At 36.8% G+C, this 57,671-nt stretch carries 52 protein-coding genes and 1 pseudogene (1 of these 53 running past the window's edge); 38 read left to right on the top strand and 15 right to left on the bottom strand.

Features of this window, described 5'->3' with window-relative positions; genetic code table 11:
- Positions 1-1,205, bottom strand: partial view of a glycine--tRNA ligase gene (locus AC3WOM_RS10160; RefSeq protein ID WP_492446572.1) — the 5' portion only. Its footprint begins 181 nt before the window's first position; 1,205 of the gene's 1,386 nt are visible here — the first part of the coding sequence; the start codon lies at positions 1,203-1,205; the stop codon falls past the left edge of the window.
- Positions 1,206-1,632: 427 nt separating this feature from the next.
- Between AC3WOM_RS10160 and ccpN the strand changes: the two genes are divergently transcribed.
- From ccpN to AC3WOM_RS10085, 15 genes and pseudogenes are all read left to right on the top strand, one after another.
- Complete coding sequence (gene ccpN, locus AC3WOM_RS10155) at positions 1,633-2,265, top strand: transcriptional regulator CcpN (RefSeq protein ID WP_427543733.1); 633 nt, start codon at positions 1,633-1,635, stop codon at positions 2,263-2,265.
- Between the two features lie 18 nt (positions 2,266-2,283).
- Positions 2,284-3,096 (top strand): pyruvate, water dikinase regulatory protein, encoded by an 813-nt coding sequence (locus tag AC3WOM_RS10150; protein WP_427543736.1) that lies wholly within the window; start codon positions 2,284-2,286, stop codon positions 3,094-3,096.
- Positions 3,097-3,304: 208 nt separating this feature from the next.
- Positions 3,305-5,134, top strand: a complete 1,830-nt coding sequence (gene dnaG, locus AC3WOM_RS10145; RefSeq protein ID WP_492446591.1) for a DNA primase — start codon at positions 3,305-3,307, stop codon at positions 5,132-5,134.
- Between the two features lie 32 nt (positions 5,135-5,166).
- The gene (gene rpoD, locus AC3WOM_RS10140) at positions 5,167-6,294 is read left to right on the top strand and encodes an RNA polymerase sigma factor RpoD (protein ID WP_283868738.1); all 1,128 of its coding nucleotides are present in this window, start codon (positions 5,167-5,169) and stop codon (positions 6,292-6,294) included.
- A gap of 266 nt (positions 6,295-6,560) precedes the next feature.
- Entirely contained in the window at positions 6,561-6,857 is a 297-nt protein-coding gene (locus AC3WOM_RS10135) for a transporter suffix domain-containing protein (RefSeq protein WP_492446569.1), read from the top strand.
- Positions 6,832-7,278 carry a MarR family winged helix-turn-helix transcriptional regulator gene (locus AC3WOM_RS10130; protein ID WP_492446568.1) on the top strand — a complete coding sequence of 149 codons (447 nt, stop codon included), beginning with the start codon at positions 6,832-6,834 and terminating at the stop codon, positions 7,276-7,278. The genes AC3WOM_RS10135 and AC3WOM_RS10130 overlap by 26 nt, the downstream gene beginning before the upstream one ends.
- 418 nt (positions 7,279-7,696) lie before the next feature.
- Positions 7,697-8,260 (top strand): hypothetical protein, encoded by a 564-nt coding sequence (locus AC3WOM_RS10125; RefSeq protein ID WP_492446566.1) that lies wholly within the window; start codon positions 7,697-7,699, stop codon positions 8,258-8,260.
- A 558-nt stretch (positions 8,261-8,818) separates the two neighbouring features.
- A complete protein-coding gene (locus AC3WOM_RS10120) occupies positions 8,819-9,172 on the top strand; it encodes a c-type cytochrome (protein WP_427543748.1) in 354 nt (117 codons plus the stop codon).
- Between the two features lie 164 nt (positions 9,173-9,336).
- Positions 9,337-10,029 (top strand): tRNA (adenine(22)-N(1))-methyltransferase, encoded by a 693-nt coding sequence (locus tag AC3WOM_RS10115; protein WP_492446564.1) that lies wholly within the window; start codon positions 9,337-9,339, stop codon positions 10,027-10,029.
- A 1-nt stretch (position 10,030) separates the two neighbouring features.
- The gene (locus tag AC3WOM_RS10110; RefSeq protein ID WP_427543754.1) at positions 10,031-11,152 is read left to right on the top strand and encodes a Nif3-like dinuclear metal center hexameric protein; all 1,122 of its coding nucleotides are present in this window, start codon (positions 10,031-10,033) and stop codon (positions 11,150-11,152) included.
- Between the two features lie 15 nt (positions 11,153-11,167).
- Positions 11,168-11,392, top strand: a complete 225-nt coding sequence (locus AC3WOM_RS10105; protein WP_427543757.1) for a hypothetical protein — start codon at positions 11,168-11,170, stop codon at positions 11,390-11,392.
- Between the two features lie 163 nt (positions 11,393-11,555).
- Positions 11,556-11,804: a DUF2164 domain-containing protein gene (locus AC3WOM_RS10100; RefSeq protein ID WP_492446563.1), complete on the top strand. Its 249-nt coding sequence runs from the start codon at positions 11,556-11,558 to the stop codon at positions 11,802-11,804.
- 128 nt (positions 11,805-11,932) lie between these two features.
- Entirely contained in the window at positions 11,933-12,487 is a 555-nt protein-coding gene (locus AC3WOM_RS10095) for an NADPH-dependent FMN reductase (RefSeq protein ID WP_492446561.1), read from the top strand.
- A 277-nt stretch (positions 12,488-12,764) separates the two neighbouring features.
- Positions 12,765-13,331: a signal peptidase I gene (gene lepB / locus AC3WOM_RS10090; RefSeq protein WP_492446559.1), complete on the top strand. Its 567-nt coding sequence runs from the start codon at positions 12,765-12,767 to the stop codon at positions 13,329-13,331.
- 17 nt (positions 13,332-13,348) lie between these two features.
- Positions 13,349-13,699: pseudogene (locus tag AC3WOM_RS10085) on the top strand (PhzF family phenazine biosynthesis protein); the annotation flags it as partial.
- 458 nt (positions 13,700-14,157) lie between these two features.
- Here the strand turns inward: AC3WOM_RS10085 and AC3WOM_RS10080 are convergent.
- The 4 genes from AC3WOM_RS10080 to AC3WOM_RS10065 form a co-directional block, all read right to left on the bottom strand.
- Positions 14,158-14,337: a hypothetical protein gene (locus AC3WOM_RS10080; protein WP_283868730.1), complete on the bottom strand. Its 180-nt coding sequence runs from the start codon at positions 14,335-14,337 to the stop codon at positions 14,158-14,160.
- A 182-nt stretch (positions 14,338-14,519) separates the two neighbouring features.
- On the bottom strand, positions 14,520-15,056 hold the full coding sequence (locus AC3WOM_RS10075) for a tubby C-terminal domain-like protein (protein ID WP_427544658.1): 537 nt from the start codon (positions 15,054-15,056) through the stop codon (positions 14,520-14,522).
- Positions 15,057-15,199: 143 nt separating this feature from the next.
- Entirely contained in the window at positions 15,200-16,462 is a 1,263-nt protein-coding gene (locus AC3WOM_RS10070) for a dicarboxylate/amino acid:cation symporter (RefSeq protein WP_492446557.1), read from the bottom strand.
- A 262-nt stretch (positions 16,463-16,724) separates the two neighbouring features.
- Entirely contained in the window at positions 16,725-17,774 is a 1,050-nt protein-coding gene (locus AC3WOM_RS10065; protein ID WP_427544662.1) for a TRAP transporter substrate-binding protein, read from the bottom strand.
- 115 nt (positions 17,775-17,889) lie between these two features.
- On the opposite strand from AC3WOM_RS10065, the gene AC3WOM_RS10060 reads away from it, so the two are divergent.
- Together AC3WOM_RS10060 and AC3WOM_RS10055 are read left to right on the top strand one after the other, a co-directional pair.
- On the top strand, positions 17,890-19,470 hold the full coding sequence (locus AC3WOM_RS10060; RefSeq protein WP_427544761.1) for an ATP-binding protein: 1,581 nt from the start codon (positions 17,890-17,892) through the stop codon (positions 19,468-19,470).
- A 147-nt stretch (positions 19,471-19,617) separates the two neighbouring features.
- Positions 19,618-20,319, top strand: a complete 702-nt coding sequence (locus tag AC3WOM_RS10055; RefSeq protein WP_492446556.1) for a response regulator — start codon at positions 19,618-19,620, stop codon at positions 20,317-20,319.
- A gap of 43 nt (positions 20,320-20,362) precedes the next feature.
- On the opposite strand, the gene AC3WOM_RS10050 is transcribed toward AC3WOM_RS10055, so the two are convergent.
- Positions 20,363-21,331, bottom strand: coding sequence for a 4-hydroxy-3-methylbut-2-enyl diphosphate reductase (locus tag AC3WOM_RS10050; protein ID WP_427544666.1), 969 nt, complete (start codon positions 21,329-21,331; stop codon positions 20,363-20,365).
- Positions 21,332-21,404: 73 nt separating this feature from the next.
- Positions 21,405-21,911: a VrrA/YqfQ family protein gene (gene vrrA, locus AC3WOM_RS10045; protein ID WP_427544668.1), complete on the bottom strand. Its 507-nt coding sequence runs from the start codon at positions 21,909-21,911 to the stop codon at positions 21,405-21,407.
- 331 nt (positions 21,912-22,242) lie between these two features.
- Here vrrA and AC3WOM_RS10040 point away from each other — a divergent pair, with 331 nt between their 5' ends.
- A complete protein-coding gene (locus AC3WOM_RS10040; protein ID WP_492446553.1) occupies positions 22,243-23,931 on the top strand; it encodes a methyl-accepting chemotaxis protein in 1,689 nt (562 codons plus the stop codon).
- A 671-nt stretch (positions 23,932-24,602) separates the two neighbouring features.
- Here AC3WOM_RS10040 and AC3WOM_RS10035 read toward each other — a convergent pair.
- Positions 24,603-25,307, bottom strand: a complete 705-nt coding sequence (locus tag AC3WOM_RS10035; RefSeq protein WP_492446551.1) for a response regulator transcription factor — start codon at positions 25,305-25,307, stop codon at positions 24,603-24,605.
- Positions 25,308-25,316: 9 nt separating this feature from the next.
- Positions 25,317-28,007: an ATP-binding protein gene (locus AC3WOM_RS10030; protein WP_492446550.1), complete on the bottom strand. Its 2,691-nt coding sequence runs from the start codon at positions 28,005-28,007 to the stop codon at positions 25,317-25,319.
- A 369-nt stretch (positions 28,008-28,376) separates the two neighbouring features.
- Between AC3WOM_RS10030 and kdpA the strand changes: the two genes are divergently transcribed.
- From kdpA to kdpC, 3 genes are read left to right on the top strand one after another with little or no spacing between them, the layout of a single operon-like run.
- The gene (gene kdpA / locus AC3WOM_RS10025; protein WP_492446547.1) at positions 28,377-30,071 is read left to right on the top strand and encodes a potassium-transporting ATPase subunit KdpA; all 1,695 of its coding nucleotides are present in this window, start codon (positions 28,377-28,379) and stop codon (positions 30,069-30,071) included.
- Positions 30,072-30,086: 15 nt separating this feature from the next.
- Positions 30,087-32,150 carry a potassium-transporting ATPase subunit KdpB gene (gene kdpB, locus AC3WOM_RS10020; RefSeq protein WP_492446545.1) on the top strand — a complete coding sequence of 688 codons (2,064 nt, stop codon included), beginning with the start codon at positions 30,087-30,089 and terminating at the stop codon, positions 32,148-32,150.
- Positions 32,151-32,161: 11 nt separating this feature from the next.
- Complete coding sequence (gene kdpC, locus AC3WOM_RS10015; RefSeq protein ID WP_427544680.1) at positions 32,162-32,806, top strand: potassium-transporting ATPase subunit KdpC; 645 nt, start codon at positions 32,162-32,164, stop codon at positions 32,804-32,806.
- 52 nt (positions 32,807-32,858) lie between these two features.
- On the opposite strand, the gene AC3WOM_RS10010 is transcribed toward kdpC, so the two are convergent.
- Positions 32,859-33,914 (bottom strand): 2,3-butanediol dehydrogenase, encoded by a 1,056-nt coding sequence (locus AC3WOM_RS10010; RefSeq protein ID WP_427544682.1) that lies wholly within the window; start codon positions 33,912-33,914, stop codon positions 32,859-32,861.
- 294 nt (positions 33,915-34,208) lie between these two features.
- Between AC3WOM_RS10010 and AC3WOM_RS10005 the strand changes: the two genes are divergently transcribed.
- A complete protein-coding gene (locus AC3WOM_RS10005) occupies positions 34,209-35,510 on the top strand; it encodes a DEAD/DEAH box helicase (RefSeq protein ID WP_427544684.1) in 1,302 nt (433 codons plus the stop codon).
- Between the two features lie 12 nt (positions 35,511-35,522).
- The gene (locus AC3WOM_RS10000; protein ID WP_427544686.1) at positions 35,523-36,419 is read left to right on the top strand and encodes a deoxyribonuclease IV; all 897 of its coding nucleotides are present in this window, start codon (positions 35,523-35,525) and stop codon (positions 36,417-36,419) included.
- Between the two features lie 56 nt (positions 36,420-36,475).
- On the opposite strand, the gene AC3WOM_RS09995 is transcribed toward AC3WOM_RS10000, so the two are convergent.
- Positions 36,476-36,712, bottom strand: a complete 237-nt coding sequence (locus tag AC3WOM_RS09995) for a Nif11 family protein (protein WP_283868716.1) — start codon at positions 36,710-36,712, stop codon at positions 36,476-36,478.
- Positions 36,713-36,938: 226 nt separating this feature from the next.
- Here AC3WOM_RS09995 and AC3WOM_RS09990 point away from each other — a divergent pair, with 226 nt between their 5' ends.
- The 3 genes from AC3WOM_RS09990 to AC3WOM_RS09980 are packed head-to-tail and all read left to right on the top strand — an operon-like array spanning position 36,939 to position 38,986.
- Positions 36,939-37,685, top strand: a complete 747-nt coding sequence (locus tag AC3WOM_RS09990) for a metal ABC transporter ATP-binding protein (protein WP_492446543.1) — start codon at positions 36,939-36,941, stop codon at positions 37,683-37,685.
- 15 nt (positions 37,686-37,700) lie between these two features.
- Positions 37,701-38,564 (top strand): metal ABC transporter permease, encoded by an 864-nt coding sequence (locus tag AC3WOM_RS09985; RefSeq protein WP_427544691.1) that lies wholly within the window; start codon positions 37,701-37,703, stop codon positions 38,562-38,564.
- Positions 38,561-38,986, top strand: coding sequence for a Fur family transcriptional regulator (locus AC3WOM_RS09980; protein WP_427544693.1), 426 nt, complete (start codon positions 38,561-38,563; stop codon positions 38,984-38,986). The genes AC3WOM_RS09985 and AC3WOM_RS09980 overlap by 4 nt, the downstream gene beginning before the upstream one ends.
- Positions 38,987-39,342: 356 nt before the next feature.
- Here the strand turns inward: AC3WOM_RS09980 and serC are convergent, their stop codons facing one another.
- Positions 39,343-40,431: a 3-phosphoserine/phosphohydroxythreonine transaminase gene (gene serC / locus AC3WOM_RS09975; RefSeq protein ID WP_492446541.1), complete on the bottom strand. Its 1,089-nt coding sequence runs from the start codon at positions 40,429-40,431 to the stop codon at positions 39,343-39,345.
- A 690-nt stretch (positions 40,432-41,121) separates the two neighbouring features.
- Here serC and AC3WOM_RS09970 point away from each other — a divergent pair.
- From AC3WOM_RS09970 to AC3WOM_RS09955, 4 genes are all read left to right on the top strand, one after another.
- A complete protein-coding gene (locus AC3WOM_RS09970) occupies positions 41,122-41,772 on the top strand; it encodes a DUF2306 domain-containing protein (protein WP_492446539.1) in 651 nt (216 codons plus the stop codon).
- 130 nt (positions 41,773-41,902) lie between these two features.
- Complete coding sequence (locus AC3WOM_RS09965) at positions 41,903-42,439, top strand: hydrolase (protein WP_492446537.1); 537 nt, start codon at positions 41,903-41,905, stop codon at positions 42,437-42,439.
- A 324-nt stretch (positions 42,440-42,763) separates the two neighbouring features.
- On the top strand, positions 42,764-43,264 hold the full coding sequence (locus tag AC3WOM_RS09960; RefSeq protein WP_492446536.1) for a sigma-70 family RNA polymerase sigma factor: 501 nt from the start codon (positions 42,764-42,766) through the stop codon (positions 43,262-43,264).
- Complete coding sequence (locus AC3WOM_RS09955; protein ID WP_492446535.1) at positions 43,261-44,520, top strand: DUF4179 domain-containing protein; 1,260 nt, start codon at positions 43,261-43,263, stop codon at positions 44,518-44,520. Before AC3WOM_RS09960 ends, AC3WOM_RS09955 begins: the two co-directional genes overlap by 4 nt.
- A 341-nt stretch (positions 44,521-44,861) precedes the next feature.
- Here AC3WOM_RS09955 and AC3WOM_RS09950 read toward each other — a convergent pair whose 3' ends face one another.
- Positions 44,862-45,386, bottom strand: a complete 525-nt coding sequence (locus AC3WOM_RS09950; RefSeq protein WP_427544705.1) for a PCYCGC motif-containing (lipo)protein — start codon at positions 45,384-45,386, stop codon at positions 44,862-44,864.
- Between the two features lie 76 nt (positions 45,387-45,462).
- Positions 45,463-47,769: a YhgE/Pip family protein gene (locus AC3WOM_RS09945; RefSeq protein WP_492446534.1), complete on the bottom strand. Its 2,307-nt coding sequence runs from the start codon at positions 47,767-47,769 to the stop codon at positions 45,463-45,465.
- 184 nt (positions 47,770-47,953) lie between these two features.
- Between AC3WOM_RS09945 and AC3WOM_RS09940 the strand changes: the two genes are divergently transcribed.
- From AC3WOM_RS09940 to AC3WOM_RS09910, 7 genes are all read left to right on the top strand, one after another.
- A complete protein-coding gene (locus AC3WOM_RS09940; protein WP_427544709.1) occupies positions 47,954-48,433 on the top strand; it encodes a thioredoxin family protein in 480 nt (159 codons plus the stop codon).
- A gap of 105 nt (positions 48,434-48,538) precedes the next feature.
- Positions 48,539-49,240, top strand: a complete 702-nt coding sequence (locus AC3WOM_RS09935; RefSeq protein WP_492446532.1) for an O-linked GlcNAc transferase — start codon at positions 48,539-48,541, stop codon at positions 49,238-49,240.
- Between the two features lie 223 nt (positions 49,241-49,463).
- The gene (locus AC3WOM_RS09930) at positions 49,464-51,641 is read left to right on the top strand and encodes a bifunctional diguanylate cyclase/phosphodiesterase (protein ID WP_492446530.1); all 2,178 of its coding nucleotides are present in this window, start codon (positions 49,464-49,466) and stop codon (positions 51,639-51,641) included.
- 371 nt (positions 51,642-52,012) lie between these two features.
- Positions 52,013-53,212 (top strand): NAD(P)-dependent malic enzyme, encoded by a 1,200-nt coding sequence (locus AC3WOM_RS09925; RefSeq protein ID WP_492446529.1) that lies wholly within the window; start codon positions 52,013-52,015, stop codon positions 53,210-53,212.
- 84 nt (positions 53,213-53,296) lie between these two features.
- Positions 53,297-53,854, top strand: a complete 558-nt coding sequence (locus AC3WOM_RS09920; protein WP_492446527.1) for a hypothetical protein — start codon at positions 53,297-53,299, stop codon at positions 53,852-53,854.
- Between the two features lie 444 nt (positions 53,855-54,298).
- Positions 54,299-54,730, top strand: coding sequence for a hypothetical protein (locus AC3WOM_RS09915; protein ID WP_492446526.1), 432 nt, complete (start codon positions 54,299-54,301; stop codon positions 54,728-54,730).
- A gap of 59 nt (positions 54,731-54,789) precedes the next feature.
- Positions 54,790-55,443: an alpha/beta hydrolase gene (locus AC3WOM_RS09910; RefSeq protein WP_492446525.1), complete on the top strand. Its 654-nt coding sequence runs from the start codon at positions 54,790-54,792 to the stop codon at positions 55,441-55,443.
- A 49-nt stretch (positions 55,444-55,492) separates the two neighbouring features.
- Here the strand turns inward: AC3WOM_RS09910 and proC are convergent, their stop codons facing one another.
- Complete coding sequence (proC, locus tag AC3WOM_RS09905; protein WP_492446524.1) at positions 55,493-56,293, bottom strand: pyrroline-5-carboxylate reductase; 801 nt, start codon at positions 56,291-56,293, stop codon at positions 55,493-55,495.
- Positions 56,294-56,622: 329 nt separating this feature from the next.
- Between proC and cyoE the strand changes: the two genes are divergently transcribed.
- Positions 56,623-57,546 carry a heme o synthase gene (gene cyoE / locus AC3WOM_RS09900; RefSeq protein WP_492446523.1) on the top strand — a complete coding sequence of 308 codons (924 nt, stop codon included), beginning with the start codon at positions 56,623-56,625 and terminating at the stop codon, positions 57,544-57,546.
- The last annotated feature ends 125 nt before the right edge of the window (positions 57,547-57,671 follow it).

Below are 57,671 nucleotides of genomic sequence, written 5' to 3'. Positions count from 1 at the left end.
GATTCATCAAAGTCAACCGGGAATGCCTTACGAAGTTCGGCCCAAACATTTGTAGCCTCATCAGATAACTTTTTAGAAAGTGGAAGGACAGCTGCTTTAAATGGTGCAAGAGCAGGGTGGAAGCGTAAAACGGTACGCTTATCGTCACCTTCGAGCTCCTCCTCGTCATATGCATCACAGAGGAATGCTAATGTTACACGGTCAGCACCTAAAGAAGGTTCAATACAGTATGGTACATAGCGTTCGTTTGTAGCTGGGTCAATGTAAGTGAAGTCCTCACCAGAGTGCTCCATATGCTGTTTTAAATCGTAATCTGTACGATCAGCTACACCCCAAAGCTCGCCCCAACCAAATGGGAATTTAAATTCGATATCCGTAGTAGCATTCGAGTAGTGAGATAATTCATCTTCCTCATGATCACGAAGGCGCATAGACTCTTCTTTCATTCCTAAATTTAATAACCAGTTTTTACAAAATTCCTTCCAGTATGCATGCCATTCAAGGTCTTCGCCAGGCTTACAGAAAAACTCAAGCTCCATTTGCTCAAATTCGCGAGTACGGAAAGTAAAGTTACCTGGAGTAATTTCGTTACGGAATGATTTACCGATTTGTGCAATACCAAACGGAGTACGTTTACGCATAGAGCGTTGAACGTTTTTAAAGTTCACGAAAATACCTTGTGCAGTTTCAGGACGTAAATAAATTTCATTTGTAGAAGATTCTGTTACGCCTTGGAATGTTTTAAACATTAAATTGAATTGGCGAATATCTGTGAAATCAGCCTTGCCACAATCAGGACATACCACATCATACTTAATCATTGTTTCTTTCATTTGATCGAATGTCATACCATCGACAATGATTTCATCGCCTTTCGCTAACGCAGCGTCTTCGATGATTTTATCCGCTCTATGACGTGCTTTACACGCTTTACAATCAACCATTGGATCATTAAAGTTACCAACGTGACCAGAAGCCACCCATGCTTTAGGATTCATTAAGATGGCAGCGTCTAGTCCGACATTATGCTCGGATTCTTGGACAAACTTTTGCCACCATGCTTTTTTAATATTATTTTTTAATTCTACACCTAATGGACCGTAATCCCATGTGTTTGCTAAACCTCCGTAGATTTCTGAGCCTGGGAAGACAAAACCGCGGTGCTTCGCTAATGATACGATTGTTTCCATTGATTTGTTAGCCATAATATAGCCTCCTTCAAAATTTTTCACTTTGTCTTTTTGCGGTAAAACGCCAAAGTCTTTCACTTAGTCTAGCCTAAATGAAAATAGCACCCGTCTCCGGGCACAATAAATGCCCAGGGACGAGTGCTAATACCCGCGGTTCCACCCTGATTGTTTTAAACAAACTGTTTAAAACCTCTTTTTGAAAAGTTAGCTCAGGGAGTGCCTTTTCTCTGTTACTGTGTAGACTTTCACCATCTTCTACTCGCTTTAGAATAGAACAGATACTTTTTTCCCATCATCGCCTGTATAACGCAATATTGCTCGAAAATGCATATAGAGCAAGCGTATGTGTCAATATTGTAGCATGTAGTTCTTTAATTCGCAATAATTATTAAAATAGTATATAATAATTGAGCATAAGTATAACACTATTAGATTTGAGGCGGTGAGTCCAATCGAACTCAATAAACGTCAGGAAGACATTTTACAAATTGTGAAAGAAAATGGGCCAATTACAGGCGAACATATTGCAGAACGTCTCAATCTGACAAGAGCGACTTTAAGACCAGATTTGGCTATTCTCACGATGGCAGGCTTTTTAGATGCACGACCAAGAGTTGGTTATTTCTATTCAGGAAAAAAAGCATCCGTTACATTAACGGATAGTATTAACAATTTAAAAGTAAAAGATTTTCATTCAGGACCTGTAGTTGTCCCGGAAACAATGACTGTTTATGATGCGATTTGCTTTATGTTTTCGGAGGATGTTGGTACACTCTTTGTCGTGGATAAGAATGAGTTTCTGACAGGTGTACTATCTCGTAAGGATTTACTACGTACAAGTATTGGCACACAGGATTTAAACAAAATTCCTGTACATATTATTATGACGCGAATGCCCAATATTTCGTACTGTGAGCGATCAGATTCTTTAGTTGTCGCAGCGAATAAATTAATTGACCGAGAAGTTGATTCGCTACCAGTAGTAGAACCTCAGGAGGGTGGCTTGACAATTGTAGGTCGTCTTACAAAAACGACGATTACACGTGCTTTCTTATCACTCGCGCAGAATGTCTAAATTTTGAAGGAGTGCAGCATGAAAAGACTACGCGTTTTTGTTGTATCTGATTCAGTCGGTGAAACTGGTGATCAAGTAGCGAAAGCAGTTATTAGCCAGTTTCGACCTGGTTTGGAGAACACGGTCATTAGACGTTTTCCATATATTCAATCAGAGGAGCTTATTCAAAAAATAGTTTGTCTTGCGGCCAAGCAACAGGCATTTATTGTATACACGCTAGTTCGACAGGAAATGCGTTCATTGATGCAGAAATTGTGTGAGCTAGAAAAAATTCATGCTGTTGATATATTAGGGCCAGCATTAAAAACAATGGCAACCTTTATGGAAGAATTCCCATTAGAGGCACCAGGTATTGTTCACCAGTTGGATGATGATTATTTTAAAAAAATTGAGGCTATTGAATTTGCAGTAAAATATGATGATGGCAGAGATCCGCGTGGGTTATTACAGGCTGATATTGTACTTGTTGGTGTTTCACGTACCTCCAAAACACCTTTATCACAATATTTAGCACATAAACGCTTTAAGGTGGCGAATGTACCGTTAGTACCAGAAGTGGAGCCACCTGAAGAACTATTCCAGATTGATCCAAAAAGATGTTTCGGTTTAATTATTTCTCCTGATAAATTAAACTCGATTAGAAAAGAAAGATTAATGACTCTGGGATTGAATGATGATGCTATCTATGCACAGCATAATCGTATATTAGAAGAAATCCAGCATTTTGAAAAAATTGTCGGGAGAATTGATTGTAAGGTTATTGATGTGACAAACAAGGCTGTAGAAGAAACAGCGAATGTCATTATTGAACATATCTCGACTTGTAAATAAGCATGGAATTTTGATAAACCACCTCGGTAATATGGGGCGGTTTTTTTGAGTAGTTTTAAGAAAATAGTATAGATAAAAACTAATTTTTGTTTTATAATAATAAAATTGTGGTAAAAATATTTAAAAAGAGAAAAATCCTATTTTTTTGTCGAGAATTAAAGGATTTTTAAAACGAATAGCGAATTGTGTTTTAGAACGTAAATTAAAGATGGTGATGAAATTGGCAGGGAAGATTCCAGAAGAAGTGATTGAACAGATTCGTACACAATCGGATATTGTTGATGTTATAAGCGAATACATGCAGCTTACAAAACGTGGGCGTAATTGGTTTGGTCTCTGTCCTTTTCATGGAGAACAAACACCATCTTTTTCTGTGTCATCAGACAAACAAATTTTTCATTGCTTTGGTTGTGGTGCAGGCGGTAATGCTATTACTTTTATCATGGATATTGAAGGGATTTCGTTCCCTGACGCAGTCGTGAAACTTGGTGAACGTGCTGGCATACATTTAGATGTTGGACCAACTTTACCTGATGTAACGAAAAAGATATCTAAAGCGGAAGAAAGGATGAAAGAAGCACACGCTTTTGCAGCGGATTTTTTCCACCATTTACTATTGAACACAGAAGATGGTGAAGAACCTTTAAATTATTTGCTAGAAAGAGGATTTACAAGGGAACTTATCGAATCTAATAGCATTGGATGGTCTCTCCCAAGCTTTGATGCATTAACGATATTGCTTGAAAGGAAAGGTTATAACTTACAAGAAATCGCAGAAAGTGGTTTAGTCATCAAGCGAGAAGGGGAGGAACGCTATTTTGATCGATTTAGAGGGCGTATTATGTTCCCCATTCGAGATGAGAACGGTAAAATTATTGCCTTCTCAGGACGAATACTTTCATCGACTGGTGAGGAGGCAAAATATTTAAATAGTCCAGAATCACCGATTTTTCAAAAGAGCGAGGTGCTATATAACCTAGATAAAGCACGAACCTCAATTAGAAAAAATCGTCAAGTAGTATTGATGGAAGGATTTATGGATGTTTTAGCAGCAACTTCTGTTGGTGTAGCGAATACCGTAGCTACAATGGGTACCTCGCTAACGAATCAGCATATCACAAAGCTAAAGCGCTTAGTAGAGCAGATTACGATTTGCTATGACGGTGATAATGCTGGTTTTGACGCGGCAAAAAGAGCGGCACAGCTACTGCAAACAGAACGAATGAAAGTGAATATTGCGGTGTTACCAGATAAGCTAGATCCTGATGAGTACATCCGTGGTTTAGGCGGACAAGCTTTTAAGGAACAAATTTTGGAAAACCCACATGCGTATATTGCTTTTATGATGATGCATGCTAGACGAAATAAGAACTTTCAATTTGAAAATGATACGCTTCAATATATCCAAGAAGTCCTTGAACAACTGATTGGCAGATCCTCTCCAGTTGAACGAGATTTGTATATACGGCAGCTATCCACTGAAACAAATATCTCGGAAGAAGCTATATATGCACAATTCCGAAAGTTAGAGGCTAATCAGGTACGTTCTACAAAAGTAGAAATGCCCGTTCCGCCTTCAATGCCAGTCACGCAGCAGCAAAAGCCTATGGACGCAGCCGAACGTGCAGAACGTTTATTACTCGCTCATATGCTTCATAATATAGATGTAGTGGACAGGGTATTACGCAGTGAGCAAAAAGAGCCATTTGTCCGAGATGCCTATCTGGCAGTTTTTGTTCGCTTAGTAGGTTTTTATGAGGAATATGGTCATCCTGATTATCAGCGGTTTGTTGAGATATTGGATGACGCTGAATTACGCAAAATTGTCATGGAAGCAGCTTTAGTAGAGAGAGATCCAGACCAAGCTGAAGCAGAGGTTTCAGACTCAATACGTCAGTTGCAAAAATATAGAATTGAGCAGGAAATTCAACAAAAGATGCATGAGTCAAAGGAAGCGGAGAAGATGCATGAGTATGCGCGTGCACTTGAAATCGCCCAACAGATTATTCATTTAAGAAAATCGTTATCGGCGATTTAACCCGATTCGGTTGTTTAGAAGGAGGAAGGTTTATGGCGGACAAGTCAGAACGTTCAAAAGAGATAGAAGTAGAAATTACATTAGATGAAGCCAAAAAGTTACTGCAGGAAAAAGCGAAAACAGACGGTGAAATTTCTATGAAAGAGATTTCAGAGAAGTTAGCGCAGTATGAACTAGAAAATGAAGAGGTTTTCCACTTTGCTGAGGATCTTGAAAAGCATAAAGACATTCAAATTATTGGAAAAGAAGAATTTGAAGAAGAAAGCTTGATGAAAGAAGAAGCAAATGAAGAAACTTTTGACTTAAATGATTTGAGCGTACCACCAGGCGTAAAAATAAATGACCCTGTTCGTATGTATTTAAAAGAAATTGGTCGAGTTGATTTACTGTCTGCAGAGCAAGAAATTGCCTTAGCGGAGCGTATTGAGCAAGGCGACGAGGAAGCACGCAAACGACTAGCGGAAGCAAACCTACGACTTGTTGTTTCGATTGCGAAGCGTTACGTAGGAAGAGGTATGCTATTCCTTGACTTAATTCAAGAGGGAAATATGGGTCTTATTAAGGCGGTTGAGAAATTTGACTACCGCAAAGGCTTTAAATTCTCCACGTATGCTACATGGTGGATTCGCCAAGCAATCACACGCGCAATTGCTGACCAAGCACGTACGATTCGTATACCAGTGCATATGGTAGAAACAATTAATAAATTAATTCGTGTACAGCGCCAATTATTACAGGACTTAGGTCGCGAACCATCTCCAGAAGAAATTGGGGAAGAAATGGATTTAACACCTGAAAAGGTACGTGAAATTTTAAAAATAGCTCAAGAACCAGTATCTCTTGAAACACCAATTGGAGAAGAAGATGATTCACATTTAGGTGACTTTATTGAGGATTCTGAAGCTCAATCTCCATCTGACCATGCAGCATATGAATTATTAAAAGAGCAATTAGAGGATGTGTTAGATACATTAACTGACCGTGAAGAAAATGTTCTTCGTTTACGCTTTGGTTTAGATGATGGTCGCACACGTACATTAGAAGAAGTAGGGAAAGTATTTGGTGTAACTCGTGAACGTATTCGCCAAATAGAAGCAAAGGCGCTTAGAAAATTACGCCACCCTTCTCGCAGTAAACGTTTAAAAGATTTCTTAGAATAAACATGAAAAATGGAGCTGACTGATTGGTGATAACTAATTGGTTGGCTCTTTTTTCTCTTGATTCAGCAATTTTTTACTGTGCGAAAGTGAAGCAACAGCAACAAATCTTTACTGTGCGAAAGCGAAGCGACACGACAGGTACAGAATACTTTTTATATAATAACTTAATTTTTTAACAATACATTTTCAAAGTCTTGTAATCAAACAGCCTTCCGTATATAATTTAGTTAACTTAACTAAATTATATTAGATGCGGAGGCTTGACATTGGAAAAAGAGCTAGTTGTAAACGAGAATAAACAAAAGAAACCATTTCTTTTTAAAATTGGAATAGGACTTCTAATCCTTTATCCTATACTTTGGGGGCTTGCAGCCATTGTACCATTTACCCCATTTCCAACTCACATAAAGGCTACAGTTATTACAGCATGTATAGTAGTGGGAGAAATCTTTTTTTTGATAGGTGTTGCCTTTGTTGGGAAAGAAGTGGTGACCAAATATAAAAGTAAGTTAAACCCAAAAAACTGGAGAAGAAAAGATGACAGACAAAAGTATAAAGAATGAAAATATAGCTAAAAAAATCAATCAAACACTTGAAGAACTATGGGTGTTACTTGAAACAAAGGAAAGGAACTATACGAATTTTCAATTAAATAATCAACAATACACATTATTAACATTAATTATTCGGTACCCATCATCCACTCCAACAGAGTTGGCAGAAATAATGAATATAACAAAGAGTGCGATTAGCCAACAGTTAGTAAAACTTGAAGCGGAAAGATATATTATTAGAAAGCAACATATGAATGATAAGCGTACATTTTCAGTTGAACTAGGCGAAAAGGGTTTATTGTATAAAAAAGAATGTGACATATTTATGCAACAGGTTTCTGAAAAATATTATGCAAGTTTATTACCTGAAGAATTATCAAATTTATTATCAGCACTTCAAAAGCTAACGAAAGTAATTGATAAACTGTAGTGTTTATCAAACGAAGTATTTATGTTTGTGGACAACCACACTTAAACTATCGGGTGCTCTAATTATTTTTTTGTATTAACACATTTTTGGAGAAAAATCATCCAATTTTAAAGAGCCTTTCTACAGTAAAATTATAGAAAGGCTCTTTTAAAATTAAATAACTATATTATCACTTTACATGTCACGGATTTTGAAGGAGAGCTTTTCGGGCGAGCTCAAAAATCCGGACACAATTACGCTGGGGGGTAATTGATTGTATGGAAATAATAATAAATTGACAAACTGAGCGTGCTTAAAAATACATAATTAGCATGAGTTAAATCGAATATTTTTGTTACTTTCTACAGATGTGCTTTTAAGAATTGTGAGATAAAATTGTAATAACAACCATTATTAAGCAATGTTTGGAGCAAATACTATGACAAATCCTCGGAAAAAAATAATCTTAAATGAGATTTTGTTTTGGAAGCAGAATAAACTATTACCAGAGCATTACTGCGACTTTTTAGCAGCTCTTTATGCAGAGGGAGCTGATGTAGAGGAGTTAGATCCTGTGCATCATAAGCAAGCAGTGTTACCCTCAGAAAAGAGAAAAATGTATCTTTTAATAGTGGGTATAAGTATTGCCATAATTGCTCTTCTATCTATCTATTTTACAATTTCCTCCTTAACACTAATTTTAACAGTTATAGTAGGAATAGTTGCACTTATCTTATTCATTATGGCATTTCGAATGGTACAAAAAAATAATCTATTAACACCCATTTTTCACTTGTTAGCAGCTGTTTTATTGTTTAGTATGTCTATTCGAATTTACACTACATATTTCAATGGAAATAATATAGCTTTATTTTGCTTAATTGCAGCAAATTGCGGAGTTTGGCTTTGGTCAGGCATTAAAATGAAGCTACTGTATTATACAGTCTCTGGAGTTTTAGGACTTTTAGCATTGATCGGTTATTATATCATAAATTTATTATGAAACATTGAAGAATCTATACGCTTTTTAGCGATAGATTCTTTTTATCTTGATTCAGCGGATTTCACGGATTTTGTAGGGAAGCTTTCGAATAAGCTTTAAAAAATTCGAACGCAAGTACGTTGGGGCTTAATCGATGCGTAATGTTTTTCTAAAAAAGTAGTATGACTTTTTTAAAAAAGGATTTTAGAAAAAATACATGAAAAAAGCAGAATTTATAATATATTAAGATAATAGTATGACTTATTCAATTTGATGATTTTAAAGATAAATGTTCATTGTAGAAAAATCTATTTTTAAGTATATGTAAGTGTACATAGTGGAAAGCTAACTACAAGAAAGAAGAGCAAAGATCAATTGTTAAATGGTGTTAGATGGACCGAAAATTGGTGATGGCAAGACATATTTTATCCAATAGATACAGAAATGTCGAATTTGTTACAAACAAAGGAAAACTTAGCGAATAGGGCTTTTCGTTTCTTGGTTAATGCAGTACAATATTAGATGTTGACTGATTCTATATTATAATAGAAGTAGATTTACAATGAGGAGGGGAAACATATGAAAAACAATCCAGTCGTTCCTTACATCTTAATTTTGGCATTTGGTATTGGTCTTATTTTCTTCATGTCTTTAACAGGCGCAGAGAACAAAAAAGAAATTGCTGCTGAAAAAGAAGGCGGTGGCGAAACTACAGAGGCTACTGATGATGGTTCTGCATTAGTACAAACTTGTGTTGGCTGTCATGGTGGTGATTTGTCTGGTGGCGCAGTGGGTCCAAACCTACATGGCTTAGATGAGGCTCGTATCGTAGACGTATTAACGAACGGTATTGAAGGTACGCCAATGACACCTGGAATGAAAAACGAAGCGGAAGCAAAAGCAATCGCTGAGTACATTTCAACTCTAAAATAATTTGAAAAGTAGCTGTACTGAAAGCGTTTAACGTAATTAGTACAGCTATATTTATTTATGTTAATAAACAATGGGGTTGCTCAAAATAGAGACAACTCCATTTGTTTTTTTGCATGATTTCATACATACTATTAAAGGACTCTATATAAGGCAGGCGGGAAAACATGAATGCACAAAAACTATCAAAACGATTAGAAACAGTAGCGAAATTTGTTCCAACAGGTGCGATTGTAGCTGATATTGGCAGTGACCATGCATATTTGCCATGCTATTTAATTCATAAGGGAATTGCCTCTCATGCCGTAGCAGGGGAAGTTGTAAAGGGACCTTATGAATCAGCAGTTGGACAGGTACAAAAAGAAGGTTTATCAGAAAAAATTAAGGTTCGACTTGCCAATGGCCTAGCAGCAGTAGAAAAAGATGATCACATAGATACTGTCACAATTGCTGGAATGGGTGGACCTCTCATTGTATCAATTTTAGAAAAGCATCCAGAAAAGCTACTTGGAGTTACGCGACTTATTTTACAACCAAATATTCATGCCAAGGTGATTCGTGAGTGGGCTTTAACACATAATTGGGCAATTCTTGACGAAGAGATTTTAGAGGAAGATGATAAAATTTATGAAATACTTGTTTTACAAAGAAGTCAAATGGAGCTAACGGAGCTGGAAATTTTAGTTGGACCAAAATTAATGCAGCGAAAATCAGCAACTTTTATAAAAAAATGGTCACGTGAAAAGGAAAATTGGCAGCGTGTATTACAGTCTATTGAAGGGGCAGATCAAACGCCTGAAATTGACGAAAAACGTGCAGAACTAAGTACTTTAATTCGATTAGTGGAGGGAGTTCTGTGAGATGAAAATCGTAAATGGACAAGAGATTATTCAATTATTTGAATCATGGTCACCTCAAAAGCTTGCTTGTATGGACAATGATCCAATTGGGCTTGCGATTGGTACATTAAACAAACCTGTAAAAAAAATATTAGTTACATTAGATGTGAATGAAGCTGTGGCAGACGAAGCCATTGCCCAGGGCTGTGAGCTTATAATAGCCCATCATCCTCCTATCTTTAGACGTTTAGCGAATATTCGTACGGATCATCCTGCTGGGCGTTTATATGAGAAGCTTCTAAAAAACGATATTGCCGTGTATGCAGCACATACTAATCTCGATGTAGCTGAAGGCGGTGTCAACGACTTATTAGCAGATGCACTTCAGCTTAAAAATCGTTCCATTTTAGAGGAAACGTATGCAGAAAATTTGTTAAAGCTAGCTGTTTTTATTCCAACTGCCAATGCCAAAGATTTGCGCGAAGCATTAGCGAAAGCGGGAGCAGGTCGTATAGGTGATTATGAAGCCTGTAGTTATACAACTATGGGAGAAGGGCGTTTTCGTGCACTAGCAGATGCCAATCCGTATGTAGGTTCAATAGGGGAAATCCATGTTGAAGAAGAAGTGAAGGTAGAGGTTGTATTGCCCGAATCTATTAAAAATCGTGTATTGAAAGCTATGTTACATGCACATCCATATGAGGAGCCAGCCTATGATATTATTCGCTTAGACCAGCAGACAAATGTTATGGGATTAGGGCGGGTAGGCTACTTGCAACAGGAATTATCGTTACATGATTTTGCGCAATTCGTGAAGCAGCAGCTAGATGTACCCGCTGTTCGTGTTGTCGGTGATTTACAGTCGAAAGTAAAAAAAGTAGCACTTGTTGGTGGAGATGGAAATAAATATATTTATGCTGCTAAGCGTGCAGGCGCAGATGTATTTTTAACGGGGGATATGTATTTCCATACGGCACAGGATGCACAGTCAATAGGCTTGCAGATTGTAGATCCTGGTCATCATGTTGAAAAAGTTATGATTGCGGGCGTAGCGAAAAAGATGACAAAAATGTGTGAAGATAAAAAATATACGGTTGAATTTGTACAATCTACTATTCACACAGAACCATTTCTATTCGTATAAGAGAGGGGAATAAATGTGGCAAGTGATAGGCCTACAGCCAACAAGGCTGGGAAGTTATGGATAATGATTGGTTTAATGATTGCTGTATTTGGTGTAGGGATGACATTGATGACAAATTCACTAAATGCCAAAAAAATTGATGCCATGACAGAGCAGTGTGAAAAAGATGGTGGAGAAGCTATTGTCTCTAAGGATAAGAATTTTCTATCAACAAGCTATTCTTTTAAATGTGAACAGTAAATAAAGAAAGAGATATTGGAGAATGTTGAATTAAACAGAAATCATTTGTTATGGATACAAATATTTTTAAAAAGGCTGAATTATATCGATTTAATTCAGTCTTTATCTGTATATAGATAAAGTTTATAGTGTTATGTTGTTGAAATAGTAGAGGAGTGTTTTCATGTTTATTCGACTGACTAAAGAGCAGCAAGAATTAGTTATAGCAGATATACAACGATTCTTCTATAACAATCGAGACGAGGATATTACAGAATTTGAAGCGGAGAGAGTATTTGATTTTATAAAGGAATACATTGCTCCACATATTTATAATGCTGCTATCTCTGATGCAAAATATGCGATAGAAAGGCAATACGCCTCGATGGAGGATGAGCTTGCAGCATTAGAAAGACCCATTAAGATAAAATAAACAGATGACTATTGTTTTTTTGTGTGTCACGTTTTGAATAAAGCAAAGCATTCCTGTACAGCATGTTTAAGAGTGCTAATTTTATTCAGTTGGAATACTAATGAATAATTGGAGCCACTAATTTTGGGATGGAAGAGAGGCGCATGGTGTTGAAAATAGGAATTATTTTAGGAAGTACGCGTGAAGGCCGTTTAAGTCCACAGGTAGGCGAATGGGTAAAGAAAGTAGCTGAAAAACGTAGTGATGCTGACTATGAAGTCATTGATATTGCTGATTTTAAGCTACCACTCCTAGGTGAGGCAGGAGGAGATGCTTCTGGCGTTGCCGCATGGTCTCAAAGAGTTGCAGCTTGTGATGGCTTTGTATTTATTGTTGCAGAATATAACCACTCCATTACGGGGGCATTAAAAAATGCGTTAGATTACTTACGTGAGGAATGGAATAACAAGGCTGCTGGAATTGTTTCGTATGGCTCTGTAGGCGGAGCAAGGGCAGCTGAACATTTACGCGGCATTCTAGGTGAATTATTAGTAGCGGATGTCCGTGTACATCCCGCACTATCTTTATTTACAGATTTTGAAAATGGTACAACATTTAAACCAAAAGATGTACAGGCAGACTCTGTAAACCAAATGTTAGATCAGCTTATCCCTTGGGCAACGGCATTAAAAACAATTCGATAAGAGTGTAAGCAGTATGTTCAGTAAGTGTACATACTGCTTTCTATATGCAATGAATATCTTGGGAAATGATTGTTCCTAGCTTGTCATAAACCATTTTTCGCAAAATAGGGCTGTATGGAAGGTATGACTATATGAATGTTCTGGCAATATATAAAAAAACCAGAATTTCGTACTGAATTTTAGTTTTTTTAGAAATACATGGAACTTTTCTTGTGGTAGATTCGTATCCATTAATATAAGATAATTAATTGAAATAAGAAGAATTGAGGTGTGAGATGTGGCACAAAAACAAAATCAAAATGAGCTTTGGGCTTGGATTAAAGCAATCGGATTAGCTATTATTTTTACGATGGGTATCCGCTATTTTATTTTTTCTCCTGTAGCTGTAGAAGGAGCTTCCATGATGCCAACCTTTGAAGATGGTGATAAAGTTATCGTAAATAAAGTAGGACCGAAAATTTCAAGTTATCAACGCTTTGATGTGATTGTCTTTAAAGCAAACGAAGAAGAAAATTATATTAAGAGAATTATCGGGTTACCAGGAGATCATATAGCCTATAAAGATGATGCCCTTTACATAAATGGAAAGGCCTATGAAGAACCATATTTAACAAAGTATAAAGAAGCATTGCTGGATAAAGGCGATTTTACATATGATTTTACCTTAGAGGAGCAATTAGGTGAAATGATAGTGCCAGAAGGGCATTTTTTCGTTCTTGGTGATAATCGTCGAAGAAGTATAGATAGCCGAGATCAAAAAGTCGGATTTGTTGCACAGCATGAAATTTTGGGGACAGCAGGTTTTGTATTATGGCCATTTGATCGAATTGGTAGTACACACTAGCTAGTAGAAAAGAGGAAATGAAAAAAATGGTGACGGTCTATCATTATGATGCATTTAGTACAATTCCTAATAAGGGGAATCCAGCAGGTGTTGTAGTGGAGGGAGATGCCTTTAACGATGATGAGATGCAGGCGATTGCAAAGCAAGTAGGCTTTAATGAAACAGCATTTGCTCTAAAATCTGAGCGAGCAGATTTACGAATACGTTATTTTACGCCAGGCCATGAAGTAAATTTGTGTGGACATGCCACAATGGCAACGATTTATGCGCTAAAAACTAAAGGTCTATTAGAGAATAAGCGAGTTTTTACTATTGAAACAAAGGCTGGCATCCTTCCAATTGAAATAACGGAGCAAAAATCAGGAGAAATTTGAATACACAGGCACAGTAATAGCACCAATAATTGCTCATTTCACTTGGAATACAATTGGAGCGATTATATTTGGTGGTGTTTCTTTGGCAAGTGATTATCCAAATCTCTTAAACAGTACGTTTCAAGGAAATCCATTACTATAAGGTGGCATCTATAAAATTGAAGGCAGTATTATTGTATTAGCTGTTAATTTAATTCTAATTACATACTTGTTTATATTAAATAAAAGAGTTTCTAGCCAATATGAATAAGCGTACTTCTACAATTAAGTATGATTGTGAAACTTCACATTTCTAAATGATCAAATTTTTTATGATCCGTTTTAATCATTTATTTTCAAAATAGATTTCCTTAATTTAAAGTAAAAATATAGGTATGCGAGTTATAATTGATCAAATTAGAGGGTAGCTCAAGTTTCAGTACTTGGAGCTACCCTTTTTGACATGTTACCCATTAATGTTTAATTTCTTCAATGACTTTTTCTTTTAAATCGGTGTCCATAGAGGAAAGCTTAACATTATTTGTAAGACGTTCTTTTAACTCTCGATCAGTCATAATGCCACGTTCCTCTAAGATTTGAACAAGAAGATTTAAAGTCATTAAATTTTTAATGTCTGCTGCCTTTGAATCCATATACACCCCTCCAAAAGTATAGTAAGCCTACTCTTTTAGTGTACTCCTATTTTGAAGGGACTGTATAAAATACTCAAAACAAAGCGAATATATTTCGTGTTCCGGAATATTTGGAACAATTCTAGCGTGTAAAAGTGAACTCTTTAATCTGTTTAAGTTTTAAACTATCTAAAGTCCTTATTTCATTTTTTTATTAAGAATAAAGTTTGATAAAGAGCAGCTAGTAAAGCAACAAAAAGCGTATCATCGGAGTCGAAAAGCTTAAAAGCTATACCAGTACGTACTAATTCAGTTTCTAAATTACTAGCACTTGCTATTTTTACATCATTGCAATATAAATAGGCGGTTGAGGTAAAATCCTTTTCAAAGCGAAAAACAAGTCCATCCATTGTAAATGAATAGGAGGATTCAAGTAGCTGCACGACCTTGTGTTGAATTGGTAGGGTTGTTCCATCTGGCATCACAAGAAGATGGCTAACCCCTTTTGTTAAGAGTGTTGATTGCACTTGAAAAAGCGGTGCTCCTAAGGGAGAGCGGGTTTCATAACGATGTGGTAAGGATTGCTGTGCAGCTACTAGCATAACAGCATTGATAACTTTTCCAACGGATGAACGTTCAACCTTTTGTAATACACATACTGCTTCATTTCGTTCATTAATAATAGGGATCTGTGTAAAGCTTTCGAATGCTTTCGGAAAGGTAAGTGTAAATGTAGCCATAAAAAGCCTCCAATCTACTAGACTATACGAGGAAGCCTAATCCTAGGTTTCATCATTTTATAAATATTATTTTGACATAAGAGATGAAAAAGAATGAACAAAAAATAGCTGACCATTATTACATTGATGGTCAGCTTTTTATCTTATTGAATGATTACTTCACCTGCAAGAGCACGTTTTTCTTGCTCTGGATCGAATTCTTTTTCCATTTTTGAAACAACAACTGTTGCAACACCATTACCAATTAAGTTTGTAACAGCGCGAGCCTCTGACATAAAACGATCGACACCGATTAACAATGCAATCCCTTCAACTGGAATCATAGGGAATGCCGCTAGCGTTGCCGCGAGTGTAATAAAGCCTGAACCCGTTACACCAGCCGCTCCTTTAGATGTTAGCATTAAAATAGCTAATAAGGTAATTTGATGCCAAATGTCTAATTCCACGCCATAAGCTTGTGCTATAAATATTGCTGCCATGGATAAGTAAATAGACGTACCATCTAAATTAAAGGAATACCCCGTTGGTATAACAAGACCAACGACTTGTTTAGAGCAGCCATAGTTTTCTAGTTTACGCATCATCGAAGGTAATGCTGATTCTGATGAGGATGTCCCAATAACGATAAAAATTTCATCTTTAATATATTTAATGAACTTAAAAATATTGAACCCAAAGTAACGTGTAATCAGACCGATAATGACTACGATAAAGATAAACATCGTGATATAAACTGACAGCATTAAAAATCCTAAGTTTCCAAGTGATTTAATACCAAAATTTCCGATTGTGTAACTCATGGCACCAAATGCACCAATAGGGGAAATCTTCATGACCATATTAACAATTTTAAAGAAAATATCTGCGACTTGTTCGAAAAAATTAATTACTGGTTTAGCTGGTTCACCAATTGCAGCGGCAGCTAGCCCAAATAAAACTGCTGAGAACAGGACTGGTAGTAATTCACCGTTAGCAAGTGCGCCAACAACATTATCAGGAATAATTTGCATGATAAATGCACCGAAGCCGTGTTCCGCGGCAGCAGCTTGTTGTGTATATTGAGACACATCTGCGGCGTTTGCAGCATCTGTATTAAAGCCCTTACCTGGCTGTACAATATTGACAACGAGTAGGCCAATCGCTAGTGCAAAAGTAGAGACAATCTCAAAATAAATTAAGGCTTTCCCTCCGATTTTTCCAACCTTTTTTACATCGCCCATACTCCCAATGCCAATAACAACTGTTAAGAAAATAATAGGAGCTATTAACATTTTAATTAATTTAATAAAAATATCGGCTAATATTTTTAGCTTCGCCCCAAACTCAGGGAACATGGCACCGACAATAATACCAAGTACAATAGCTATCAGTACTTGTACTGTTAAGTTTTTAAAATTTAAACGCATAAAGTTCTACCCCTCCAACCTTAGTGAAAATTGTGTGAACGCTTTCATGTGGTTATCATAGCTGAAATTTTCCGACAATAGTTTTTATGACCGTAATGTTTCTATTGTTCATTTTGTTCATTTTTAGTTGAAGAGTGTATGAAACCAGTGTTTGCAAGGATAAATACTGTTTTATAGTAGATTTGAAATTGAAGAATCTATTATAATACAAAAGAAAAAATCCTCACGATTTGTGAGGATTTATCATTAATGAACAAAAGTATTAAGGAGAAACGATTTTTTCAATTCTCGATAAGACATCATCATTTTGTATATTGGTTTTATAAAAGTCATAGACAGGTGTAAGCTTTTCTTTAAATCGTTGTCGTTCCTCACTACTCATCGTGGAAATTTCAAAGCCTTCTTGTTGCTCTAGCTTTCGTAGATCCTTTTCATTCATAATAACGGCTTGTTCAAATTGCCAATCTGTCGTGTCCTTCATAGCCTCCATAATCTGCTTTTGAATCTTTACAGGTAGAGACTTCCAAAAGTTTTCATTCATAAGAACAGCATACCCTAAAATCCCATGCTTTGTTAATGTCATATGTTTTTGTACCTTATAGAAGCCTTTAGAGTAAATATTAGATGCTGTATTTTCCTGTGCATCGATGGCATGTGATTCAAGATCCGTAAACACCTCACTAAAGGAAATAGGAATAGGCGTTGCTCCAACAGCCTCAAATTGCTTCTCAAGTGTTTTACTTGGCATTGTTCTGATACGTAAGCCTTTTAAATCCTCAAATGTATGAATAGGGTAATCGACAGAGGTTAAATGCTTAAAGCCATTGTGCCAAAAGCTAAGTCCCTTTATTTGAAAGGGTTCAAGCTCATTTAATAGCTGTTCGCCAATTGAGCCGGTAAGAACTTCATGGACTTCATCATCCGTATTAAAGAGGTAGGGTAAATCTAGAACTTGCCAGTTTGGTACATAGGCTGTCATTTTAGAGAAAGTAGGGATAATCATTTCTACTTCTCCATTTTGTAATGCTTGAAACTCATTTTCATCATTAAACAAGGAGGAGTTTGGGTAAACATGTACCTTTACTTCACCATTTGTTTTTTCCTCAACAAGCTCTGCGAATTTACTTGCAGCCTGTCCCTTCGGCGTATTTTCTGCTACTACATGACTTAAATGAATGGTAATTTGTGTATCCAAGCCTTTTTGTTCATCGTCGTAGGGGAGGGGGTTAGCGAATAGTAGACCTTGTTGTACGCCAATCGCTATTGTTAACAGTAAAACGGTTGCTATTGTTCCAATAATAAATTTTTTCATCTATTACACCCAATTAATTCGTATTTTCTGATGTTTTTGTTATTCTAACATATGAAGTAAGCTAAAATATAGGTAGAGGGAGGCGTTTTACATCTTGAAATTTCAAAAGTTATCAATGAGAAGAAAAATCATGTCTCTAACTTTTTTTATTCTCATGCTTTCCTTTAGTATTGGTGGTACATTTTTGCTAGGATTCGTAATGAATGAGCAGAAGGATAAGCTTGGAAATCAGGCATTGCTTGTGGCAAAAACCGTATCACAGCTTCCTGAATTGAAAACATATATTACCAGTCTTGATTTTAATGAGGCAACAACGCATATTAATCCGGTTGTAGACGAAATACGTGATATAAATGGTGCACAATATATTGTTGTTTTAGACATGCAAAGACGCAAGTATTCCCATCCGAATTCAGAGGAAATAGGTCGAATTTCGCAATCAGGAGATTTAAATGCAGCCTTTTCTGAACATTATTATACATCAATTGCACATGGTGAGCATGGTGATATGGTGCGTGCATTTGTACCTATTATGAATAATGAGGGAAAACAATTAGGCGTCGTGATAGTAGGTTATAGTGTTTTAACGATTGCTGAATTACTACAATCTATCCAAAAGGAATTAATCATTACAATCTTCTTGTCTCTTCTATTTAGTGCATGGGGTGCCCATAATTTAGGGCTTCATATGAAAAAGCAAATGTTTGGGTTAGAGCCGCATGAAATTGCTAAAATGTATGTGGAGCGAACAGAAACCTTTAATGCCATGCATGAAGGAATTATCGCGATAGATAATGATTTAACGATAACTATTTTTAATGAAAAAGCATGTGATATATTAAGTGTTTATGACCAACCGTCGACATTAATTGGAAAGAAAATTTATGAGGTATTACCTGACACACGCTTACCAGAAATTTTGGAACTTGATCAGCCTCTTTTCAATCGTGAGCTATATATTAATGGACATAGTATTATGAGCAATCGTATTCCAATACAAGTCAATGGAAAAACAGTTGGAGCGGTGGCCATGTTTAAGGATCGTACAGAAGTGAAAAAGCTTGCAGAGGAATTAACTGGTGTAAAGGCATTTGTACAGGCATTGCGTGTACAAACACATGAGCATAAAAATAAACTGCACACCATTGCTGGACTTTTACAGCTTGGACATCATGAGCAGGCACTATCTTATTTAACGCAAGTGAAGGAAGAACATGATGAAATTACAAATTTCTTAAATGAACGAATTAAAAATGAAAATATTTCAGGCTTATTACTTAGTAAGATTTCCTATGCAAAAGAGCAGGGAATTCGATTAGAGATAGATCGAGAAAGTCGACTGACTGAATTTCCGAAAAATTTAGATCATCATGATTTTGTCATTTTATTTGGTAATTTAATCGAAAATGCTTTTGATGCATTAAGAGATACGCAACTGGATGAAAAAATTGTGCATGTGTCTGTTGATGAAGATGAAGATGTATTGGCAATCTTAGTAACAGATAATGGTATAGGCATGACAGAAGAGGTAAGGACCCATATTTTTGATAATGGCTTTTCGACAAAAGAGAAAAAGGGGCGAGGTATTGGTCTGTATTTAATCCAAGATATTGTACAAAAGGGGCAGGGGGATATTGAGGTTATTAGTGAGCCTCATAAAGGAACCAGCTTTTTGATAACATTTTATTTTTCCTAAAGCCCGGAGTTATAAGTGATTAAACTGAAAGCTCTTCGCTTAAATGAGTGACCACTTAATAGGAGAGTATCGACTACGCAAAAAAAGATAGTAAATAACCAACGACTTAATCCAACTAGAAAAATTACGGTATACGGAGGGTTGACAGTGACACAGATAAGGGTGCTCTTAATAGAAGATGATCCGATGGTGCGAGAGGTGAATCGTCAATTTATTGAAAAGGTAGCGGGGTTTGAAGTGATAGGTCAAGCCTCAAATGGTGTCGAGGGAATAGCTCAAATACGTAAGCTTGCACCTGATTTAGTATTCATGGATATTTTTATGCCAGAGCAGGATGGAATTACGAGTTTGCGAAAAATACGTGAACTTAAATTGCCAGTGGATGTTATCACTGTAACTGCTGCAAATGATATGAAAACGGTGAAACAGATTTTGCATCTAGGCGTTTTCGATTATATTATGAAGCCCTTTTCGTTTGAACGCGTGCAGGGAACACTTGAAAATTATTTGCGTTTTAAAAGACAGATGCAAACAGAGCGTGAGCTGACACAGGGAGAACTTGATCAGTTATTCCATTATCAGGGTGTGCAAAATGAGATTGAGCACCCGACTATGATGCACTTAGAAAAAAACTTGCCAAAAGGTTTTAATAGAGCAACACTCGAAAAAGTTATGCACTATTTGCATTCTGTAGAGGGAGCATCTGCTGAAGGAGTTGCAAGTGGTGTAGGCATCGCTCGTGTTACAGCTCGGAGATATTTAGATTATTTAGAGAAGCAAGAAGAGATTACGATGGATGTGCATTATGGGGGTATAGGTCGTCCTATCAATTATTATTTTAGCAAATAACAAAAAAACCTGATTGTGTTTAGGCAATCAGGTTTTAAGTATTTTAGTAGGGCATAATTTTTTCTACAGGCTTTGGTGTCTTAATTTTTGGCAAAATTTTATCTAGTGTAACTGTACGTTTAATGACGTGTGTAGTTTCATCATGTTCTTCGAATTGTTCAAGGAATGAAATGACCTCTTTCACAATCGGTGTAGGCGTTGAAGCACCTGCTGTGACAGCAACAGTATTAATGTTTGTTAACCATTCAACTTTTAGTTCAGAAACATCTGCAATTCGATAGGATGGTGTCCCTGCGATTTCAACAGACACCTGTGTTAAACGATTTGAGTTATTGGATTTTGGATCACCTACAACAATAAGTAAACCGGCTTCCCCTGCCTGTTTAGCAACGGCTTCTTGGCGTACCTGTGTTGCTAAACAGATTTCTTTATGCACTTCAATATGTGGGAATTTTTCTTTTAAACTATCCATTAAATGAGCAACATCCCATTGACTCATAGTTGTTTGATTGGTTACCAGTAATTTATCATTCGTTAAATTTAATGCATCAATATCATTGGAAGATTGCACTAAATGTACATGCTCTGGTGCAACGCCGATTGCTCCTTCAGGTTCGGGATGTCCTTTTTTACCAATATAAATAATATCATAGCCTTGTGCTGATTTTTCACGAATTAAATCGTGTGTAACTGTTACGTCAGGACATGTAGCATCAATGGATACTAACCCTTTTTGCTTCGCAATTTCACGAATTTCAGGTGAAACGCCATGCGCTGTGAAAATAACAGTGCCAGTTTCAACCTGTTTTATGATTTCTAAACGATTATCACCATCTAATGTGATGATGCCATCCTCTGCAAAGGCATCTGTGACATGTTTATTATGCACAATCATTCCTAAAATGTAGATAGGTCTTGGTAATGTTTTATCGAGTGCGGCGTTACGAGCGATAACCATCGCATCAACAACACCGTAGCAATAGCCACGTGGATTAATTTTTAATACTTGCATGGTTGTGACTCCTTTCAAGCTTACCTACCTACATTATAACGGACGGGAGCGACGAATACAAAGAAACGTTCATCTACATAGGTGGCTGGAAAATACGTGGTTTGGATGGGATTGGATCTGGCGGAGTGAATGATGCATTTTGTCGAGAAGACCTTCCACTTTTTGCAGAACCTGCTCCATCACTTGCTGTAGCTTTAGCGGCCCCAGCCTTATCTCCTGTAGATGGAAGACCTTGAAACCCTTTATACAATTTTAATAGAGAGGGAATATTTTTTACCATAGGCATGGCTTGCTGTATATAGGGTGTATAGGTTTTGGCTGAATTGAACAAGCTATTTGCTTGCTGTAAGAATGAGCCGATCTTAGAGGCTCCTTGAACTGGCGGCATCGGCATTTGCCCTCCGAAAGTCCCTATTCCGCTAGACATTGGAAAGCCACCCGGAATTCGTGGTTGAACTGGGAAGCCTCCAGGAGGTAAAAAGGACTGCGGTGACATTTGTTGTGTTGGCATTGGCATTTGCATGGGCATTCTCATGCCGCCGGGATACATTGGGAACTGATAGGGTTGTCGAAATACCATAATGAACTCCTTTCAATACTTGTTTATCATTGATGACATACCTGATTATAGTTATGATATGCAGATGGCTATGCTAGCGTTCGACAAAGACAAAGAAAACACACGACCAATAATGGCCTCTGTTCATCGTACCTATATATTTATCATTACATAGGTATATTTCTTAAATCGTCACATTTTTTCCACTTTTCTGTCGACTTGCGGGAGTATAATGGATTACTAGTAACTACTTTCCTATAGAATAGAAAAGAACTTGTAGGATTTATGTAAATATTTCGTAAAGGTATTTTTGTTAGAATAGTATAGAGGAATCTTGAATAGGAGGTATTTTGTGTCAATTAAAATGAGAAGTATGGTGTCATTTGGTCTGATTGTATTATTAGTGCTAATTATGGGGTTTTTTCAGCAACAAAATGCCAAATCCCAATTAGATCAAATACACTTAATGAGGGAAAAGACATTGCAATCAGCACTGCTAGCAGATGAGATGAAGCTGGCGGTGGTTCAGGTTCAGCAATACTTGACAGATATTAGTGCTACAAGAGCACTAGACAATTTAGATGATGGATTTGAGCAGGCAGAAAAATATAGTAAAATTTTTAATCAAAATTTAGAACAGCTGAAAAGTTTACATCCTCAAAATGAGGAAAAACTAAATGCTATTAAAATAGCATTTGATCACTATTATAGCACTGGTCAAGAAATGGCTAATAGCTATATTCAAGGGGGACCTCAGCAGGGAAATAAGATTATGCTGGAATTTGATACGACATCTGTTGAAATCAATGAAAAAGTAGAAATATTCCAACAAGAAAGCATTACCCAAATGGAAAATTCTTTAGCCGATGTTGAAAAACTTATAGATGATAATAAGCAATGGTTTTTATGGATATTCGGTATTATTGTCCTGATTTGTATTATAGTCGGCTTTATACTTGTACGTTCCATTCTTGTTCCAGTACATAAATTAACTTCTGCTGCGGAAGTAATTGCTAAAGGTGATTTGTGTCAAAAGGATATAGAGGTTAGAACAAATGATGAAATTAGGATTTTAGCAGATTCCTTTAATTTAATGAAAACTAATTTACATTCTTTGATACGTAGTATGACTGCTAATGTTGAGCATACTACTTCATCAGCTGAACAATTAGCTGCAAGTACAGATGTCATTTCTGATTCCTCTAATGATGTTGCAAACTTAGTAGAGGAGATGGCAACAAATGATCATCAAGCAGCGGCCACTGGTCGTGAAAGTTCGATTGCAATGGATGAAACAGCTCGAGGCGTTCAACGTATAGCGGAGGCTACGCAAATGCTCCATTCAAAAGCTATAGATACACAGACTATTGCGAACGATGGCGAAAAAACGTTGCATATCGCAGAAAATCAAATAGCACTCATCCAGGAATCATCTAATAAGACAAATGAGCGTATTAAGCAGCTAAATAGACAATCAGCTGAAATCGTCCATATTACGAAAGTAATAACGGATATTACCGAACAAACGAATCTTCTAGCATTAAATGCTGCTATTGAGGCAGCGCGTGCTGGTGAGCATGGTAAAGGCTTTGCAGTTGTAGCTGATGAGGTACGCAAGTTAGCGGAGGAATCGAAAGCATCTGCCAATCAAATTGTTGATTTGATTGCACTAATTCAGCAGGAAATGAAGGAAGTAGATAAGGCTGTAGGTGTAACGGTATTAAATGTAGATGAGGGAGTCACATTTATTCAAAATGCACAAAAATCTTTCGATGAAATTCTACATGCCATTCGTGAGATGACAGGTCAAATTGAAGATGTTTCAGCCTCCACACAGCAAATATCAGCAAGCACTGAAGAAATGGCTGCATCGGTCAATGAAATGTCCAACTCTGCCGTACAAGCTGCACAGCAATCCGAAACAATTGCCTCAACAATTGAGGAGCAAGCAGCAACGATTGAAGAAATAAATGCCGTTGCAAAATCATTAAGTGAAGAGGCTCTGACAGTGAAGGAAGAAATCAATAAATTTAAAATTTAGGTAGGACTGGAGATTATTAAAATCTGTTATTACTTTTTATCTTGATTCAGCAGAATACTCCCACCTCTATAGGTGGCGAGATGAATGCGATTTTTTTCCTATTCAGTGGGCGTACAAACGCCCGCTGAATCAGAGGAACTCAGGTTAGATCTTCACATCCTGTGAAAACGCCTGAGTGACCAACATCGTGTTGGCCTAAAGCCCTTGACGGATGTCACGGATTTTGAAGAGGAGCTTTTCGAGCGAGCTCGAAAAAAATCCGGAATCAATTACGCCCCAGCGTAATTGATTCAAGCGAGGAGGTTCCAAAAAATTTGGGTGTTGTGGCAAAATGAAAGTGATTTCTTTCGTGTTATGTGAGGGCTTTTATTTTGTCGAATACATAAGGAAATCTTTATTTTAAGGGGAGATTGCTGAATTGATGAGACTATGTGCACGATTGACTAGTATTTGTGCTAGATAGAAGGCTACTTGTACTTAATAGAATGTCCGTTATTAGTTTTAACTAAATTTTCACTGTAAATGTATTGCTTTTTCCTACAGAGCAATACTTTGGATTAGAATAACTTGATTCATTGACATAATAGTTTTCAACAACATGAAGCGAGGTAGTTCCAAACATTTTTGGAATTACCTCGCTATATTTTTTTAGAAAATATCTTCGTTTTACATTATTCTTCATCATGACAGCGTAGCATTCTGTACCCGACACGAACATGGGTCTGAATTAACTTTGGATTAGCGGGGTCGTTCTCTATTTTTTTGCGAAGCGTTGCCATGAAAACTCTAAGGCTAGGGACATCCGATTGGAGAACATTGTGCCAAATTTCCTTTAAAATAAAATTATGTGTTAATACTTTGCCAACATGCTTAGATAAAATGACCAACAGCTTATATTCTATTGGTGTCAAATGCACCTCTTTACTATTGACAAACACTGTATTTGCTAAATAGTTTATTTGTAAATGGCCGTTCTCAAAGATAGAGGGTTCATTTTCTAGCTGGTGCTCATACATCATTCTTCGCAGTGCTACTCGTATGCGTGCTAGTAACTCCTCAACACTAAAAGGCTTAGTGACATAATCATCTGCACCAGCATCCAATGCATTTATTTTATCTTGTTCTTCACCACGCGCACTGACAACAATAATAGGGGTTTGGGTCCAGCTTCTAATCTTTGTAATAAGCTCTACACCATCCATGTCCGGTAGTCCTAAATCCAGGATGATTACGTCTGGCTTCATAGTAAGAGCCTTTTGCAATGCACTGTTCCCATCATATGCGATGTCGAATTCATAGTGCTGTGTAGCTAATGTCATCTTGATTAAATTACCAATGGCTAGGTCATCTTCGACTACAAGAATTCGTTTATTCATGGAACATCATTACTCCTTTTTTAGTGAAAAATGAAAGATAGTGCCCTGTGGTTGATTATCTAATACATGTATTTCGCTGCCATGTAATTTTAAAATGGTTTGACAAAGTGCCAAGCCTAATCCTAGACCTCTTCGACTATCGCTACGCTGTATTTTTCCGGTTGTAAAAGGCTCAAAAAGCGTTTCTTTTATCGCATCATCAATACCTGGTCCATCATCAGAAATAGCGAAATCTACTAAACCACCAGATTCTTTTACTAGTATCGTAATCACACTACCGGGAGGTGTATAGGTCAATGCATTATCAATGATATTAATCAGAACCTGAATGATTAGTCGTGCATCCATAAAAGCAAATAAGAATTCTGGTTCAATTTGATAGGATATTTTATGAGTATTATTTAGACGAACGACATGGCAAAGAGCCTCTTGTATAATTTCTTCTACAAGTTCCAAATGCATCTCTAAAGCGAATTGTCCATTCTCCAATTTTGAAACAGCGAGTAAGTTTTCAACCATTTGTACAAGCCATTTTGAATTTTTATAAATATCTTCATATAATTTGTTTTTTTCATTATCTGGAATATAATTTGCATTCGTCAATAAAATATCCGCATTTCCGGAAATAGCTGTAAGTGGTGTTCTTAAATCATGTGAGATAGCACGTAAAAGGTTAGCACGCATTTGTTCCATTTCCGCATCTCTAGCTACTTCTACATTGAGCTTCTGTAAATACCATTTATCGAGCGCAAACGAAAAATCATTGATAATAGCATGCAAAATATTACGCTCAAATGCAGGTAATGGTGATTGCTTTGACAGTGCAATGCCAATAACACCCTTCACATATCCATTTGATATAACGGGTAAATAGTAGGCACTTACTTCTGGAAATATATCAGTTGAAACACCTGCTACATGCTTATTATTAATAACCCAACTCACCACCCCATGCTCATTAGGATTTTCAAAAAGGGAGGATACTTTCTTATTTTCGCTATTTGACATGCTCTCTGTATGAAAAAACATTGATTTAACAATGGTGTTATTTTCTATTTCAAAGAATTGTACGGGCTTTTCTACTAGCCTAACAATTTGTACCATACCCTCCGTAATAATTTCATCTATCGTTTTAGCGTGTTGGAGCCTCCGATTTATATCAAGCAGCACCTCCATTCGATAAGATTTCCGCACAGCTATCATCGTTTGCTTTTTTATTTTTTTTGTTAAGCTACTTGTGATGAACCCTGAAAGGAACATGATTACAAAGGTCATTGGATAATCTCGATGATAGGCATCAAATGAGAATCGTGGTTCTGTAAATAAGTAATTAAAAAGTAATACAGCGGTGATGGAGCTAATAATGCTCATTATCCAACCCGATGACCAGATAGCAAGCATTAAAACACCTAAAATATAAATCGTAATGACATTTGATTCACTAATACCAAGTGAATATAAATACAAGCCGATAATGGATACAAAGCCAAATATGAAAATCATTTTTAACAAGTCAAGCCAGTCAAATGACCACTGTATATTTATTTTTTGTAGATAGAATTGTTCATTTTCCTGATCTGGTACTATATGAATAGCTAAATTTGGTACAAATTCAGTCAGTTGATCGCTGATTTTTGTGCTTGGTTGCCACCATCTTTTTCTCATGCTTGTTCTACCGATGACCAATTTTGTCACACCGCTAATTTGAGCATAATTAGCAAGGGCTGCTGCTATATCATCCTCTTGAACAATGACCACATGACCACCAAGCTGTTCAACAAGCTTTATATGCTGCTGCAATCGCTCTGAGTTTGCGGTTGTCCTATCGCTTTCCTGTACCCTTTGTACATAAAGAGCAGTGAATTTGCCATGCAATGCCTGAGAAAGTCTTGCGGCATTTCGAATAACCTTGGCATTTGTAGGAGAGCTACTAATACCAACAAGTATATGCTCTTCAATCTGTACAGAATGTTTCATTGATTCGTTGCTGTTAATTTGTTTATAGTTAATCGTATCAGCGGCTCTACGTAGTGCAATTTCTCGAAGAGCTATTAAATTTTGCTTAGAAAAGAAAGATTGTAGGGCTTTTTCAGCTTGTTGCTTGCTATAAATTTTGCCATCCTGTAGACGTTGAATTAACTCATCGGGTTCAAGATCCACAATTTTTATTTGTGCAGCCTGATCAATTAAGTAATCTGGTATGCGTTCCCGTACCTTGATGCCAGTTATTTCTTCTACCAAATCATGAAGACTTTCAATATGTTGAATATTTACAGTTGTATAGACATGAATACCCTTTGCAAGTAATTCTTCTACATCTCCAAAGCGCTTCTTGTGTCGCATTGTTGGTACATTACTATGTGCTAATTCATCAATAAGAACAATTTCTGGTTTACGACTTAATACTGCATCAATATCTAATTCCTGAAAGGCTTTCTCCTTATACCTTATTTTTTTTGTAGGAATTTGCTCAAGCCCTTCGAGTAAGGCTAATGTTTCTGGACGAGGATGAGGCTCTACATAGCCAACCACCACATCTTTACCAAGCGTTTGAGCCTGATGTGCTGCATCTAGCATTGCATAGGTTTTCCCTACGCCAGCAGCATAGCCAAGAAAAATTTTGAGCTTTCCAATAACGTGTTCCTCCTGTTGAAGCCTCGCTAAAAATGTCTCTGGAGCTGGTCGATCTTGTTCCATCATCCTTCACCTCATTTGTATTATAGCGCTATCTTCCATTAAGAAAGTATTAAGATTTCCGCCCTTTATAGTTTCTTAATAGAAAAAACGATTTCCTAACACTACATTAATCTGAAAGTAAGTATGATGAGAGCATCCTAATAACGAAAGGGGTTTTAATTGTTGGACTTATCTATGATTGGTTTACTAATAATCAACTTTGCATGTCTTTATGCGTTAACAGCATGGTGCTTTAAGCTAGTGAAAGAAAAGTAAGGAGGGTGAATTGAATGTGGATTTTTATGGGGATTGTACTTGTATTCCTTTTTGGTTATCTAGGGCATGCATTACTATATCCTGAAAATTATTAATTGGCTTATAGGAGGTTGCATTATGTGGCAAATAGCCATTGTATTAATTATTTATGTACCACTCGTTATCGTTACAGGTCATTATTTATACCGGGTGGCAATGCAGCATAGAACCTGGATTGATCCAATCATGGATAGATATGATGGGTTTATTTATAAACTTTGTGGTATTAAAAGAGTGGATATGACAGGTAAACAATATGTGCTCTCTTTAATCCTATCAAATGCCTATATGGTGTTTATTGGCTATATTCTATTACGAATTCAAGCAATCTTGTTTTTAAATCCAAACAAGATTGACAATATGGAAGCATCACTATCTTTTAATACTATTATTTCATTTATGACGAATACAAATCTTCAGCATTATAGTGGTGAATCAGGGCTTAGTTATTTATCACAAATGCTTATCATTATTTTTATGATGTTTACATCTGCAGCTAGTGGTTATGCAGCGTGTATGGCATTCTGTCGTCGTATTGTGGCTAAAACGGATACGATCGGTAATTTCTTTGTAGATTTTGTTCGTATCATTACAAGGATATTAATACCACTTTCTATAGTAGTTTCCGTTATTTTGGTATCACAGGGTACACCACAAACCCTCAAAGCCAATCAAACTGTACAAACAATAGAAGGGAAATTACAAGATATTGCACTAGGACCGGTAGCTTCACTTGAGTCTATTAAGCATATAGGAACAAACGGTGGTGGTTTTTATGGAGCAAATTCTACTACTCCATTTGAAAATCCAACGGTCATTTCAAATATGATTGAAATGCTGTCAATGATGCTATTGCCTGGAGCCTGTGTAGTAGCATTTAGCTTAATGATAGCTTCTAGAAAAAAGAAGCCCATATTTGGCAAGCAGGGGTTAGCTATTTTTGTAGCAATGACCATGTTGTTCCTTGTTGGATTAGTGACTGTCTATGTATCGGAGCGAACAGGTAATCCCATTATGAATGAACTGGGAATCACACAACAACTTGGTAGTATGGAGGGCAAGGAGATGCGCTTTGGGGTGGCGCAGTCTGCATTATTTACAACGGTGACCACAGCTTTTACAACTGGATCTGTCAACAATATGCATGATACGTTAACTCCGCTAGGTGGGCTTGTACCGATGTTTAATATGATGCTAAATGTTGTCTTTGGTGGTAAGGGCGTTGGTCTGATGAACATGATGATGTATGTGTTGCTAACAATCTTCATTGCTTGTTTGATGATTGGTCGAACACCTCAATTTTTAGGCAAGAAAATTGAAGAGAAGGAGATGAAGCTTATTGCTCTTTGTATTCTAATTCATCCCGCCATTATCCTGCTATTTTCAGCTCTTGCTGTTGCTTTACCACAGGGCGTAGCAGGGATAACGAATCCAGGTGCACATGGATTATCACAGGTACTCTATGAATTTGCTTCTGCTTCAGCAAACAATGGCTCGGGCTTTGAAGGACTATCCGACAACTCCATATTTTGGAATGTCACAACAGGTCTGGCTATGTTCTTTGGTCGTTATGTAACGATTATCATTCAACTAGCAATCGCATCCTTACTGGCTAAAAAAATGTGGCATCGTGATTCTATAGGAACGTTGAAAACGGACAATACCATGTTTACATTTCTACTTATGGCAATTGTTTTAATGATTGGTGCTCTGACATTTTTACCTGCGATTGCACTGGGACCAATCACTGAGCACTTACAACTTTATGCGTAATGAGGAGAGACACGTATGGAAACTGAAAGAAAAATCTTTATCACTGGCACTATGCTAAAAAGCGCTTTGATAGATGCGTTAAAAAAATTTCATCCGATATATATGCTAAAAAATCCTGTAATGTTTGTAGTAGAGGTGGGATTTTTGTTTGTTCTGCTTTTAGCTCTATTTCCAGCTCTTTTTGGCGGTGAAATAACAGAACATGAGAGACTCTATAATGCAATTGTGGCAACCATTCTTTTTATTACTATTTTATTTGCGAATTTTGCGGAGTCGATTGCAGAGGGAAGAGGAAAAGCACAGGTTGAAACCTTAAAAAAGACGAAAACCGTGACACAGGCCCGTGTTTTGCTAAAAGATGGTTCTGAAATAATGAAACAGGCACATGAATTAAAGAAGGGCGATATCGTGTTAGTTCAAGCAGGAGAGGTTATACCAAACGATGGAGAGGTCATCGATGGAATAGCTACTGTAGATGAATCGGCGATAACAGGTGAATCTGCACCAGTAGTCAAAGAGCGTGGGGGTGATTTTTCTTCAGTGACAGGTGGAACGACTGTTACAAGCGATTGGCTAATGATTGAAATTACTTCAATGCCTGGTGAATCATTTTTAGATAAAATGATAACGCTTATTGAAGGTGCTAGTCGTAAAAAAACGCCAAATGAGGTGGCTCTCAATACGCTTTTAGTAAGCTTAACGATTATTTTTTTACTAGTGGTTGTATCACTTTATCCTATGACAACTTATTTAAACGTGCCTATTTCGATCGCAACATTAATTGCTCTGACAGTCTGCTTAATTCCAACAACAATTGGTGGATTATTATCTGCTATCGGTATTGCGGGAATGGATAGGGTGACACAGTTCAATGTTATTGCCATGTCAGGAAGAGCTGTAGAGGCATGTGGGGATGTGGATATATTAATCTTAGATAAAACAGGCACAATCACTTATGGGAATCGCATGGCTTCTGAATTTCTGCCTGTAATAGGTGTGAAAAATAAAGATTTAGTGCAAGCATCTTATTTTAGTTCATTAACAGATGACACACCTGAAGGGAAGTCTATCCTATCACTAGCATGCGAATTAGGTGTGAATACTGATAATGAAGAACAAATCATAAAAAATAGTACACATATCCCATTTACAGCACAGACAAGAATGAGTGGATTAGATCTGCAGGATGGAACAAAAATTCGAAAAGGTGCCTATGATACGATTAAACAAGAGTGTATCTATGCAGGGCATAGTGTTCCAGCGAATTTAGATCAGCTTATTCATCGAGTATCCTCTGTTGGTGGGACACCTCTAGTAGTAGCAGTAAACCAGAAAATTATAGGTGTTATTTATTTAAAGGATGTGGTCAAGGCTGGATTAAAGGAACGCTTTGAACAGCTACGAGCAATGGGAATTAAAACAATCATGTGTACAGGAGATAACCCCCTGACCGCAGCAGCTATTGCAAAGGAAGCGGGGGTGGATAGCTTTATTGCAGAAAGTAAACCTGAGGACAAGATTCAAGTCATAAAAGATGAACAGGCACAAGGAAAAGTAGTAGCGATGACTGGTGATGGGACGAATGATGCACCAGCATTGGCACAAGCAAATGTAGGACTCGCTATGAATTCAGGAACGAATGCAGCGAAGGAAGCTGCTAACATGGTGGATTTAGATTCAAATCCTACTAAAATTATTGAAGTAGTTGAAATTGGGAAGCAGTTACTTATGACCCGAGGTGCCCTCACAACATTTAGTATCGCAAATGATATGGCAAAATATTTCGCCATAATCCCAGCAATGCTAATGGTTGCTGTTCCAGAGATGAATGAGCTAAACGTGATGCAACTGAATTCGCCCTCAAGTGCTATTATTTCCGCATTACTATTCAATGCGATTATCATACCTCTGCTCATTCCTGTTGCCATGAAAGGGGTTAAATACAAGCCTATGAGTGCTTCAAAGCTACTAAATAAAAACTTATTCGTTTATGGACTAGGAGGCATCATAGCTCCTTTTATCGGCATAAAGTTGATTGATGTTATGATAGCACCCCTGTTTCAGATGTTTGGACTATAGGAGGAAGAGAGATGCATAAATTTTTTGAGAATACAAAGCAAGCAATATTGATTACGTTCACAATGTTTCTTCTTTGTGGCTTTATTTATCCATTGGCAGTAACTGCATTAGCACAAGGAGTGTTTCCGCACAAAGCAAACGGTAGTTTAATAGAAGTTGATGGGCAAGCTAGAGGTTCAGAATTAATCGGTCAGGCATTTTTAGAGCCCGCCTATTTCTGGGGACGAGTGTCATCAGTAAATTATAATGTGTACACAAAAGAGGATACAATTCCTAATGAAAATGGTCAGTTGAATTATAGTGGTGTTAGCTCAGGCTCCTTTAATTATGCACCAACAAATCCTGAATTAAGGAAAAGAATTGAAGCAGATATCGAGAAATTTTTACTAGCCAATCCTGCTGTTGAACGACAGGATATTCCTGCCGATTTAATGACGGCCTCTGGTTCAGGGCTAGATCCCCATATCAGTGTAAAGGCTGCAGAAATACAAATCCAGCGTATTGTTCAAGCAAGTGGTCTTTCAGAACAGGAGATTAGAAATATTATAGCTACTTATACAGAAAAACGAGTACTGGGGATTTTTGGGGAAAATAAGGTCAATGTTCTTATGGCTAATCTAGCAATCATGAAGAAAATAGAGGAAAGAAAAGAGTAATCCATTAAAAACAGGTAGAGAAGCGCTTGGGTCTTCTCTACCTGATATATAGTTAAGCTTGAGAATTTACTAGAATTTTAATATGGTTTTTCTCTTTCATTAAAGCTTCGAAGCCTTCTGTCACTACTTCATCTAATGCAATACGTTTTGTTACGAGCTTCTCAGCAGGGAAGTAACCTTGTGTCATTAATTCCATAACAGCCGGGAAAATATCACGGTACGCAATAATTCCTTTTACAGTACGCTCTGAAAGAACAATATTGTTTGGCAGAATAGAAGCTGCTGTTTCCCAAATTGAAACAATAATTGTTTCACCTTCAAATGATGTTGAATCAATGGCTTGCTGTAACACTACAGGAACACCAGTAACTTCAAATGCAACATCAACGCCACCGCTTGTTAATTCATGTAGTCGAGCAACTACATCCTCGTCCTTTGGATTGATAACAGCTGTTGCGCCTAATTCTAACGCTTTTGCTGCACGCTCTGCTGAAAGCTCTACTGCATAAATTTCAGATGCTCCAGCTGCACGTAATGCCTCAATCACTAATAATCCAATTGGTCCTGCGCCAAAGACAGCCGCTTTATCGCCAGCCTTTAGCTTACTTTGACGTACAGCATGTAGGGCTACCGCTGCAGGCTCTACAAGCGCACCTTGTTCATAGGAAAGTCCCTCTGGCATTTTGTGTACCATTTTTTCGTCAACCATCGTAAATTCAGAGAAGCCACCGCCACCGCCAGATAGACCGTGGAAACCTAAGTGCTTACAGATATTGTATTTGCCTTTTTTACAAGCAGCACATTCGCCACATGCAAGAATAGGCTCAACAACAACAGGATCTCCTACCTGTACTTTGGAAACGCCTTCACCGATTTCTACAACTTCACCTGAGAACTCATGTCCCATCACGATTGGTGCAATATCTTTACTTACATAGTGAGGTTGTTCCACTGGGATGAATATAGGGCCAGCTGCATATTCATGTAAATCACTGCCACAAATTCCTGTCCAATGTACTTTAATTTTCACTTTCCCAGGTGCAATAACTGGTTCTTCAATGTTTTCTACACGGATGTCTTTTGCTTTATACCATCTTGCTGCTTTCATGATAAAATCAACCTCCTCTAATGTCTTACTTCCTCATCATAACATGTGGTAATTATTCAAATCATTAGTTTGCAATAAATTGACATAAAAAATACGAATACTTAGCTTTTTTCAATGATATTGTAGCACTTTTTTGATTGCATCTTAACGGTATTTACAGTACCTTTGATAAGGGTTTTATTGTAACGATAATAAAACTAAAAAATAATGTTCATGCTAAAGTTTAATAGGCCGTTAATATACCTAAAAGTTGAATCATGATACAATGGGAAAGATGATTAGGAGGAACGAAGGATGTCAAAATATACTGATTATAATTTTCAGCCATTTTTGCAGGACGCAATAGCAAAATTAGGCTTTACAGAACCGACGCCAATTCAAAAGGAAATTATTCCGCTACTATTAAAGGGAAAAAGTGCAATCGGACAGGCACATACAGGAACAGGAAAAACACATAGCTTTTTAATTCCAATTGTGCAGCGTATTAATTCGGATAAACAAGAAGTACAAGCTGTTATTACTTCACCTACACGTGAGCTTGCACAACAAATCTTTGATGCGTTAAATCAATTAATAGAAGGAACAGCGATTCAAGCAAAACTATTTATTGGGGGTACAGACAAACAACGCTCCATTGATAAGTTAAAAACACAGCCACAAATTGTTGTTGGGACACCTGGACGTATTCGTGATCTCGTTTCTGCGCAGGCGTTATTTGTGCATACGGCATCAATTTTAGTTGTCGATGAGGCTGACCTAGCCTTTGATATGGGCTTTATCGAGGAGATTGATGGCTTTGCTTCTCAAATGCCAGAGAATCTTGAAATGTTTGTATTCTCAGCAACTATTCCAGAAAAACTTCAGCCTTTCTTAAAGAAATATATGGAAACACCTGTCCACGTCCATATGAATGATAAACGACCAGTGGCAGAAGGCATTGATTTTGTGCTTGTACCAGTTCGCTCAAAATCACGGAACAAGCGCTTATTGGATGTTATAGAAGGAATCAATCCATTTTTAGCTGTAATTTTTACAAATACGCGTAAAACGGCAGAGCAAGTTGCAGGCTACTTAAATGAAAACGGTATTCGCTGTGGTCAAATACATGGTGATTTAAGTCCACGTGATCGTAAGAAGATGATGAAACAAATTCGTGATTTGGATTATCAATATATTGTTGCTACTGATTTGGCAGCTCGTGGTATTGATATTCAAGGGATTTCACATGTCATTAACTATGAAATTCCAGAAGATCTAGAATTCTTTATTCATCGTGTAGGACGTACAGCACGTGCAGGAAATAAAGGAACAGCCATCACCTTGTTTGAGCCTTCAGATGAGGATGCATTAATTCGTGTGGAGAAGATGGGCGTTCCATTTGTTCAAAAAGACGTAAAAGATGGAGAATGGTCTGAACTAAAGGATCGCCATGCTCGAAAAAATCGTGTGAAGCATGAAAATGAAATCGATGCAAAGGCAAAATCATTAGTTCGTAAGCCGAAAAAAGTAAAACCAGGCTATAAACGTAATATGAAATGGGAAATGGAAAAAATAAAAAAACGTGAACGTCGCTTAAAAGCTCGCGGTAAAAAATAAGGAGGCATTCTTATGCTACTTGGATCACATGTTTCAATGAGTGGAAAGGAAATGCTACTTGGATCAAGTAAAGAGGCACTTTCATATGGGGCAAATACCTTTATGATCTATACGGGAGCTCCTCAGAACACGCGTCGTAAAGCTATTGCTGACCTTAATATAATGAATGGTCTTTTACACATGAAGGAGCATGGCATGACAAACATCGTTGTCCATGCACCTTATATTATTAATATTGCAAATACAGAAAAACCTGAAACCTTTCGTCTAGGCGTAGATTTCCTACAATCTGAAATTGAACGCACTGCTGCGTTGGAGGCAAAGCAAATTGTTTTACATCCAGGCGCCCATGTTGGAGCTGGTGCAGATGCAGGTATTGCCAAAATTATTGAAGGCTTAAATGAAGTGCTATCACAGGATTATCCTGTCCAAATTGCATTAGAGACAATGGCTGGTAAAGGAACAGAATGTGGCCGTTCTTTTGATGAGCTTGCTAAAATTATCGATGGTGTTACGAATAATGAACGCCTTTCTATCTGTTTCGATACATGTCATACGCATGATGCTGGCTACAATATTGTAGAGGACTTTGATGGTGTATTGAATGAATTTGATAAAATTATCGGTGTTGAACGTATTAAAGTTCTTCATATCAATGACTCAAAAAATGTTCGAGGTGCAGGCAAAGACCGCCACGAAAATATTGGCTTTGGTCATATTGGCTTTGAGGCATTAAATTATGTGGTGCACCATCCGCAATTAAAGGATATTCCTAAAATCCTAGAAACGCCTTATGTTGCGTTAAATAGTGATGCAAAATCCAAGTCGGCACCTTATAAGTATGAACTAGAGATGTTCCGAAGTGGTGAATTTAAGCCTGAGCTAATCACTGCTCTGAAAGAAGGATAAGAATAGAAGATGCCCGAAATCAGTGAAATAAACACTGCATTTTCGGGCATTTTCAATTATTTCGTAAAAAGTGCGATAAGCTGACGAGAACGCTTTCTACCTAAAACAGCCTCAACCTCTACAAGTATATCTTTCGGTATGCCTAAAAAAAGCCAAGAAAATGAGAATTGCTCCAAATGGGGCCGAAGCTTTTTTACTTCAGACGTTGTAATGTCAAATCCTTCAGCACGAGCGATGGCAACAATTTCCTTATCACTACTTTGCGCTAATTGCTGTAAAAATTGAATACTCAAAGCGAATCCTCCTTCAAATTTTTATTTTATGAAGATCTTCATATGAGCACAAGACAAATGGGACAATCGTTCACTATGCACTGGAAGCCGCTTGCTTGAACTAAAACAATATTTCCACCAGAACATAAAACATAAGAATCTTTTTTTCTTTACAAAAACTGAGCTTTCATTTATACTAACAATTTGTAAATCGTAATGATTTTGAATTAGAAAGAAGCGATCATGCATGAAAAAATCATTAATTAACATTGAAAACGTGTCATTTCAATATGACTACACACAAGTCTTAAAAAATATCTCTTTCCGTGTAGAAGAGGGAGATTTTTTAGCACTACTCGGTCCAAATGGCTCTGGGAAATCTACATTATTAAAAATTATTTTAGGACTATTAAGACCTATGTCTGGAGAAATAAAGTTGTTTGGTGAACCAAGCACAACTTTTAAGCATCGTGAATGGATAGGATATGTTTCACAAAAATCCAATGCCTTCAATTCAGGATTTCCAGCAACCGTCCAGGAGGTAGTAAAAAGTGGATTAACAAAAAAATTAGGGCTATTTAAAAGACCAGGACGCGATGCAAAAGAACAAGTATTGGATGCCTTAAAAGCTGTTGGAATGGATGCTTTTATGCATCGCAATATTGGTGATTTATCTGGTGGGCAACAGCAACGTGTCTTTATTGCACGAGCCTTAGTGAGTGAACCGAGGCTACTAATATTAGATGAACCAACTGTCGGCATTGATCATGAGAATGTGCAATCATTTTATGATATGCTAGCGAAATTAAATCGGGAACAGGGAATTACCATGATTCTTGTCACACACGATGTCGATACAGTGTCCAATCGCATCAGTCATGTGGCATGTCTAAATCAAACGATTCACTTCCATGGTTATAAAAATGAATTTGATAGCATTTCTCAGGATGCGCTTGATGCTTGGTATGGTCATTCTGTCAGAAAGATTCATTAAGAAGGAGAAGGCACTATGATTGAAGCAATTTTACATTATGAATTTTTACAAAATGCCTTTTTCTCTGGGCTATTAATCGGCATATTGGCCCCGCTTTTAGGTGTCTTTATTGTTGTACGTCGATTGTCTCTGATTGCAGATGCCTTGTCACATGTAACACTCGCTGGTATAGCAGGAAGCTTATACATCAGTCAGTCTGTGACAGCCTTAGCAATGCTTAATCCTATTTATTTAGGGATACTCGCCTCTGTGAGCGGCTCCATATTAATAGAACGACTAAGACGGCTGTATAAGCACTATGAAGAGCTTGCCATTCCCATTATTATGTCTGGTGGTATTGGTATTAGTGCTATCTTTATTTCACTTGCTAGTGGCTTTAGTACAGATTTAATGAGCTATTTATTTGGATCTGTATCGGCTGTTTCACGGCAGGATTTATGGGTAGTTGTGGGTATTGCTGCCGTTGTTATCATTTTTTTATTTTTATTTTTTAAAGAGCTTTTTGTCCTATCTTTTGATGAGGAATATGCCAAAGCGAGTGGTCTACCTGCACGTTGGATTCACCTACTATTTATGATTGTGACAGCACTAGTCATTGCCGCAAGTATGCGCATCGTTGGAATCTTACTTGTGTCATCTCTTATGACGCTTCCTGTCGCTGCTGCTATGCGACTAGCTAAGGGCTTTAAACAAACAATTATTTATGCCATAGTGTTTGGCGAAGCGGCTGTGCTAATAGGGCTAGTGAGTGCTTTTTATTTGGATTTAGCGCCAGGTGGTACGATTGTGGTCACTTCCATCCTCATTTTATTACTTGTTATACTAGGGAAGAAAATAGCATTTAAAATGGCTGCAAAACAGGGGGAGGTAGCGTCATGAATATTACAAGAGCGTGGGAAATCTTAAAAGAGAACGGCTATAAAAAAACAGATAAGCGGGAGTTAATATTAGATATGTTTGCAGCAACTGATAAATATCTTACTGCTCGTGACTTATTGGATGTTTTGAAAAAAGATTTTCCAGGTATGAGTTTTGATACCATTTATCGCAACCTAGCTACATTTGTGAAACTTGACATACTGGAGGAAACTGAATTATCTGGAGAGCGTAATTTCCGTATGCATTGCGAGTCAGAGCATCATCACCATCATTTTATCTGTATGGATTGTGGTAATGTCAAAGAGTTAAACTTATGTCCAATGGAAATGCTTGGAGAAAAGCTGCCAGACTATGAAATTGAAAATCATAAGTTTGAGATTTATGGTAAATGTCCAGATTGTAAGCACGAAAATCTGTCATAATCTTTCAATCCTACAAAAAGCAGCATTCGAAAAGGGATAGTGTCAAAAATTGGCACTACTCCTAATTAAATTAAGAAATTTTACGAATAGCATCAATTTTATTGCAATCTATAATAAGAGGTGATGTATCTGCAGCTTGAAGGAAAGTAGCACAGCAATTTTTTGTCAAAGGAAATAAATATTACACCTAAGAAGATGTTGCCGCTAGATAAAAAGATTTAAGAAAATCATCTTTATAGGGATTAACGGAGAGACAAAAAGACGAAAGAATAAGCAAATTATTCCTTCGTCTTTTTATATAGATTGAATAATATAAGTGAAGTGTCAGAGCCAATACTTCTTCAGAAGTAATTGGACTACTGATGCTTTTGTTGGAAAGCTACCATGAAGTCACGTAATGCTTCACAAGCCTCTAATGGTACAGCATTGTAAGTTGAGGCACGACAACCACCTACAGAGCGGTGTCCATTTAGCCCGATAAATCCTGCTGCTTTTGCCTCAGTCAGGAACTGCTTTTCAAGCTCCTCATCTGCGACACGGAAAGTAATGTTCATTAAAGAACGGCTTTCTGGTGTAGCATGTCCTTTGTAGAAGCCATTGCTATTGTCAATCGCATCATAAATAACCTTTGCCTTTAATTCATTGTGCTTCGCGATTTCAGCAACTCCGCCCTTTGCTTCCACCCATTTTAATACTTCACCCAACATATAAATACCGAAAGTTGGCGGTGTATTATATAAAGAGTTGTTATCAGCATGTGTTGTATATTTCAACATCGTTGGAATATTTTTATTCTCTTTTTCTAGTAGATCTTTACGAATAATGACAACTGTTACTCCAGATGGACCAAGATTTTTTTGAGCTCCTGCATAAATAAGTCCAAATTTGCTTACATCGATTGGTTTTGAAAGAATATCACTGGACATATCTGCCACTAATGGGACATTACCTGTTTCAGGGAATTCCTTCCACTGTGTACCATGAATAGTATTGTTTGAAGTAATATGCACATAAGCATCCTCTTCGTTAAAGTGAATATCTGCTAACGCTGGGATATTACGATATTGATTTTCTTTTGTACTTGCCGCTTCTACAGGTGTACCAAATAATTTGGCTTCCGTGAAGGCTTTTTCAGCCCATGAGCCTGATAAAACATAGCTTGCCTTTTGATCTGCTGGAAGGAAGTTCATTGGTACCATTGTAAACTGAAGGCTGGCACCTCCTTGTAGAAACAGAATTTCATAGTTTTCTGGGATAGCATAAAGCTTTTTTAATAAAGCAATTGCTTCATTATGTACTTCATCAAAAATAGCACTACGGTGACTCATCTCCATAATGGACATACCTGAATCACGGAAGTTTACTAATTGCTGTTGAGCTCTTTCTAGTACTTCTAGCGGTAGTGCAGATGGACCTGCGTTAAAATTGTATGCGCGTTGTGTCAAAGTGGTACACTCCTTGTTTTTTATAAAGTGAGTTTTGTTCATTCAATGGGAGTCAGTTCTCCTAGTGAATGTTAGATAAATCCCTCAGGCTTTTACGGAACGGTCATATACACACATTCTAAAATAATGGGTGATTAACTAACCGTGAAAGCAAGATAAAAGAACTTTACTGGATTATAACTCAATTTTCAATAGAAAAAATAAAATTCTCAATATTTAAGCAAAATAGTGACAGTCTCGCTACAAAATGTACACAATTAAGTAAATTAAAAATGTCTATTAAGCTATAAATACGAACAAACATATAAATGTATGGGCGTTTTTTGAGGTTATCTTCGTTATTTATTAATCATTACAATTTTTTTAATGTCAAACGTTCGTGTTTGTGTAACGAGAAAGGTTTGAGTACATAAGCTTCTGTCTACCTTTTTATCTTTTTCTTAAAACTAAAGGATTCATTTTCAGGGCCTATATAAAACCTCTTATATTCATTTTAGTACCACTTGTATAGCAAAGGGAGAATCCAATAAATTGAAATGTTACAGTATAAACAGAGTAAGGGAATGTGGCAAAAAATAAATGGGGATAAAAATAGTCTCCAATTCATATATTTTCACAGATGCATGGAGAAAAGCATAGTCAAAAAACTCTCATATATTATAAAAAAACTAAATTATAGGAGATTGTAGTATGAATAAAAAAGCATGGCTAATTGTAAGTTGTTGTTTAGCGATTTTAATATCTGGTTATTCTATTGTGCAGTATTTTTTCATGGACGCACATCAAGCAGGCTTTGTGAAACTAAAGCTTATGTTGAATTCTACATTAAGCTCTCTGTGGTACATAATGCTATATATACATATTATATTTGGTGTTTTAGCATTAGTAATCGGTCCCTTTACACTATTCACAAAATTTAGAGAAAAGAATATTAAACTTCATCGTACGATGGGAAGAATTTATATGATTGGTATTTTATTTGGTGGTATTTCAGGGATTTATTTGGCATTTCATGCAACCGGAGGCGTACTGTCTCAGTTGGGCTTTGGCCTTTTATCTATATTTTGGCTGATTACAGCTTCACAGGCACTTGCTAACATTAGACATAAAAAAATTGATACACATGAAAAGTGGATGATTAGAAATTATTCCTTAACCTTTGCAGCTGTCACATTAAGAATCTGGCTAGCTTTATTTACGGGATTATTCGGGTTTCAACAATTTGAAATTAGTTATATTATTATCGCTTGGCTCTGTTGGGTGCCTAATTTAATCGTTGCAGAATGGCTTATTAAACGGAAACATAAAAAGAGGGACTCGAAGTTACTAGTTGGGACATAAAATTTTTGAATACATTATTTGGGCCACTAAACATGATGACTTATTCAGCTCCAAAAACAAGGCTGAATGCAGATAAACAACACAACTTTCTGTATAATGAATGTTGACTATGATTTAAAGGGGTGTTCAAATGTTTACAGCAGAAGAAGCATGTTTAGTGGTTGTCGATGTACAAGGGAAGTTAGCAACGATCGTGGATGAAAGCGAAGTTACAATTCAAAATATTTCTAAACTAGCTCAAGCTATGCAAGTACTGGGAGTACCCGTTTTATGGCTCGAACAGAATCCAAGCCGTTTAGGTGGCACCGCATTAGAAATTGCCCAACATATTCACGGGCAGCCAATAGCTAAAATGGCATTTAGTGCTTGCCAAGAGGAAGAATTTATGACTGCATTAAAAGCCACTGGTCGTTCACAATTTGTTGTGACCGGAATTGAAACGCATATCTGTGTCTATCAAACAGCGCGACAGCTGAAAGAGCAAGGCTTTGAGGTTGAAGTTGCCGTAGATGCGGTGTCCTCTCGTACAAAGGAAAATAAAGAGCTAGGGATAGAGAAAATGAAGGCACTCGGCATTTTACCAACGAGTACGGAAATGATTTTATATGAACTCCTGCAAAGAGCAGATCATGAGCATTTTAAAACAATACTGCAGCTTGTAAAGTAAACGATAGAAAAAATACGGGTTTTTCATGGATGTTTGAAAGGGTCTAAAGGACTTGTTCAAACATCTTTTTTTCTGTGAACCAAGCCCCTTTTTGTTAAAGATATGGTCTGAAAATATTTAATAAATGTATAGTTATGTAAATCTTTCTATCCGTTCTTCAACTCCCATGAGAGAACTTAATATCTGTCATTTTCTGAGGTGAAGTGCTGATACCTCTATGACGCAAAGATTAAAGGCAAATCCATAGTCGGTTTCAAAATAATTTGAAAGTTTTTGAACGGAATGAAGAATCGCTCCGTCTAATGGAGGAAGGAGGCGAAAGGGATGGAATTTGAAATCGTACAGCGTGCTATTCGTGGGGATCATCAAGCGATACTTTCACTTATTGAAATGGATGAAGATATTTTATATCGCATGGCTTTTACATATCTGAAAAATGAGCAAGACGCTTTAGACGTGATGCAGGACCTAGTTTACAAGGCACTGAAAAAAATGCATACCGTTCAACAGCACGAATATGCCAGAACATGGCTCGTGCGCGTTTTAATCAATTGTTGTAAAGACCATTTACGAAAACGCCAGTCAACCATTTCAATTAAAGAACATCACCTAGTTGAAAGGGTCATCTACTCTGATATGGAGCGGTTATTGGAACATTTATCCTTGTCGGAGCAGCAACTCGTCTATATGAAATATTTTCAGCAACTAAAAAACAAAGAAATTGCCGAGCTAAATCAAATTCCGGAGGGTACTGTAAAGTCTAAGCTTCATCACATACTAAAGAAGCTTAGAAACTTCGCTGGAGAAAAGGAGGACTGGCTATGAGTAAACTACCGATTGACGTTCCAAAGGAGAAACTTCAACAAGTTCGGATGGATATGTTTCGTAAAGTTCAACGAGAAAAAAGAGTAAAGAAGCGTATTGTTCCGGTTGCAATAGCTTGTTTGTTTTGCTTAGGCGTTTTATTTTCAATTCGTATTTCTCCTACGATTGCTAACCAGGCTGCAAAAATACCTGGCTTTCAACAAATTGTATTAGCGGTTGTAAGAGATAAAGGGATAAAAGATATTGTGGACAATGACTACTATGAAGAAATCAATGCGACGCAGACTAAAAATGGTCTATCGCTTACATTGCAAGGCGTGATTGCAGATAATTCGGGATTAGTACTTTACTATGACGCCGATGCCTCATTTGATATGTCGGAATTACACTTGGAGGAAGTTCAATTGTTCCAAGGAGACAAAAAAATTAAAGACGGAAGTTCATTTACAAGTCATCAATCGCATCAAACACGTATCTCTTCTTCAGTAGAATTTAATTTTTCAGAGCCTTTCGCTTATAGTTCAAAGGATTTTAAGGTGGTTTTTCGTTTTTATGAAAAAGATAAGGGGAACATTGAAATTGCGATACCGTTTTCACTACAAAAAGAAATCGCAAGGGAAAAAATTATTACTGCGAATCGTATTGTAGACGTCGGTGGTCAGAAATTTACGATTACACAAATTCGCCGTTCTCCACTAAGAACGGCAATCGATATTGAATTAGATGAAGCGAATACGATGCAAATTTTAGCGTTTGATGATATTGCGGTCGAGACGGAAAATGGGGAGCGAAGAGAAGGCATTAAATATGGCTTGTCATTAGGTGGTGATAATCGCGATAGCAAATTCACGTTTAAGTTACAAAGTAATTATTTCCATGATTCAGATTCACTCAAATTATTAATTGGAGCTGTTAATGCTGTTCCAAAGGGCGAGGATTTTATCGAAGTTGATTTTGGCACAAAAGAAGTACTCACGAAGCCCGATTATTTGGATTGGGATATTTCTCTAACGGAGCAAGGTGTATCAGTTGCTGCAAAGAAATGGGATGATAGAATGCGACATTCGTTTCTAAATATTGCTGAAAAAGCAGATGGCACGCCGTTAAAATTTACAGGTGGCTCGTACTCAGATGATGACCAGTACCTATTTGCGACAGAGAGCTTTGAAAATTATAATGGCAAAGCAAAAATATATATAAACTATTACTTCAATCCTATTGGAAAAAATATTGAACTGAATATTCCGTTGAAATAAAGTAAAGATGTTCAAAAAGGCTCTCCTTTTTGAACATCTTTTTAACTTTTTCATACTTGTGGTAATATTCCATTATTGAATCCGGTTAAGCCTACCGAATAATATGCTACTAGTTTATCCTCCTTCAGCAAATGTTTTTTGTATCGAAAGCATAGCAATTACGCCAAGGCGAAATTGATTTTAACTTTTGTCCTATGTAATATGATAAAAAAATGTACACCACTAAAATTTTAGTAATGTACATTTCCATAATATGCGTAACATTATAAACAAGTTGTGATGAAATTAAACATCATGTATAATTGCGGTCTTTAATGTTACAGATTGTGCGACTTTGCTTTTTATGCAGGCATTTCAGTCGGTGTTGGTTTAGCATAGCCTTCTTTATATGTGTCATCTATTGCTTGACGAATTTCCTTAAGACTCATGCCATCCTTATGCATTTTGGCAGATTGTACAGCAATTTCAAGACATACCAAACAGCGAGTACCATGATCATCCCAGACGATAGCTCCATCCTTACGCTTCTCCTGGATAAAGCAGTTTAAATTACTTTTATGCCCTACAGATTCGCCACATCCACAATAGCATGGGATCCACTCCAAAATTTCTGTGGCTTGCCCAGCAACTTGATATACTAAGCGAATATTTTCAGGCTGACTGTCTAAAAAGGAAGGAAGTACGTCAGCAGAGGCTGTTTCTTCCTGAATATCACCAGAGTCATGGGCATGTCCCTCATGCGAAGCTTCATTTTGCTCATAGTTCTGATTCGGATCCTGATTTGATTCCACAGCCTTTTTTTCATCATTACAAGCACTTAACACTAATAATGACATAGCAAAAAGAAAAATTAGTTTTTTCAACATAACGCCTCCTAGATGTTTACACTACTGCCATTATAGCATCGGTAGTTGAAACATTTGTAGGAAGAGTAGGGAAGATTTAATGAAATATATCTAAATCACGTGTTTTGTTCATGAAAAGTTCCATTTTCTCACTCAATAATTTTTTTAAGAAGAAGCCAAATAAAATAAAGACTAACCAGAAGCAAGATAAAAAGGCTAAATCTACCCAGACTTTTGTCCAAATTATACCTCCAACTGCCTCACGCATCATTTCTATTGCGTAGGTAAAGGGCAGAAATGGGTTGATTATTTGGAAAAATTTTGGTAATAATTCGACTGGATATGTGCCTCCAGAGCCAGCTATTTGTAATACCAGCATGACAATTGCTAATGCTTTCCCTACATTTCCGAATACGGATACGAGTGTATAGACAACTGTCACAAACACTAAGCTAATAAAAAGACCAAAGGGTATAAAGTAATATGGAGAACTAATGGATCCATCTAAAAGAACAATATCGCCAATTGTAATAATCAGTGTTTGGATTAAAGAAAACGTAGCAAAAGTTAATAGTCGCCCAAAATAGATAGCACGAATACTATATTGTGAATGATTGTGAACATCTATGGCTAATAGTGAAATTAACAATAAACAGCCCACCCATATAGACAATACTGTATAAAATGGAGTCATAGCAGTTCCGTAATTTGCGATAGGAAACATTCTATGCTCCTCAAGCTTAATAGGCTCCTCAAAGAATTCACGTTCAGCATTGACGTCATTTTTTAGCAATTGAACAATTTCGGCAATGTCTGCTTCATTTTCCAATGTTCGAAGCTTCTCTGCAAGGTCTCTAATTTTGGTACTGAGAGCAGGAAAATCGGCTTGTACTTTAGAAATGGTATTATTGGCTGTTTCTAACGTTTTTCTAGCATTTTTTAAGCGATTTGTTGCTTCTGGCATAGAGTTTTTTACATTCGTCAACATGGCGGATGCATTTGTTAACGTATTTTTAGCAGATGATAAGGTTGTATGAATTTGTGGTTCCAGATTATCATTATAATGCGTAACGAATTGCTGAAGGTTGTTAGCAGCAGTTTGTGCAATGGCTTGAAGATCAGCTAGATCCTTTTTAATTGTTTCTTCATCCAAGACATTAAGCTTCTGTACGTTTGTGTGAACATCTAAGAGTAGCGTGTTGAGTTGTTGTAATGATGTTAATGTGCTTAATGAATAGTCAGTTAAACCTGGATTTTCCTGTAAATTTCCTCGTATAGCTTCAAGTTTTGTGATGAGATCCTTATTGACACCTCCAGTATTGTTTTGCTGAAGATCCGTAATAATTGATTCAAGTGAGCTTTCAAGTTGCTTGCGTGAAGAGGCATTAGCTTGTGTTAAATCTTGGAGGGCTTCAAGTGTCTGGATGCTATTATTAACTTTTTTACGTGATTCCTCTAGCTGTTTTTGTACCGTTTCCTTTGTTTGTGCAATTTTCGATGTACCTACAGTTGCATTTTGCAGCTTCTCTAATAGCTTTGAAAAATGTTGGGCAATTTGTTGAACAGTTTCTAAATCTTTTTTAATGGCTGGAGATAGCTGATTAAATAGTGTCTCAGCTTCATTCATTAATGTTAAACCATGCTGTATAGTAGTAAGACCATCATTAGTTAATGCCTCAACCTTTGGGACCTGTTTAATGGTGTCATCTAACAATGATTCGGCTTCCTTACCACCTTTTGCGGTTTGTGCTAAAAATGATTCAATATCAGGTAGATGATGCTCAATGGTAAATATATAATGTTCAAATTTTCTAAAGTCAGGTATTTCCCTTTCCATTTCAACGCCTATCGTATTAAACATAGAAAAAAGTGTTCCATTAACAGTTGAAACAAATTCGTTAGAAACCTGTTGCGTCAGCACACTAGCCCCTTTACTAGTAATTTTAGGTGCAATGGGGTTGATTTTTTCATTCACATAATAATCAATATGTGCTTTTGTTGGCTGATTGGATAGGATAGAGGTGAGTTTTTGAGAAAAATCACTAGGGACAATGATCACCGCAAAATAATCACCATTTTGTAATTGATGAATGGCTTGTTCATGAGATAAAAATGTCCAAGAAAAATTTTTATTTGTTTTTAAATTGTGGACTACCTCGTTCCCGACATTGATCTCGTCTCCTCTAACGGTAGTTCCAGTGTCTTCATTGACTACAGCAATTTTCATATTGGCTGTGTGAGCGTACGGGTCCATAGAGGCATAGATATTAAGCCATGCATATAGAGAGGGTAAAAAGATGAGCCCGCCAATAATGACAGCAACTACCCAGTTTGTTAAAATATTATGGATATCTCTTTTATAAATTTGAAAGCTATGTTGGATAGTGTGCTTCAAAGTAACCACTCCACATTCATTTTTGGCTAAAGCTTTATTATGTATGTTCCCAAATTTGGACGAAATTATGTTTGAATTGTGGAAAAACTTATTTTTAAAGGCAAATTAGTTTACTAGGATTTCAAAACACTTTATAATCAAATCGCGAATACACTAAAAGTAGGGTATTTTTAGTGTCTAAAAGGAGGAACACATGAAAAAATTACTGATTATTGGCTCCATTATTGTTGTACTATTTGCAGCAATTATTGTGCTAACAAATGTGTCGAACAAAAGTAAGCTAGCAAACGCAAAGGATTTGTATGGCGACAAAGATTTAAAACAAGAAACAATCGATCAATTAGATGATAAAAACTATCAAAATATTATGCTGCCTGATGAATTAGAGAAAAAAATAAAAGCTGGAGAAGATGTAAACGCTTATTTCTTCAGTCCAACATGTGTGCATTGTCAAGCGTTCACACCAGTATTAATGCCAATTGCTGATGAGCTTGGTATTGATATTGCTCAACTAAATGTTTATGAGTATGACGATCTATGGAGTAAATACAATATCGAATATACACCAACATTTATTCGCTTTGAGGGTGGTAAAGAGGTTAACCGCTTTGTAGGTGCATTACCTGAGGAAGATTTACGAGCATTCTTAAATACAGAGGTATTAAAAAAATAGAGTTAAGTGAGACTGTTTCAAAAGTTAAATTTTGAGCAGTCTTTTTTTAATTGTAGTTAGTGTATACTAAATATACTGAAAAGTTGTGCATTGGAGGAATATGGAATGACGATGGATGATTATTTTTATAATGGAGAGTTAATGAAATGTTATGAAGCAGCTAAGCAAATGACAGATGAAGCGGAAAAGGCATTAGCTGATAAATATATAAAATTATTGGAAGAGTATGATTTTGCTAGCTACCCTAAGCCTATGCTGGCGATTGAAACACAGCAGGAGGAGCGCGGAGATGAAAGCTATCCTGAATCGGATACTGTCGTAGAAATTCGTGCAATAAAGGATGAAACGGAATTTTCTAAACGTGTTCAAGAGCTAGAGAATATAGCGAAAATAGGTACACCCTATGAAAAAGCACATTCGTTTTTTACGCAGGGTGAATTATTTTTGTTTGCACACCATTACAATGAGAGTGTGCATTGTTTTAAACAAGCCGTTAAGGAAAATCCAAATAAGGCTTTATACTGGGGGATTACTGGACAAACAATGCATCGCTTTGGCTGGATGCCCTTTGATGCACTTGGTTATTTAGAGCAAGCGATTCATTTAGATCCTAATAATGCCCGCTGGAAATGGAATAAAGCGCTTGTCCTGATTCAATTAGCGAAGGATTTACAGCTGGCACCGTTTATGGCAAATGCTGCGATTACCTTAGAGGATGCCCTTGCTGCTTGTGGTGAGCAACAGCGATCATTGCAGGAAGCCATTCAAAATACAATCGATAATATGGATAGCTACGTATTTTCATAACAAGGGAAAGATGTCTCGATAATAGGGGCATCTTTTTTTAGTGTCTAGCATTTGAGGGGAAATAGTATTAGAGCTAATTTTTTTATGTCAATAATCTATGTTTTCTTAATGCTAAAATGGATAATCGAAACCTCTGTTTTTTTGTTATTTTATAGTATAATTATTCCAATATTTCTATATGAAATATCGGAAAATAAATCTTAAGCAAAGGAGGGAAGTAACAATGTGGAAGTTCAATGATGATTTTTCATTTGTAAAGAGAGGGAGTCAATTTCTTGTATTAACAGTAATTTTCTTAAGTGTTATTGCTTTAGGTGGTGACCAATTCTATGGAATCTTCGGTAAGAACAACTATGTCACAATTCATTTAATGATGGAAATCCTTATAATTGTGGTAACAATGGCGATTTCGATTCAGGCTTGGCTAGTTTCACCTTATATTTTATCGAATCGAGTTCTCTATGCTGGAGCTTTATTTTTAACCATTAGCTTAATAGAAATAGCCCATACTCTATCCTATAAAGGAATGCCTTTCTTCATTACAGAAAGTACACCCTATGCTGCCACATGGTTCTATATACTAGGAAGATTGCTATTATCGGCTGGTGGTCTTATTCTTCTTTTCACGAAAGACAAGGAAGCTAAAATAACCTTTCGTTGGCTGATTTTTACGGTGCCATTTTTAATAATCGTAGCTTGCTTTGCAATTATTTATGCCCCAACATCTATCTTGCCGTCACTAATCATTGAAGGAGAAGGACCTACAGCATTAAAAAATACTTTGCAATATTTAGCAATTGTGTTACATATCGTCATTATCATTGTTTTACTAAGTAAGTTTAAGCAAGCACCAAAAATAATTTTTCTTTCGGTGGGCAGTGCGATTTATTTAATCATGAGTGATTATCTTTTTACAATATATCGTGATGTTTATGACATTAAAAATTTTATCGGTCATATTTTCCAGCTTAGCTCCTTCTACCTTTTATTTAGAGCAATTTATTTTTCATCTATCGAAAGGCCTTTTCAACAGCTAATTGATACACAAGGTCATCTAGAAAAATCTCGTGAAAAAATGCATTATATGGCCTATCATAATGAAGTAACGAACCTGCCAAATGAGCGTTTTTTAATGGAGACATTAAAAAGAAATTTATACATAACTTCATCGCAAAAAGCAATTCTTGCCATTGGTATAGAAAGGATTTCAGCCATTAAAGCATCTTTAGGTAATACATATGCAGACCAGATGATTGATCTGATTGCACAACGGCTGAAAAACGTTATACCAGAGAAATTTGATCTTTGTATGTTGCGAGAGGATTATTTTGTAATTTTTATCGATGAAGTGGTTCATACCAATCAATTAACTCAGCTGAGTCAGCAGCTTCAATTGGTCATGGAGGAGTCATTTCAAGTACAACATTTTTCACTCAATAGTCAGCTCAATATAGGAATTTCTTTATTTCCCACAGATTCAAATAGGGAAGAAGAACTTCTTAGATTTGCACTCTATGCGATGCATGAAGCACATAAAATACCATCACGTATACGTTTTTATGAATCCACCATGTCTAGTGAAATGACAGAGCGGCTAGTATTAGAAAATGATTTACATGATGCATTAAACAATCAGGAGCTTTATTTGGAATATCAGCCTCAAATCAATTTACAGTTAGGTGAAATAAAGTCAGTGGAAGCTTTAATCAGATGGCAGCATCCAAAAAAGGGATGGATTTCACCAGGGGTTTTCATTCCGATTGCGGAGGAATCTGGCTTGATTATTCCTATTGGACAATGGGTGTTAGAAACAGCCTGTACACAAGTGAAACAATGGGAAGCAGCTGGTCTACCCCGAATGAAGGTGGCTGTCAATTTATCATTAGGTCAACTTTTTCAGCAAAATCTAGTGGAAATGATACAGCATGTGCTTGACAAGACACATTTAGAACCACAATATTTACAGCTGGAAATTACAGAAAGCATGACAATTAACAGCAATCATATAACGACAATTTTACAGCAATTAAAGGGACTTGGTGTGACTATTGCAGTAGATGATTTTGGCACAGGTTATTCATCCCTATCTTATCTGAAGGATTTACCGATTGATTGCTTAAAGATAGATCGATCTTTTGTTCAAAAAATACATGCAGATTCTACAGATAAGGCATTAGTAGACATGATTCTTTCGATGGCCAAGCATCTACAGTTAAAGGTAGTTGCAGAGGGAATAGAGGAGATAGATCAACTAAGCTATTTAGTGACTAGTAAATGTGATGCTGTACAGGGCTTTTTATTCAGTAAACCTATACCGCCCGAAATATTACAGGAATCCTACAAATCGCTTCACAATCATGTGAAGAGTATATTAGACTCAATTTTAATTCTAGAAAATTAATATAAATGGGGCTTTTCAGTAAGTCTAATAGTTTTCAAAAAACTTCGTACACGAATAATGAATGCTAAAAAAAATACCTAGTTGTAAAGGATTTTTGAACTCCGCAGTAACACATATAGTGTAACTGTGGAGTTTCTTTGCCTTTGTCGGGTCATCTAAACCTATTTTTGGATAATATTCCTTTGTAAACGATTACATATATTTGTAATATTCATAAAATAATAACAATTTTGCACTCTCTTGAGAACATTGGTTTTATAGCGTTGACTTTACTTAAGTGAAGTAATATAATTTTCAAAGTTAAATTGTTTGAATAGTTTTGCAATAAAAATAAATTTGATAATTTTTTTAGTAGGATGGGAGTTTATTTAATGGATATTATGCAAAAAGCAGCAGAGATGCATAGAGAAGCACAAGGGAAAATGAAAATTGTTGCAAAAGTACCTGTACAAGATACATATGATTTAAGCTTAGCGTATTCACCAGGAGTTGCACAGCCTTGTATCGAAATCGAAAACAATCCTCAGGCTGTGTATGATTATACAATCAAAGGAAACTTAGTGGGCATTGTTACGGATGGTACAGCTGTACTTGGGCTTGGTGATATTGGACCTGAGGCTGCACTGCCAGTAATGGAGGGAAAGGCCATTCTTTTAAAACGCTTTGCGGATGTTGATGCATTTCCGATTTGCCTTGCAACAAAAGATGTAGATGAAATTGTGCGTACAGTCAAAGCTATTGCCCCGACTTTCGGGGGGATTAATTTAGAGGATATTTCAGCGCCTCGTTGTTTTGAGATTGAAGACCGTCTTCGTCAGGAATGCAATATTCCTGTATTTCACGATGACCAGCATGGCACGGCAATCGTAGTAGGGGCAGGACTATTAAATGCTGCGAAAATTGTTCATAAAAAACCAGAGGATATGAAAGTAGTCATTAATGGTGCTGGTGCGGCAGGGATTGCAATTTTACGTTTATTACTTCAAATGGACTATAAAAATGTCATTATGTGTGATACAAAGGGAATTATTTATGATGGTCGTCAAGAGGGAATGAATAAGATTAAGGAGCAAATTGCGAAGCTTTCTAATCCAGATAATCTTAAAGGAACATTAGAGGATGCTATTACTGGAAGTGATGTTTTTATCGGTGTTTCAGTTGCCAATCTTTTAACAAAAGCCCATATTGAATCTATGAATACAGATCCAATTGTTTTTGCTTTGGCAAATCCAAATCCAGAAATTACTTATGATAATGCGCGTGCATGGGGCGTTCGTGTCATGGGGACAGGTCGTTCTGATTATCCTAACCAAGTGAACAATATGTTAGCATTCCCAGGGATTTTTCGTGGTGCACTAGATGTTCGAGCTACAGATATTAACGAAGCGATGAAATTAGCAGCTGTTGAGGCGATTGCATCATTAGTGTCAGAAGAAGCATTATGTGAAGAGTTTATCATCCCAAAATCTATGGATGAGCGAGTTGCAGGTGTTGTAGCTAAAGCAGTTGGAAGTGCTGCCATTGAATCTGGCGTTTCAGTGCTATTCCAACAACCGACACTACAGGCATAATGGCTGCCCGTTTCTTTATATTCTACAATCATGGTATGATAGGAACGAAATGATTTGATTTGTAGATATAAAGGACGGGTTTTTATGGCACAAGAAGCGGCAAATAAATTTATTGAAAAGGTGTGTAATCATTTAGTTCGCAATATGAATATTTCAAAGGTAGAGCAGCACTTTAAAGAGACAATTGTGATGCAGCGTGAATCGGCACAGTCCCAATTCGATTTTTGGGATAGATTGATGGTGAATATGCTGTATTTTACTGAAAATGAGCAAGTTTGGGAAAACGAATTCCTGAAAATGCTTGTAAAAAAAGAGTGGCTAAAGCCAGCGGTGCTTGAGGAAGAATTATTGATGCATCAGCTTCGTATCCGTCAACAAGTTGCTGAGCGAATCGATGAAGCGAAAGAATTGTTTCACAAGCAGTATGAATCAGATGGCTTAGTAGAGGAGGATATCATTTACGATTTTGCTTATAGTTCTGCTGGACATTCAATGCGTATGGATTTAATAACGGTATTGGTGACAACCGCAGAGCAATCAAAATTACTATTTGACGCTGATCCACAAGAAACCATTCGTATTGTTAATGGTTATATTGCGTACCATACAGATCAATTAATAAATCGAACAAAATTGATATAAGTTTTTCTAAGAGACTACCTAATTCGTTAGGTAGTTTTTATAATGCCTGAGTAGCATATTGACAAAATGATGGATAACAGTGTACTTTTGAATTAATATAAATGATAATGATTTTCATTATCGATAAAATAGGAGGTTGCTTTGTAGTGAAGAAACGTCAAACAAGGGCAACAAAAATAGTGTTAGCAGCTTTATTAGCAGTTGATATGATAGTTCCTGGCTAAAGTGCAGTAGCATACGCAGAACAAGGAACTACTACTGTATTATTATCCTGTACAATTTCGTTTTGATGTCAAAGGAGCACCAACAGTTGTTGTTAATACATATACAGATATTGAGGCAGATGGCAATAAGGACGCCATTCTAACGCTTTATGCATAAGGCATAATTACTAAGGCAGAGCACTTTCATCCACAAAATAATGTGATGAGAGGGCAGCTTGCATTGATGCTTGCATGTGCACTTCAGTTATCAGGTGCTCCAGATGTAGGATTTAAAGATGTTGCCACATTAAGCGACACAGAACAAATTCAAGCAATTAATGCATTAGCAGCAGCTGGCATTGTGATGACAGGAGAGAATTTTAAACAAAATGACATTGTAACATGTCAACAAGGAGCGTTAATGGTGTATCGTGCCATAGGCTATGCCGCACAAAAAGAGCTTAATTTTGGTTCAACACTTGTCTATGCAGATGAAGCAAGTATTTCAAATGTCGAAGCAAGAAAGGCTTTTGCACTGTTATACGCAGGAGGCATGATGACTGGAAGGAAGAATACGACAGGGGCACTAGTGATAGAGCCAAATGCACAATTAAAACGTACACAAATGGCAAAAATTTTAAACGGTGCACTGAAATATATGAGCACTAAATAAGTGATGCAGGAATTGAATATGGTAAGATAATAATGATTCCATTTGAAAGGATTTTGTTCATGAATACACCATTTACCTTTAAGCATACACAACCTACTACTATGGACCCTCAAAAAAAATATCCAGCGATTTTTTTATTGCATGGAATGGGTAGTCATGAAGATGATTTACCACAATTAGTGCAAGATTTTAAAGAACAATGCCATGTTTTTAGTTTACGTGGACCTATTACACAAAAGCCTGGCTATGCTTTTTTCACTATCCAGGAGGTTGGTAAACCAGACCGTGAAATCTTTGATAAAGTGTTAGTGGCATTACAACGGTTTGTGTTAGAGGCTATTGACGAATATCAAATTGATCCACATAAAGTATTCGTGCTGGGCTTTAGTCAAGGGGCAGTTTTGGCACAATCACTTGCTTTTGTAATGGGCAATTTAATTACTGGTATAGTAGCGTTAAGCGGCTATACACCAAAATTTGTCACAGAAGAATATGCAATTCGTCCAATCAATCATCTACGGGCATTTATTTCTCATGGTGACTATGATTATGTTATTCCGTCACAATGGGGTGCTGAAAGTAAAGAAACTTTTGAGCAATTTGGAGCAACGGTCACATTTAAACAATACGCAGATGGACATGGCGTTACACCAGAAAACTTACGCGACCTTACTGCATTTTTAGCACAGGAATTACAAGAAAATTATCAATAATGAAAAGTCGAGACATGATTCGTCTCGGCTTTTCATATTGTTTAGCATTTTATTTGGATAAGCTTCGATCTTTATCAGTCACAGCAGCTACTGCATCATGAATCGTTGTTTCAAAATGATTGCTTTGTAAGGAGGATACACCTTGAATGGTAGTTCCACCTGGTGAACATACCTGATCGACAAGTGCCCATGGATGCTCCTGTGATTGTAAAATCATTTTAGCACTGCCGAGCACTGCATTTGCTGCTATATCAAGCGCCATATTCTTTGGCATTCCTTCGCGTACAGCTGCACGTGCTAAAGCGTCAATATACATATAAGTAAATGCTGGTGAAGCCCCACCTATTGTTGTAAAAATAGAAAATAAATGCTCAGGCACTTCAATAATTGTGCCAACTGTTTCAAACAAGGAAATAACGAGTTGAAGCTGTGTAGTTGATACTTGTTCACTTGCTGTATAGCAGCTTGTGGATGCACCGATAAGGGCATTGATATTTGGCATTACACGAATAATAGGGGTACTTTCAGATAAATAATCTTGTAGATATGTAATATTTTTACCTGCAGCAATGGAAACAATGACCTGATTGTCCTGTAAATATTTTTTCACTTCTGGTAAAACTTCTGGTAGCATTTGGGGTTTAACACCAAGGATAATGACGTCACAATTTGACATAATGTCTGCGATAGAGCTTATGGCTTGAATACCGTAAGATGTTGCTAATTTTGTTGTTTTGACTTTGGTCCGATTATAACCGTAGATCATGGTAGAATCGAAATCTCCGCTTTTGCACATTCCTTTTATAATAGCTGTCGTCATATTACCAAGGCCGATAAATCCATATTTCACGTGATAGACACTCCTTTATTTAGTTCAAACATACACATTAGTATAAAATAGATTGTTTTTCTTGAATAGCAATATGCAAAGAATCAAGGCAATAAGGTTCAAATTCACGGCAGTCGGTGGTATCATAGAAGATGTTGTGAATGGAACTGTATCTTTATTCTCATTTAGCAGAAAATAAGAAGATCAACAAATCATGTACTTTATGTGAACATAGAGACAGACTCTAGCTAAAAGAGGTAAAATAATAATTTGATATGTTTAATGCAAATTTTGTCGCTTTCTATCGAGGATAGCTTGTAGAAATTAAGAGAGAAAAGGAATTAAGATGAATGGAACAAAATCTAAAAACGGAGCATCAACAACAATCTCGCTCTTCTATTTTAGCGCAAACAGTTAAAACTGGAATTATTAAATCCAATTTAATTCCTATGTGGGCTGGTTTAACGCTAGGGATGTACAAAAATAAAATGACTTTTATCGAGAATATACCTGAGATTATTTTTGCCACGATAGGATCCGCGCTTGTTATAGGAGCCGCTGGGGCATTTAATAATGTCTATGATCGGGACATCGATGCTATTATGCCTCGTACACAAAGCCGTCCTACAGTTACAGGAGAGATGTCTGCGAAATCTACTCTGACTTTAGCGTTTGCTATGCTTATTTTGGGTGTGGCTGTACTATTTCTGGCATCACCATTAGCTGCAGCATTTGGCTTCCTTGGAGTATTTTTGTATGTAGTACCGTATACAATGTGGACAAAGCGTCGTACAATCTATAATACAGAAATCGGAAGCGTAGGAGGAGCAATTCCACCTGTAATTGGCTGGGCTGCAGTCTCTTCCGACATTACACATCCAGCGATACTCGGTTTATTTTTTGTCATGGTTATATGGCAAATGCCTCATTTTTATGCGATTGCTATTCGTAAGCATGCTGACTATGAAGCAGCAAAAGTTCCAATGCTTCCCGTTGTAAAAGGAATGCGTCGAACGTATTATCAAACGAACTTTTATTTACTATTACTAATTTTATCAAGCTTCCTATTTGGCTCTTTAAGTATTGGAATTATGCTTGTTGCACTATTGCTAAGTATTGCATGGCTTGTTATGAGTATTTACGGCTATCATAGTAACAAGGATCAAATTAAATGGGCGACAAAAATGTTTGTGTTCTCACTATTCCATATGACTATTTTGTTTTCAACAGTGATTGTGTACTCATTAGTGGGTGTTATTTTTAAATTGTATTAATGTCATCCTATTACAACAAAAGCCAACAAGTTATTCGTCACTTGTTGGCTTTTCATGTTGTTGAAATACTATTATGTCAATGAAATCAAGGTGACAAATTAAAAAGTATAGCCCTTTTTCAAAAC

Source organism: Lysinibacillus sp. FW301-JW8 (assembly GCF_058788755.1).
Note: the sequence above shows the minus strand (reverse complement) of the source record. Positions and strands in the feature narration are given on the sequence as shown.

Bases quoted from the DNA above. Each gene is read 5' to 3' on its own strand.
- kdpA (WP_492446547.1), top strand. From the start codon at position 28,377: ATGTGGCAAATAGCCATTGTATTAATTATTTATGTACCACTCGTTATC.
- AC3WOM_RS10130 (WP_492446568.1), top strand. From the start codon at position 6,832: ATGACAGACAAAAGTATAAAGAATGAAAATATAGCTAAAAAAATCAAT.
- AC3WOM_RS10125 (WP_492446566.1), top strand. From the start codon at position 7,697: ATGACAAATCCTCGGAAAAAAATAATCTTAAATGAGATTTTGTTTTGG.
- AC3WOM_RS10095 (WP_492446561.1), top strand. From the start codon at position 11,933: ATGGAAGAGAGGCGCATGGTGTTGAAAATAGGAATTATTTTAGGAAGT.
- AC3WOM_RS09940 (WP_427544709.1), top strand. From the start codon at position 47,954: ATGAAAAAATTACTGATTATTGGCTCCATTATTGTTGTACTATTTGCA.
- AC3WOM_RS09985 (WP_427544691.1), top strand. From the start codon at position 37,701: ATGATTGAAGCAATTTTACATTATGAATTTTTACAAAATGCCTTTTTC.
- AC3WOM_RS09935 (WP_492446532.1), top strand. From the start codon at position 48,539: ATGACGATGGATGATTATTTTTATAATGGAGAGTTAATGAAATGTTAT.
- AC3WOM_RS10115 (WP_492446564.1), top strand. From the start codon at position 9,337: ATGAATGCACAAAAACTATCAAAACGATTAGAAACAGTAGCGAAATTT.
- vrrA (WP_427544668.1), bottom strand. From the start codon at position 21,911: ATGGTATTTCGACAACCCTATCAGTTCCCAATGTATCCCGGCGGCATG.
- AC3WOM_RS10005 (WP_427544684.1), top strand. From the start codon at position 34,209: ATGTCAAAATATACTGATTATAATTTTCAGCCATTTTTGCAGGACGCA.
- AC3WOM_RS09960 (WP_492446536.1), top strand. From the start codon at position 42,764: ATGGAATTTGAAATCGTACAGCGTGCTATTCGTGGGGATCATCAAGCG.
- AC3WOM_RS10120 (WP_427543748.1), top strand. From the start codon at position 8,819: ATGAAAAACAATCCAGTCGTTCCTTACATCTTAATTTTGGCATTTGGT.
- AC3WOM_RS09950 (WP_427544705.1), bottom strand. From the start codon at position 45,386: ATGTTGAAAAAACTAATTTTTCTTTTTGCTATGTCATTATTAGTGTTA.
- cyoE (WP_492446523.1), top strand. From the start codon at position 56,623: ATGGAACAAAATCTAAAAACGGAGCATCAACAACAATCTCGCTCTTCT.
- AC3WOM_RS10150 (WP_427543736.1), top strand. From the start codon at position 2,284: ATGAAAAGACTACGCGTTTTTGTTGTATCTGATTCAGTCGGTGAAACT.
- AC3WOM_RS09930 (WP_492446530.1), top strand. From the start codon at position 49,464: ATGTGGAAGTTCAATGATGATTTTTCATTTGTAAAGAGAGGGAGTCAA.
- dnaG (WP_492446591.1), top strand. From the start codon at position 3,305: ATGGTGATGAAATTGGCAGGGAAGATTCCAGAAGAAGTGATTGAACAG.
- AC3WOM_RS09965 (WP_492446537.1), top strand. From the start codon at position 41,903: ATGTTTACAGCAGAAGAAGCATGTTTAGTGGTTGTCGATGTACAAGGG.
- kdpC (WP_427544680.1), top strand. From the start codon at position 32,162: ATGCATAAATTTTTTGAGAATACAAAGCAAGCAATATTGATTACGTTC.
- AC3WOM_RS10075 (WP_427544658.1), bottom strand. From the start codon at position 15,056: ATGGCTACATTTACACTTACCTTTCCGAAAGCATTCGAAAGCTTTACA.
- AC3WOM_RS10010 (WP_427544682.1), bottom strand. From the start codon at position 33,914: ATGAAAGCAGCAAGATGGTATAAAGCAAAAGACATCCGTGTAGAAAAC.
- AC3WOM_RS10065 (WP_427544662.1), bottom strand. From the start codon at position 17,774: ATGAAAAAATTTATTATTGGAACAATAGCAACCGTTTTACTGTTAACA.
- AC3WOM_RS10100 (WP_492446563.1), top strand. From the start codon at position 11,556: ATGTTTATTCGACTGACTAAAGAGCAGCAAGAATTAGTTATAGCAGAT.
- rpoD (WP_283868738.1), top strand. From the start codon at position 5,167: ATGGCGGACAAGTCAGAACGTTCAAAAGAGATAGAAGTAGAAATTACA.
- AC3WOM_RS09955 (WP_492446535.1), top strand. From the start codon at position 43,261: ATGAGTAAACTACCGATTGACGTTCCAAAGGAGAAACTTCAACAAGTT.
- AC3WOM_RS09910 (WP_492446525.1), top strand. From the start codon at position 54,790: ATGAATACACCATTTACCTTTAAGCATACACAACCTACTACTATGGAC.
- AC3WOM_RS10060 (WP_427544761.1), top strand. From the start codon at position 17,890: ATGAGAAGAAAAATCATGTCTCTAACTTTTTTTATTCTCATGCTTTCC.
- AC3WOM_RS10000 (WP_427544686.1), top strand. From the start codon at position 35,523: ATGCTACTTGGATCACATGTTTCAATGAGTGGAAAGGAAATGCTACTT.
- AC3WOM_RS10050 (WP_427544666.1), bottom strand. From the start codon at position 21,331: ATGCAAGTATTAAAAATTAATCCACGTGGCTATTGCTACGGTGTTGTT.
- AC3WOM_RS10110 (WP_427543754.1), top strand. From the start codon at position 10,031: ATGAAAATCGTAAATGGACAAGAGATTATTCAATTATTTGAATCATGG.
- AC3WOM_RS09980 (WP_427544693.1), top strand. From the start codon at position 38,561: ATGAATATTACAAGAGCGTGGGAAATCTTAAAAGAGAACGGCTATAAA.
- AC3WOM_RS10030 (WP_492446550.1), bottom strand. From the start codon at position 28,007: ATGATGGAACAAGATCGACCAGCTCCAGAGACATTTTTAGCGAGGCTT.
- AC3WOM_RS10035 (WP_492446551.1), bottom strand. From the start codon at position 25,307: ATGAATAAACGAATTCTTGTAGTCGAAGATGACCTAGCCATTGGTAAT.
- AC3WOM_RS09990 (WP_492446543.1), top strand. From the start codon at position 36,939: ATGAAAAAATCATTAATTAACATTGAAAACGTGTCATTTCAATATGAC.
- kdpB (WP_492446545.1), top strand. From the start codon at position 30,087: ATGGAAACTGAAAGAAAAATCTTTATCACTGGCACTATGCTAAAAAGC.
- AC3WOM_RS09925 (WP_492446529.1), top strand. From the start codon at position 52,013: ATGGATATTATGCAAAAAGCAGCAGAGATGCATAGAGAAGCACAAGGG.
- AC3WOM_RS10070 (WP_492446557.1), bottom strand. From the start codon at position 16,462: ATGCGTTTAAATTTTAAAAACTTAACAGTACAAGTACTGATAGCTATT.
- AC3WOM_RS09970 (WP_492446539.1), top strand. From the start codon at position 41,122: ATGAATAAAAAAGCATGGCTAATTGTAAGTTGTTGTTTAGCGATTTTA.
- AC3WOM_RS10080 (WP_283868730.1), bottom strand. From the start codon at position 14,337: ATGGATTCAAAGGCAGCAGACATTAAAAATTTAATGACTTTAAATCTT.
- AC3WOM_RS09920 (WP_492446527.1), top strand. From the start codon at position 53,297: ATGGCACAAGAAGCGGCAAATAAATTTATTGAAAAGGTGTGTAATCAT.